The 56,591-nt window shown below is 44.3% G+C and carries 64 protein-coding genes and 2 pseudogenes (1 of these 66 running past the window's edge); 5 read left to right on the top strand and 61 right to left on the bottom strand.

Going from position 1 to position 56,591, the window contains the following annotated elements:
• The 21 genes from RDS42_RS00330 to RDS42_RS00230 form a co-directional block, all read right to left on the bottom strand.
• On the bottom strand, window positions 1-773 hold the 5' portion of the coding sequence (locus RDS42_RS00330) for a DUF6273 domain-containing protein (RefSeq protein ID WP_308781844.1). The gene continues 271 nt to the left of window position 1, outside the view; only the first 773 of its 1,044 coding nucleotides appear in the window; its start codon is at window positions 771-773; the stop codon falls past the left edge of the window.
• Between the two features lie 116 nt (window positions 774-889).
• Complete coding sequence (locus RDS42_RS00325) at window positions 890-1,768, bottom strand: BppU family phage baseplate upper protein (protein WP_308781843.1); 879 nt, start codon at window positions 1,766-1,768, stop codon at window positions 890-892.
• 15 nt (window positions 1,769-1,783) lie between these two features.
• Window positions 1,784-3,265, bottom strand: a complete 1,482-nt coding sequence (locus tag RDS42_RS00320) for a DUF859 family phage minor structural protein (protein WP_308781842.1) — start codon at window positions 3,263-3,265, stop codon at window positions 1,784-1,786.
• Window positions 3,262-5,436, bottom strand: coding sequence for a hypothetical protein (locus RDS42_RS00315; protein WP_308781841.1), 2,175 nt, complete (start codon window positions 5,434-5,436; stop codon window positions 3,262-3,264). The genes RDS42_RS00320 and RDS42_RS00315 overlap by 4 nt, the downstream gene beginning before the upstream one ends.
• On the bottom strand, window positions 5,436-5,810 hold the full coding sequence (locus RDS42_RS00310) for a hypothetical protein (RefSeq protein ID WP_308781840.1): 375 nt from the start codon (window positions 5,808-5,810) through the stop codon (window positions 5,436-5,438). Before RDS42_RS00310 ends, RDS42_RS00315 begins: the two co-directional genes overlap by 1 nt.
• A 12-nt stretch (window positions 5,811-5,822) precedes the next feature.
• Complete coding sequence (locus RDS42_RS00305; protein WP_308781839.1) at window positions 5,823-9,410, bottom strand: hypothetical protein; 3,588 nt, start codon at window positions 9,408-9,410, stop codon at window positions 5,823-5,825.
• Window positions 9,400-9,873 (bottom strand): hypothetical protein, encoded by a 474-nt coding sequence (locus RDS42_RS00300; protein ID WP_308781838.1) that lies wholly within the window; start codon window positions 9,871-9,873, stop codon window positions 9,400-9,402. Before RDS42_RS00300 ends, RDS42_RS00305 begins: the two co-directional genes overlap by 11 nt.
• Window positions 9,867-10,196: a DUF5055 domain-containing protein gene (locus tag RDS42_RS00295; protein WP_195508867.1), complete on the bottom strand. Its 330-nt coding sequence runs from the start codon at window positions 10,194-10,196 to the stop codon at window positions 9,867-9,869. Before RDS42_RS00295 ends, RDS42_RS00300 begins: the two co-directional genes overlap by 7 nt.
• Window positions 10,197-10,233: 37 nt before the next feature.
• On the bottom strand, window positions 10,234-10,659 hold the full coding sequence (locus RDS42_RS00290) for a phage tail protein (protein ID WP_308781837.1): 426 nt from the start codon (window positions 10,657-10,659) through the stop codon (window positions 10,234-10,236).
• Between the two features lie 6 nt (window positions 10,660-10,665).
• Window positions 10,666-11,067, bottom strand: coding sequence for a hypothetical protein (locus RDS42_RS00285; RefSeq protein WP_227189243.1), 402 nt, complete (start codon window positions 11,065-11,067; stop codon window positions 10,666-10,668).
• On the bottom strand, window positions 11,064-11,597 hold the full coding sequence (locus tag RDS42_RS00280) for a hypothetical protein (RefSeq protein WP_195508870.1): 534 nt from the start codon (window positions 11,595-11,597) through the stop codon (window positions 11,064-11,066). The genes RDS42_RS00285 and RDS42_RS00280 overlap by 4 nt, the downstream gene beginning before the upstream one ends.
• The gene (locus RDS42_RS00275; RefSeq protein WP_227189241.1) at window positions 11,594-11,965 is read right to left on the bottom strand and encodes a hypothetical protein; all 372 of its coding nucleotides are present in this window, start codon (window positions 11,963-11,965) and stop codon (window positions 11,594-11,596) included. The genes RDS42_RS00280 and RDS42_RS00275 overlap by 4 nt, the downstream gene beginning before the upstream one ends.
• A complete protein-coding gene (locus RDS42_RS00270; protein WP_308781836.1) occupies window positions 11,965-12,273 on the bottom strand; it encodes a phage head-tail connector protein in 309 nt (102 codons plus the stop codon). Before RDS42_RS00270 ends, RDS42_RS00275 begins: the two co-directional genes overlap by 1 nt.
• Window positions 12,274-12,301: 28 nt before the next feature.
• Complete coding sequence (locus tag RDS42_RS00265; RefSeq protein WP_195508873.1) at window positions 12,302-13,318, bottom strand: DUF5309 family protein; 1,017 nt, start codon at window positions 13,316-13,318, stop codon at window positions 12,302-12,304.
• Window positions 13,319-13,336: 18 nt separating this feature from the next.
• Window positions 13,337-13,921, bottom strand: a complete 585-nt coding sequence (locus tag RDS42_RS00260) for a hypothetical protein (RefSeq protein ID WP_308781835.1) — start codon at window positions 13,919-13,921, stop codon at window positions 13,337-13,339.
• Between the two features lie 112 nt (window positions 13,922-14,033).
• Window positions 14,034-14,639, bottom strand: a complete 606-nt coding sequence (locus tag RDS42_RS00255) for a phage minor head protein (protein WP_195508875.1) — start codon at window positions 14,637-14,639, stop codon at window positions 14,034-14,036.
• A 128-nt stretch (window positions 14,640-14,767) separates the two neighbouring features.
• The gene (locus RDS42_RS00250; protein ID WP_195508876.1) at window positions 14,768-16,255 is read right to left on the bottom strand and encodes a phage portal protein; all 1,488 of its coding nucleotides are present in this window, start codon (window positions 16,253-16,255) and stop codon (window positions 14,768-14,770) included.
• Between the two features lie 108 nt (window positions 16,256-16,363).
• On the bottom strand, window positions 16,364-18,031 hold the full coding sequence (gene terL / locus RDS42_RS00245; protein ID WP_308781834.1) for a phage terminase large subunit: 1,668 nt from the start codon (window positions 18,029-18,031) through the stop codon (window positions 16,364-16,366).
• 85 nt (window positions 18,032-18,116) lie between these two features.
• Window positions 18,117-18,344, bottom strand: a complete 228-nt coding sequence (locus tag RDS42_RS00240; RefSeq protein WP_195508878.1) for an NINE protein — start codon at window positions 18,342-18,344, stop codon at window positions 18,117-18,119.
• A gap of 164 nt (window positions 18,345-18,508) precedes the next feature.
• Window positions 18,509-18,745: a helix-turn-helix transcriptional regulator gene (locus tag RDS42_RS00235; RefSeq protein WP_195508879.1), complete on the bottom strand. Its 237-nt coding sequence runs from the start codon at window positions 18,743-18,745 to the stop codon at window positions 18,509-18,511.
• A 158-nt stretch (window positions 18,746-18,903) separates the two neighbouring features.
• Window positions 18,904-19,122, bottom strand: coding sequence for a helix-turn-helix transcriptional regulator (locus RDS42_RS00230; RefSeq protein WP_195508880.1), 219 nt, complete (start codon window positions 19,120-19,122; stop codon window positions 18,904-18,906).
• A gap of 358 nt (window positions 19,123-19,480) precedes the next feature.
• On the opposite strand from RDS42_RS00230, the gene RDS42_RS00225 reads away from it, so the two are divergent.
• The 3 genes from RDS42_RS00225 to RDS42_RS00215 all read left to right on the top strand — a co-directional run bounded on the left by RDS42_RS00225 (window position 19,481) and on the right by RDS42_RS00215 (window position 21,155).
• Window positions 19,481-19,870 (top strand): hypothetical protein, encoded by a 390-nt coding sequence (locus RDS42_RS00225; protein ID WP_308781833.1) that lies wholly within the window; start codon window positions 19,481-19,483, stop codon window positions 19,868-19,870.
• 102 nt (window positions 19,871-19,972) lie between these two features.
• Window positions 19,973-20,317, top strand: coding sequence for a hypothetical protein (locus RDS42_RS00220; protein WP_308781832.1), 345 nt, complete (start codon window positions 19,973-19,975; stop codon window positions 20,315-20,317).
• 109 nt (window positions 20,318-20,426) lie between these two features.
• The gene (locus RDS42_RS00215; protein WP_308781831.1) at window positions 20,427-21,155 is read left to right on the top strand and encodes an FtsK/SpoIIIE domain-containing protein; all 729 of its coding nucleotides are present in this window, start codon (window positions 20,427-20,429) and stop codon (window positions 21,153-21,155) included.
• Between the two features lie 99 nt (window positions 21,156-21,254).
• Here the strand turns inward: RDS42_RS00215 and RDS42_RS00210 are convergent, their stop codons facing one another.
• The 28 genes from RDS42_RS00210 to RDS42_RS00075 all read right to left on the bottom strand — a co-directional run bounded on the left by RDS42_RS00210 (window position 21,255) and on the right by RDS42_RS00075 (window position 39,866).
• Complete coding sequence (locus RDS42_RS00210; RefSeq protein ID WP_308781830.1) at window positions 21,255-21,818, bottom strand: hypothetical protein; 564 nt, start codon at window positions 21,816-21,818, stop codon at window positions 21,255-21,257.
• A gap of 10 nt (window positions 21,819-21,828) precedes the next feature.
• On the bottom strand, window positions 21,829-21,975 hold the full coding sequence (locus tag RDS42_RS00205) for a hypothetical protein (RefSeq protein ID WP_308781829.1): 147 nt from the start codon (window positions 21,973-21,975) through the stop codon (window positions 21,829-21,831).
• A gap of 126 nt (window positions 21,976-22,101) precedes the next feature.
• Window positions 22,102-23,583, bottom strand: coding sequence for a phage/plasmid primase, P4 family (locus RDS42_RS00200; RefSeq protein ID WP_308781828.1), 1,482 nt, complete (start codon window positions 23,581-23,583; stop codon window positions 22,102-22,104).
• On the bottom strand, window positions 23,573-23,785 hold the full coding sequence (locus RDS42_RS00195; RefSeq protein ID WP_308781827.1) for a hypothetical protein: 213 nt from the start codon (window positions 23,783-23,785) through the stop codon (window positions 23,573-23,575). Before RDS42_RS00195 ends, RDS42_RS00200 begins: the two co-directional genes overlap by 11 nt.
• Before the next feature lie 4 nt (window positions 23,786-23,789).
• On the bottom strand, window positions 23,790-24,572 hold the full coding sequence (locus tag RDS42_RS00190; RefSeq protein ID WP_308781826.1) for a primase C-terminal domain-containing protein: 783 nt from the start codon (window positions 24,570-24,572) through the stop codon (window positions 23,790-23,792).
• 15 nt (window positions 24,573-24,587) lie between these two features.
• On the bottom strand, window positions 24,588-25,268 hold the full coding sequence (locus tag RDS42_RS00185; protein WP_308781825.1) for a hypothetical protein: 681 nt from the start codon (window positions 25,266-25,268) through the stop codon (window positions 24,588-24,590).
• 411 nt (window positions 25,269-25,679) lie between these two features.
• Complete coding sequence (gene nrdD, locus RDS42_RS00180; RefSeq protein ID WP_308781824.1) at window positions 25,680-27,806, bottom strand: anaerobic ribonucleoside-triphosphate reductase; 2,127 nt, start codon at window positions 27,804-27,806, stop codon at window positions 25,680-25,682.
• Complete coding sequence (gene nrdG / locus RDS42_RS00175; protein ID WP_308781823.1) at window positions 27,793-28,299, bottom strand: anaerobic ribonucleoside-triphosphate reductase activating protein; 507 nt, start codon at window positions 28,297-28,299, stop codon at window positions 27,793-27,795. Before nrdG ends, nrdD begins: the two co-directional genes overlap by 14 nt.
• On the bottom strand, window positions 28,299-28,634 hold the full coding sequence (locus tag RDS42_RS00170; RefSeq protein ID WP_195508893.1) for a nucleoside triphosphate pyrophosphohydrolase family protein: 336 nt from the start codon (window positions 28,632-28,634) through the stop codon (window positions 28,299-28,301). Before RDS42_RS00170 ends, nrdG begins: the two co-directional genes overlap by 1 nt.
• Window positions 28,635-28,647: 13 nt before the next feature.
• Entirely contained in the window at window positions 28,648-28,917 is a 270-nt protein-coding gene (locus RDS42_RS00165; RefSeq protein ID WP_308781822.1) for a DUF6275 family protein, read from the bottom strand.
• Between the two features lie 3 nt (window positions 28,918-28,920).
• Complete coding sequence (locus RDS42_RS00160; protein ID WP_308781821.1) at window positions 28,921-29,052, bottom strand: hypothetical protein; 132 nt, start codon at window positions 29,050-29,052, stop codon at window positions 28,921-28,923.
• 12 nt (window positions 29,053-29,064) lie between these two features.
• Window positions 29,065-29,448, bottom strand: a complete 384-nt coding sequence (locus RDS42_RS00155; RefSeq protein WP_308781820.1) for a hypothetical protein — start codon at window positions 29,446-29,448, stop codon at window positions 29,065-29,067.
• A gap of 12 nt (window positions 29,449-29,460) precedes the next feature.
• Window positions 29,461-30,000, bottom strand: a complete 540-nt coding sequence (locus RDS42_RS00150) for a hypothetical protein (protein ID WP_308781819.1) — start codon at window positions 29,998-30,000, stop codon at window positions 29,461-29,463.
• Between the two features lie 84 nt (window positions 30,001-30,084).
• Entirely contained in the window at window positions 30,085-30,579 is a 495-nt protein-coding gene (locus RDS42_RS00145; RefSeq protein ID WP_308781818.1) for a hypothetical protein, read from the bottom strand.
• Window positions 30,580-30,593: 14 nt separating this feature from the next.
• Entirely contained in the window at window positions 30,594-30,980 is a 387-nt protein-coding gene (locus RDS42_RS00140; protein WP_308781849.1) for a DNA cytosine methyltransferase, read from the bottom strand.
• The gene (dcm, locus tag RDS42_RS00135; protein WP_308781817.1) at window positions 30,946-31,452 is read right to left on the bottom strand and encodes a DNA (cytosine-5-)-methyltransferase; all 507 of its coding nucleotides are present in this window, start codon (window positions 31,450-31,452) and stop codon (window positions 30,946-30,948) included. The genes RDS42_RS00140 and dcm overlap by 35 nt, the downstream gene beginning before the upstream one ends.
• Window positions 31,449-32,504, bottom strand: coding sequence for a YqaJ viral recombinase family protein (locus RDS42_RS00130; protein ID WP_308781816.1), 1,056 nt, complete (start codon window positions 32,502-32,504; stop codon window positions 31,449-31,451). The genes dcm and RDS42_RS00130 overlap by 4 nt, the downstream gene beginning before the upstream one ends.
• Window positions 32,505-32,520: 16 nt before the next feature.
• Complete coding sequence (locus tag RDS42_RS00125) at window positions 32,521-32,643, bottom strand: hypothetical protein (RefSeq protein WP_264466817.1); 123 nt, start codon at window positions 32,641-32,643, stop codon at window positions 32,521-32,523.
• Window positions 32,630-32,923, bottom strand: coding sequence for a DUF3310 domain-containing protein (locus tag RDS42_RS00120; protein ID WP_308781815.1), 294 nt, complete (start codon window positions 32,921-32,923; stop codon window positions 32,630-32,632). Before RDS42_RS00120 ends, RDS42_RS00125 begins: the two co-directional genes overlap by 14 nt.
• Window positions 32,924-32,926: 3 nt before the next feature.
• Window positions 32,927-33,691 (bottom strand): ERF family protein, encoded by a 765-nt coding sequence (locus RDS42_RS00115; protein ID WP_195508900.1) that lies wholly within the window; start codon window positions 33,689-33,691, stop codon window positions 32,927-32,929.
• 15 nt (window positions 33,692-33,706) lie between these two features.
• Window positions 33,707-33,874, bottom strand: a complete 168-nt coding sequence (locus RDS42_RS00110; RefSeq protein WP_308781814.1) for a hypothetical protein — start codon at window positions 33,872-33,874, stop codon at window positions 33,707-33,709.
• A 12-nt stretch (window positions 33,875-33,886) separates the two neighbouring features.
• Entirely contained in the window at window positions 33,887-34,591 is a 705-nt protein-coding gene (locus RDS42_RS00105; protein ID WP_308781813.1) for a DUF2829 domain-containing protein, read from the bottom strand.
• A 4-nt stretch (window positions 34,592-34,595) separates the two neighbouring features.
• Complete coding sequence (locus RDS42_RS00100; RefSeq protein WP_308781812.1) at window positions 34,596-34,790, bottom strand: hypothetical protein; 195 nt, start codon at window positions 34,788-34,790, stop codon at window positions 34,596-34,598.
• A 13-nt stretch (window positions 34,791-34,803) separates the two neighbouring features.
• A complete protein-coding gene (locus RDS42_RS00095) occupies window positions 34,804-36,837 on the bottom strand; it encodes a DNA polymerase elongation subunit (family B) (protein ID WP_308781811.1) in 2,034 nt (677 codons plus the stop codon).
• Window positions 36,838-37,146: 309 nt separating this feature from the next.
• The gene (locus tag RDS42_RS00090; RefSeq protein ID WP_308781810.1) at window positions 37,147-38,538 is read right to left on the bottom strand and encodes a DEAD/DEAH box helicase family protein; all 1,392 of its coding nucleotides are present in this window, start codon (window positions 38,536-38,538) and stop codon (window positions 37,147-37,149) included.
• Window positions 38,535-38,945 carry a Holliday junction resolvase RecU gene (locus RDS42_RS00085; protein ID WP_195508907.1) on the bottom strand — a complete coding sequence of 137 codons (411 nt, stop codon included), beginning with the start codon at window positions 38,943-38,945 and terminating at the stop codon, window positions 38,535-38,537. Before RDS42_RS00085 ends, RDS42_RS00090 begins: the two co-directional genes overlap by 4 nt.
• Window positions 38,945-39,493 (bottom strand): hypothetical protein, encoded by a 549-nt coding sequence (locus RDS42_RS00080; protein WP_308781809.1) that lies wholly within the window; start codon window positions 39,491-39,493, stop codon window positions 38,945-38,947. Before RDS42_RS00080 ends, RDS42_RS00085 begins: the two co-directional genes overlap by 1 nt.
• Before the next feature lie 151 nt (window positions 39,494-39,644).
• Window positions 39,645-39,866: a hypothetical protein gene (locus RDS42_RS00075; protein ID WP_195508910.1), complete on the bottom strand. Its 222-nt coding sequence runs from the start codon at window positions 39,864-39,866 to the stop codon at window positions 39,645-39,647.
• Window positions 39,867-40,128: 262 nt separating this feature from the next.
• Here RDS42_RS00075 and RDS42_RS00070 point away from each other — a divergent pair, with 262 nt between their 5' ends.
• Window positions 40,129-40,497, top strand: a complete 369-nt coding sequence (locus RDS42_RS00070; protein ID WP_195508911.1) for a hypothetical protein — start codon at window positions 40,129-40,131, stop codon at window positions 40,495-40,497.
• A 27-nt stretch (window positions 40,498-40,524) separates the two neighbouring features.
• Window positions 40,525-41,502, top strand: a pseudogene (locus tag RDS42_RS00065) (recombinase family protein); the annotation flags it as partial.
• A 505-nt stretch (window positions 41,503-42,007) separates the two neighbouring features.
• Here RDS42_RS00065 and RDS42_RS00060 read toward each other — a convergent pair.
• The 12 genes and pseudogenes from RDS42_RS00060 to RDS42_RS00005 form a co-directional block, all read right to left on the bottom strand.
• A pseudogene (locus tag RDS42_RS00060) lies at window positions 42,008-43,192 on the bottom strand (ABC-F family ATP-binding cassette domain-containing protein); the annotation flags it as partial.
• Window positions 43,193-43,349: 157 nt separating this feature from the next.
• Entirely contained in the window at window positions 43,350-44,162 is an 813-nt protein-coding gene (locus RDS42_RS00055; RefSeq protein ID WP_308781808.1) for an acyltransferase domain-containing protein, read from the bottom strand.
• A gap of 1 nt (window position 44,163) precedes the next feature.
• On the bottom strand, window positions 44,164-45,432 hold the full coding sequence (locus RDS42_RS00050; protein WP_308781807.1) for a Gfo/Idh/MocA family oxidoreductase: 1,269 nt from the start codon (window positions 45,430-45,432) through the stop codon (window positions 44,164-44,166).
• A 17-nt stretch (window positions 45,433-45,449) separates the two neighbouring features.
• On the bottom strand, window positions 45,450-46,307 hold the full coding sequence (locus tag RDS42_RS00045; protein ID WP_308781806.1) for a carbohydrate ABC transporter permease: 858 nt from the start codon (window positions 46,305-46,307) through the stop codon (window positions 45,450-45,452).
• Entirely contained in the window at window positions 46,304-47,236 is a 933-nt protein-coding gene (locus RDS42_RS00040; RefSeq protein ID WP_288899664.1) for a carbohydrate ABC transporter permease, read from the bottom strand. Before RDS42_RS00040 ends, RDS42_RS00045 begins: the two co-directional genes overlap by 4 nt.
• A 67-nt stretch (window positions 47,237-47,303) precedes the next feature.
• Entirely contained in the window at window positions 47,304-48,584 is a 1,281-nt protein-coding gene (locus RDS42_RS00035; protein ID WP_173751814.1) for an ABC transporter substrate-binding protein, read from the bottom strand.
• 159 nt (window positions 48,585-48,743) lie between these two features.
• On the bottom strand, window positions 48,744-50,009 hold the full coding sequence (locus RDS42_RS00030) for an extracellular solute-binding protein (protein WP_308781805.1): 1,266 nt from the start codon (window positions 50,007-50,009) through the stop codon (window positions 48,744-48,746).
• On the bottom strand, window positions 49,999-50,760 hold the full coding sequence (locus RDS42_RS00025) for a response regulator (RefSeq protein WP_147598328.1): 762 nt from the start codon (window positions 50,758-50,760) through the stop codon (window positions 49,999-50,001). Before RDS42_RS00025 ends, RDS42_RS00030 begins: the two co-directional genes overlap by 11 nt.
• Entirely contained in the window at window positions 50,735-52,492 is a 1,758-nt protein-coding gene (locus RDS42_RS00020; RefSeq protein ID WP_308781804.1) for a histidine kinase, read from the bottom strand. Before RDS42_RS00020 ends, RDS42_RS00025 begins: the two co-directional genes overlap by 26 nt.
• A gap of 34 nt (window positions 52,493-52,526) precedes the next feature.
• A complete protein-coding gene (locus RDS42_RS00015; RefSeq protein WP_308781803.1) occupies window positions 52,527-54,167 on the bottom strand; it encodes a DUF4091 domain-containing protein in 1,641 nt (546 codons plus the stop codon).
• Between the two features lie 90 nt (window positions 54,168-54,257).
• Window positions 54,258-55,616 carry a carbohydrate ABC transporter permease gene (locus RDS42_RS00010; RefSeq protein WP_308781802.1) on the bottom strand — a complete coding sequence of 453 codons (1,359 nt, stop codon included), beginning with the start codon at window positions 55,614-55,616 and terminating at the stop codon, window positions 54,258-54,260.
• Window positions 55,617-55,629: 13 nt separating this feature from the next.
• The gene (locus RDS42_RS00005) at window positions 55,630-56,550 is read right to left on the bottom strand and encodes a carbohydrate ABC transporter permease (RefSeq protein WP_288835999.1); all 921 of its coding nucleotides are present in this window, start codon (window positions 56,548-56,550) and stop codon (window positions 55,630-55,632) included.
• Window positions 56,551-56,591 lie beyond the last annotated feature (41 nt).

The raw sequence follows: 56,591 nt of genomic DNA, 5'->3' as shown, positions 1-56,591 counted from the left end.
CTGGAAAGCAGGAAGAACTTGTCCTTTGTAGTATCAGAACCACCACCGTCAGTTACGTTATTACGACAAGTAACCTTTGTGGTCTTACCGATAACTGCAAGGAAATCTGCATCCATTCCATTCATGAATCCTGCCTTATTGGAAACCCAAGAAGGAGGTCTATCATAATTGGTAGCAGGTGTCCAAACAGAACCCGCAACTTTGTCACTGTTCAACCATTCACGAACCGCAGACTCTTTATAGTTATTAGAGCCGTAGCACATTCTCTGACCGCTGTTCAGCGTTGTCAGTTCCGTACCGCCTGTACCCTCTGTGGACTTCACAGTTTCAATAACTGTGGTACTTGTAGGACTGGCGTAAGTTTTAATGTCGTATTTCAGCGGGTCTTGATCCCAAGCACCATTCCATACGATCTGTCCACCCTTCGGAACTGCTTTCGCAAGAGTAAACTGGTATGTCTTACCGTTACCCATACCACCACTCCAACCGTTCTTAGGAGTTACATGATATGTACCTGCGGCAAGTTCCTCTTCTGCATAATACATAGCTGCCGGGGCGTTAAACTGTACAAAATCAAACACCTCATGAAGCTGTAAAGTCATGCTGTGAGTGAACTGCTTGTCTGCCGGGGTATCAATGTCAAAACCGATGATATCCCACACCAGAGTTGTGCTACCTCTCTGGCAGGTCAACTGATCTCCCACCGCAAATACCTTGCTTGCCAGTCCCTTACGAACAAGTGCCTGCACATCACTCCAAGATGTAGGTTTCAAGCTACCACCCTGTCCGGTTGCAATCGCAGCAAGGAACTGGTTCATAGTGTCCATCTTCTTTGCGAACGTATCGTCAGAGAGAAAACCAAACTGATTGCTCATTGTCTTATCCTCCTTTATCCTGTAACAACTTCGTCATACTCAAATACGGGCTTACCACCAATCACCTTGATTGCACCCTGATAGGTTTTCCCGGTATCATCGTTGACGATCATCATAGTAGCTGCCGCTTTCAATGCAGAATCGGTAGCAGTGTTGCAACCTGTGATTGCCTTTGAAGTGTCCTGCTGACGCTTTGTTTCTGCCTGAACTCTTGCAGTCTCAGCAGCTACCCTCTTAGACTCAACATCGACTCTACCCTTCTCTGCGGTAACTCGTTTGCTTTCAACATCCACTCTGGAATTTTCAGCAGATACCCTTGCCTGTTCAGCTTTCACCCTTGCGGTTTCCGCATTGACACGGATTGTCTCTGCATTGACTCTGGAATTTTCGGCAGAAACACGACTCTTCTCTGCCGAAACTCTACCGTTCTCAGCAGTGACACGTTTTGCTTCTGCATCCTTGATAGCCTGCACATCTGCGATAAGCTGAATCAAAATACCATAATCGTCATCCTTCTCAATCTCAGAGTCATCTGGTGCTGCCGCTTCCTGAACTTCCAGTTCAAAGAGCGTGGTACTCAGTACCGTCTTGTTTGCCGTGATGATGGAAATATCACACTTTACAGTACCGTCAAGCTGCAACATCCAGTATGTCAGCGGAACAGTTACCGTACCGTCTGCATTGACTGTACCCTCAAAGGTTTTTGCTACTTCATCCTCACGTCTTGCATTGATGACTGCGGTAGATGCAGATTCCACTTTAATATGCTCACCACTATCCAGAAGAGTCACCTTCAAGAAACGGGACTGCTTATCGTACTGCTTTGCTACAATCGCAGCAAAACGGTTAAGCTGAGACACATCTACCTCAATCTCTTTAATAATCGTTGCCATTATCCTTCACCTCCCTTAAAATCCCAACTTCTCCAATACCTCTCTCATAGAAACCTGCGTACCGTCTTGCTTCACAATCGTTACATCCTCACGGAACAGTGCTTTGAAAGCACAGTCCAGAGTATTATCCATCGTTGCTTTCTGCCCGAACGCTACGCCACGTCCTCCATGTAGGAAGTGCATCAGATAAATTGCTGTAGAAACATAATCTATGTAAGTAACCGTACTGAAAGCATCTTTCAGAACGTACCTCACATCATAAGAAAACTCAGTGTCCAATTCCCCGCCAAGAACATTGCTTCCCGGCTTAATAGTCTTTTTGTTCAACCATTCTGAGGTATCGGTTTTCTTGTACTCTGCTGTGATTGTAATACTGTTAAGTCCGGTACAGGAGGAATACTCCACGGCACTCTGACTGAGAAAATAAGTTCCGTCATTGTCCATCTCACCCGTTTTGTTGCATCGGTCACTCTCAATCAGAGTGAATTTTGGAATATCATACGGAAGCACATTCAAGGTTGCTGTCTTAGAACAAGTTCTTCCACGGCTGTCCGTGATCGTTACCTCACATTCCAGAGAACCACTATTTATGATTCTGTTGATCTGTGGCAGGCTTGATGCACTGTAGGTCTGCTCTGTATACTGTGTGTCCAGTCTCAGCTTAATACGCTTGACTGTAGCACCCTGACTGGCAGCACAGGTGATAGCCGATACTCTGATACCACTCTGATTCTGAACAAACACTTTATTCCAACTAGCGGGGACTGGTGTGTTTGTTTTGTCTGCCAGAGTGACACTGCTGATTGTCGGTAGGAAGGTGTCAGACACAATGCAATTAAAGGTTGTAGAGATTGTCGTATAGACTTTCGTACCATAACTGATCTGGACAGTAACTTTACCTCCACCGTATGCCTGTGAGGAATCACTGATTGCATCAAGCCAAGATACGGGTATGACATAACTTGTGCTATAGACATTCTTCACGGTCTTTGAATAGCTGTGATTTCCAAGACTCCATGTAACTTTCAGTGATCCGTCTACGGACTTTGTGCCAAGGTAGTTACTAAACTCTGCGATTGAAGATGCACTACCATCAATCGTAATTTCATCAGCACTAACCATAGTTGGTGCATTTTCAATGTCATACATGGAAAAAGTATCTTCGTAGGTTTGTTTACCGTCATAAAAAGATAACGTGAAAAATGGCTTGCTCACAGTAAATGTGGAAGAAGTTGCTTTTGTCACCTTCATGACTCCTGTACTCGTTTTGTCAGTTTTGTTTTTAGTCCATGACAAATTTAACTGAGAACCGTCTATCTTCACCTTGATCGGACAAGACTTACTGTTGTTCCACCCTGACCATACATACGATCCGGTTTCCGAACCTTTACCTGCTTCCCAGATAAAATAAATCTTCGTGGTATCACCGCTTACAGAACCTTTTGCAACCACATAGCAATCTATGCCATTTACAAAATCTTTACTTGTTGCACTCATTCCTCATTCACCCCTTCCATTTGAAAAATGTTATCTTCATCTACTACCGGAACATACTTGCTTGCCCTTCGTGGAATTTTCATAACGCTTACAATGCTTGCATTGTCGGTTTTCTCAACGGCTCTCCATTTCACACCCATTCCATACTCTGTAGAGATAAAATCGAAGTAACCACCGTCAGCCGCAGCACCCACGGACAATCTGTCCATTGCTTCTACGGCATTGATATGCAGCTTGTTATACTGGATGAAAGCAACCTCAGAACCGTCCTGCAAGAATCCCATCCTCTCATTGTCAATATTAATCGAATACTGCTGCTTCTCTCCGTTGACCTTCTTACCAATATCCAAACCATCCTCACTGAAACCAAAGTAGGTTTGAAGCTGCTCACGGTAACTGTTCACCTCGTTACCTTGTTCAGTAATACGATCAGTCAGAGAGTTTACCGACATATTAAAGCCCTTCGATGTTTCTTCCAGTTTGGTGCTATACTCAGTCGTAATCTCTTGATGTACGCTGTCGGTATAATCTTTTGCCTGAGTCAGTCGATCATCAATCTTTGCATTGGTAGTATCAGTAACGGTCTTGACACTCTCAGCAACCTCAGTACGGATCGTTCCACCTGTATTTGCGATCAGAGTTTTTGTCTCTTCGGTTGTACTATAATCTGTCAACTTTTCGTCAACGGTTTCTTCCATTTCCGTTGTGACACTTTGCTTATACTCAGCTGATAACTTCTCAGCGGTAACACACTCTGCATCCAGATATTCAGTAGAAATCTTGTAAGCTGCCAACATATTGTAGATAGCATTACCATCTTTACTGAATCCGTATTTCCATACAGGGTTTCCCTCATTCCAACTCTTTGTCCAAGCAAAACCGTTTGCCTTGAAGGTGTAAATGATGTTACTGCTTTCAAGAGTCTCACCGTCACAGAAGTAATAAACCTGTGTTCCGTCATCCTGCGGAATCGTTACGATGTTCAGACCCAAGCTGTTGCTCAAAAGTCTGTTCAATTCAAGCTGTGCCTGTTCCTTTGCAGTCATAGCCTTGTCCAGATTTTCTCTCAGCTTTTCCAGAATTGTTGCCTGTTGTTTAGTAAGCCCGCCACTCTGAGAGTATTTCTGTTTCTGGGTTGTCTCACCCTTACCCGCAATACTGGTACTAAGATTCATTCCAAACGTAACATTCGTAATGATCGTGTCATGCACCTCACCTTTTGCATCTTCATAATGAATCATGTCCATAGGATAGATATACGGTGCAGACTTAATAGTGGCTGTGTATGGTCTGTAAGAAAATCCCTTCAAGGAAACATACAGGGTATCAAGTACCACCTGCACATTATCCTGTAGCAGACCGTTACTGGATAAATCCAAGCAATAATCATCCGTCCCGGCAATGTACTCTGTGTTTGCAGCATCCTTGAAGTAAATACCTGTAATGGTTACATCGTTCTCCTGCATATCACTGTTGTATCTTTCGGAAGGACTGATTGTAAGATCAGTCTGCTCATACCATTTCAATTCCAGATTGCCGTCATAGTTCATGAAAGCACACGTTCCGGTCAGTGCCGCACACCACTGTAGCAATGTTCGGTAGGTTAAATCCTGTCCTTCCGGGTACGCTGTAATCTGGTAATCTTTGTTCGGCAATCGGGTAATGTCTGTTGCTAAAGTCACACCACAAATGGTGCAAATCTTATTCAGCAGATCAGCTACCGTCATAGGGAATGACAGCTTGCTTATGTCCACTGTCTTATCGAACAGGATCATCCTGTCAAGTGCTGAAATTGTGATAGTGGACAATGCCCGTGGCGGTTCATCAATCGTGAAGTAGCCACATGGAATCCAGTGGATCACTGCATTTTCCCATCGGTGTGCATCCCATTTCTTGATACCGATTTTCACAAATACCTCTGCACCTTCAAAAACGGTATTGTCATACTTACCGTCATCATTTTTCAATTTAAGTGTGAGTTCCGCAGCTACCGCAGAACCCACCTCAATTTTTGAGTTCGACACACTGTAGCGGTCTATACTTAAACTTCCCTGAACGATCTCATTCTCAGAAACCGAAAAGGACTCATTCACACCGTTTACGGTAATGTCAGCAACCTGTATGTAGTTTTTATTGAAGAGGTTCTTGACCTCCTGTGATACCTTATACATTAGTGCTTACCTGACCTTTCTATTGCGTTGAATGAAACGCTACTCCATATTCCCTTGCGAGAGTTGTAAAGCTGTGCAGGCTTATCACCTGTGTAAAATTCGCTTGTCCGGTACTTGCCAAGTTTGGCATCCAGATAACAAATCTTCACATACTCAGGATCAAATGCCTGAATGATAGTGGCAGCATCCTCAATGGACACATTCTGCCATTCCATCTCCAACTTCACACACTGACCGATTCGTTTCTTATCCATGTTCGTATCTTCGGTTCGTCCTGCATCACTGGCTGAAATATCATTCAGTGAATATTTATAACCGGAAGGGCACTTGACAGCCTTACCGTTCACGGATCGTATCGGATTGTAGTCAGCCATAATACCCCTCCTTTACGTTGTTACCGGGATGATGGTTTTACCATCCCTCTGATTCTTACGGTTCATAGCTTTTGTGAAAGAGTCTGTAGTGATCTCAGCGGTGAAATCCTTACTTGCGATCTGCCGTAACAGTTCGTTTTGCTCTTTCAGAAGTTCATTCTGACGGGCAGTAGCGTCATACATACCCTCACGAACTCCATCAGCAATAGAATCCTGACTTCCACCCGTAAGCCCTGCTCTTACCTTGTAAGCCAGAGTGTCCATCCACTCTGTATGATTCTCCAAAGGAAGAACCGCTTCACGTCCTGCTTCACCGCCACCCAACATGGTGTTACCCATCATGCCGAACAACTGTGCCCCTTCCAAGATACCTCCGGTCTTATACCAAGATACTGAGAAGTGAGGGATAGATGGAGGATTGAGACTAAAGTGACCGTAAATGCTAAAATGCGGAAGTTTGATAGACGGCAAACTCCAATGGAAATTGAAGAATGATTTCATCCGATCAATACCTTCTTTTACTGCATTTTTCGCAGCGGTGATCTTGTCTGAAATGGTGGTCTTAATAGTTTGGAAACTACTGCTTGCGTTACTTTTCAACGTACTCCAAGAACTTCTCAGATTGCTGTTCAGCGTACTCCATGTGGAACTTGTATTACTCTTAACTTCATTCCACTTCGTAGAAATGGTAGATTTCAGAGTAGACCAAGTAGAACTTGCTGTACTTTTTACACCAGACCATGTAGTACCCAGACTCGACTTGATACCAGACCATACAGTAGAGGTGTTCGTTTTCACGTTACTCCAAGCTGTAGAAATAGTGGATTTCAAATTCGTCCAAGTAGTTCCTGCGGTAGTTTTTACGTTCGTCCAAGTGGTACTCAGGTTGGACTTGATATTACTCCAAACTGTAGAAGTATTAGACTTCACGCTAGACCATGCAGTGCTGATAGACGTTTTGATGTTTGTCCAAGTGGTGCTTGCTGTGGTCTTGACATTCTGCCAAGTATTACCCAGAGTGGTCTTGATGTTCTCCCAAGTCTGACTTGTGTTTGTCTTGATCTCACTCCATTTCTGAGAAATGGTTGTTTTCAATCCAGACCAAGTTTCAGAAGCCTTAGTCTTAATACCGCCCCAGATTCCAGAGATCGTAGAGGAAATTTTGCCCCAGATATCCCCGGCAGTGGTTTTGATATTCTCCCAAGCACCCGAAAGAACGGACTTGATCTGACCCCATTTTTCAGAAGCCGTAGATTTGATCTTGTCCCAAGCATCGGAAATCTTATCTTTAATTCCTGTGAGGAAATCTCCAATGAAAGAAAGAACATTTCCAATACTGTCCTTGATACCCTTTAACAAGCCTTGAATGATATATCCACCCTGTTCAGCCATAACGGTTGACGGACTGTGAATACCAAACGCAGACTTGAAGCCATCAATGAACGGCTTAAATACGTTGTCATAAATCCAAGTACCGATACTCTTGACACCTTCAACGATACCTTTACAGATACCCTTTACCCAGTCGATACCCGTTTTCTTCGTACCGTCATCATTCGTGAGGTACTTCTGGAAATATCCGGTGATATCCTTCCAGATATCAGATACGATGGTAGCGATGAAACTTACCGCCGCACCCATAGCAGTGCCAAGTAGTTTGAAGAAAGACTGTGCCAGAGAAGCAAAGTCAATACCTGCAATACAATCCTTAGTGTTCTGCCACAGTGCGTGTGCTGCATCACTCCAATCAATTCCGGCAATCCATTCCTGCATCTCATTGAAAGCACCCCGGAGGAAATCTCCGAAACTCTTTCCAACCAGTTTCCAATTCAGACCTCCAAGTGCCCCTCTCAGGAAATCCAGACCCGCTGTAAATCCCCGGACAAGCAATCGTCCGACAAAGGTAAAATCTATCTCACTCAATGCTGAATTAAGGAACTCAGCTACATGATTACCTAGATTCTTAAAGTCAGCCGTTTTCAAGAACCAGTATGCTGTCTGCACAGCACCGTTGATTCCATATCCAACCTTCTTACCGAAGCCCGCCCAGTCAATACTATCCACGATCTCATTGAACTTATTGCCAAGGATCGTACCAAGTTCTTTCCAGTCACCTGCTTCAAATGCTTCTTTCAGCTTGTCAGCAAATTCGCTGATAGAGTTGTCAATCGGTAATTCCTCAAACATCGAACCATAGTCCGGTGTAGAAGCACCACCGCCACCACCACCACCTCCACCTCCACCGCTACCAGAACTGTCCTTATTCTTGTCACCAAGAATATTCAGTTCATCGAAACCAAGGGTGTATCTCTTGATTTCATCAGCGGCTTTCTTTGCTGCCTTAGAAGCTGTGCCTGCGGCATCCTTCGCTGCACCACCGTAGGTAGCTGCAACCTTCTTAGCTGCCGTGTAGGTCTTAGAACCTGTGAGTCTTGCAAACAACTGATTCAGAATGTTGAACAGTGCTACAACCTTACCAATCACAAAATCAATCGCAGGTGCAAGAGCGTTAATCAGAGGTGCTGCCATAGCACCCATGCTGTTCTTCAAATACTGTGCGTTCGTAGCAAGAGAGTTCATGCTATTCGCAAAAGTACCGCCCATCAAAGCACTGTAGTTGTACAGATTATTGATACCGTCCTTGAAGCACTGCGTAAGCTGAGACATTGCGAAACGGATCATTCTGTATAATGCAATACGCTTGATAGAAGAAAGGAAACTTCCTAAAGCACTTGTCGCATTGTGTACCTTAGAAGTAAAGGCGTTCCCAAGGGAAGAAGTAACTTGCTTCATTCCTGCCGCCAGTTTAGAACCAAGGTTTGTTGCAACCGCTTTGATGGTTCTTCCGAAAGCACCCAGAATACCGCCAGACTTCTTGAACTCTGAGTACATAGTCCTGAGACTTCCAAGTGCCTGTCCAATCTTATGAGGTAGACTTCCAATCTGCTGTCCTACATAAGAGATACCTGTCAGACCACCGATTTCACCGATGACCTTCTTGACACCAGACAGTGCCGTTCGTGCCATACCTGCGGATCGTGTCACTTCCTGTAGCTGACTGTCAGCATGACTCATGCCATTATCAGCACCGCCAGTATTGCTCACGTCCTCAGTCTGTGTACCGCTATGGGACGTTGATCTTCCAGACGAAGCAGGCTCAGTGTTAATGTCTGCCGGGTTCGGTGTTCCCGATCCTGTACCGCCTGTGTTAACCTGCGGAACACGGACATTCTGTAGACCCTGCATACCCTGTAAGGCTCTGCTCATGCTTTCCATACGATCAATGTCGGACTGACTGATACTCTTCATTGCATTTCCGATTTCAGAGATTCTCTTCGGTACAGATGCAGGAATCTTGATATTACCTGCTTTGTTAAGAGATTCCATTGCTTTACCAAGGCTTTCCGGTTTGTCTGTATGCAGTCCACTCAACGCCTGATTCAGTTTTTCAAGCTGCTTAATAGAACCGTTCAGATTCGTACCACCCTTGATAGCAGATTTCAGATTCTTAAAGCTGTTTGCCAGTTTATCAATACCGTCAACACCCTTATCAGATTTTGCTTCTACTTGAAATTCAAGACCTTCAATCTCAACACTCATTGTCTATTTCCCCTCCTTCCCTCTGTTTTTCTTCAAATCGTTTATTGAATTCAACCATCCATGCTCTCATAGCATCCTTGCCGTTCTTCATCTTCTGCTGATTCTGACGTTCCTCAGTTTCCTTGATAGCTTCTATCGTGATAGGGATAGGCTCTTTCATGTATGGGAACGGCTCATGTTTCTCACTCAGAGGATTGAATACCGGGGAAGCATCAACTAATGCTTCATAGATGTACATACCCTGCATCCAGTGGTTGAAGTTCTGTCTGTCTAAATCTCTTTTGTGCTTATCCCGGTAGAACTTAACCATTGCTGCATCCCCATCCCAGTAATCGTTATAGGTCATACCGATGGATAAGTAATACCCGCACTCTTCCTCAAATCTTTCCGTGTAACGAAAAGAGGACGGACGGTTGTTATCACGCCCGTCCCCGTCATTGTCGGTGGACTCCCCCGTTACCACGAAGTCACCCACTCCACGTTTCCCGTCTTTTCATCCGGTTCGTCCATCAGAGACATAATCGGTTCGTTGTACATCTCTGCAAGTTTACCGATAAGACTCTCTTTGTCGGGCATACCCGCAAAAATCTTATCAATATCCTCCTGCTTCACGAACCTGTGATGTGCCTTAAAAGCACCTGCAAACAAAGCAGGAAGAAGAGTCATCGGACGCTTTTCAATGTCATCCGCAACAAACCCTTCCGCTTCCATCTGCTGAATAGTACGTCTGGTGTATTCCAGTGTGTAGTCCTTACCTTCGTAGGAAAAAATAATCTGTTTAGCCATTGCTCTTATCTCCTTTAATTCTTAAAATTAACTGTTCTTACTCTTCCTTGATGACCGTAGACGGTGCAATCGTAATAGACATGCCGACTACCTCATTGACCTTACCGCCAGTCACATGAACGGAAAGCTGACCGTCAAAGGAAAACTTACCGTCAGTACCGGTAGGAGTCACAGTACCGTCCTCATTGTCAGTACCACCAAACCATACAGCATAACCGTCAGTCTTACCTTCCAGTTTCTTTAACGCCTTGTACGCTGTATGATCGTAGTTCGCCGGGAACTTCAAACCTTCGTTTCCAAGAATACCAAGGATATAGGTTTTCATACGATCAGAAGTTGTGGTTGTTTCCAGAAGTTCCGGGTCAGAACCCAGATCAGGGAACTCCGTAATGTCCACAAGTTTTTCATAGGTAGATGCTTCCTTTTTGTGCATAAGGAAGGTCTTAAATGTACTAATAGCCATTGCTCTTTACCTCCTGTAAAAATTTTCACCGTCCGTTGCTGCTGAGTAACGGGCAATGATTCTGTATATGGTTGCGTCCTCCAAGTTCGGGACTGGTGTAAATGCCAACCGCCTGAAATTCATGGAGAACATCTTTTCATCAATAGCTTTTGCTATGGATTTACATTCCGTTTTCTTACCCTCAGACTTGTTTGAGTACACATTGATCTCAAACATTACAAGGGACATAGCTTCCTTACCGCTTGTGTCCTGCTTGTCAGCAATCGTGCTGTTATCACTCTGAGTAATACTCACATGAGGGAAAGAAGAAGGGGTCTTTGTATATTCGCCCGCTACGTTGATTCCCGGAAACTCTTCACGAAGCATCCTAACAATACGGGTATAGACCTCATTTTCACAATCTATCATCTTCGATACACCCTCCTTGCTATTTCCTCAAACTTTTCTTCCAGTTCACGAACTGTATAATACATACTCATGTTTGCAGGATTACCATAGGTATGAATTTCTCCTGCGTGTTTCCCGGTGGCTATCACCTCACCGTTTGTACCGGGATCACCCTGATATCTCCATCCTTTTTCAAGCCGTCCTAAGTGGTGTCCGTAACCGCCATGCTCAAAACCGAACTTCCCGGCTTCCGGGTGGGAATCAGGATATTTCACACCTGTACCGAACTCAATGAAAAGAACGGAACTGCCTATAGCCACTACAGCAGCTTTATTCTCTCCCCTGCTTTCAACCGATACTGAAACGTCATTCGTACCATCGTAGGTAGCTGACTGAAACTTTGCTCTTGAAATCTGCATCCCTTCATCGGCAAGGGCTTTTACAAATTCCTGCGTCTTTTCTTTCAGCCACTTCTTATAGTCCTCTAATTCCTTTATCGCATTGTCTATGCTCTGTTCGGTAAGCTGAACTTTGATAACCTTGTTACTCATGAGACTTTCACCTTCGATACTGCATAAGAGATCGTGTTAAGAGACTTCGCAACCCGTTTTACGGTATAGTCGAAAGCAGGCTTACCCTGCCGATAACCCGGCTTACTGTCCACAAACAGGACTGTGTTTTCGTCTATCGGACAACTCATGTCATCCGTAATCAGAACCTTGTCATAACTGTCCAAGTTACCGAACATATTCACCTGTGCATACCCTGTAGCGTGTGACACACTGCACATCAGCTTCACAGGTCTTTCATACAGAACCCTGTATTCACTTGTCTCATTCCCATCTTCATCAAGAAGAGGTTCTTTTCCCTTATACAGACAGTAGTAGATTGCCGTCTGATTCCGTTTCATCAGTCTCATTACAGCACCCCCGCTACTGGTGTAATTGCTCTAAGGAGAGAAGGTGGGATATCTCCGTCCTCATAAGTACGGGACACTCCGTTCTCACTGTGGCTTACTTCACCCTCTGCTCCACGTTTATTTATCATGTACGCTGCAATCTCTACATGGACTGCATCGTATTTCATCGGTACTTTACTGACATTCTCATACGGATATGCTCTTTGCAGTACCACTTTCTCAGCAAGACTGAGATAAGTGGACAGTACGTCTTTGTCCTCTTCGCCAGTCATACTTTTCAGCATCTTCAACTTCATGTCGGTAGTCATACCGCCCACCTCCTTTACTCTTTACTGATTAAGCAGTTGCCTTTCCGATATCCGCAGCGTTAGCCACATAAACAGAACGGCTGTATGCAGGCTTCTCAAAGGTAGTAGAAATACCTGTGAACTTACCGTGATACCATTCAGCACCATGATCCAGACCGATCTGACCGAAAAGCTGATACTTCTCACCTGCACCAGTCTTAGCAAGCTGTTCAAGGAAGAAGTTACCCTTACCCGGAACAGGCTGATATACAGGTGCAAGCACATCAAGGTTCAGAAGCAGTGCAGTACCCGCAGGTAAACACTCACCCAGATGCAGATAAACAACACCGATCGGAGTTACCACACTGGAAAGAGAGATACCATTGATCTCACGGGCAGCAGGTACGATAGTAAGACCATTCTGAACAGCATCAGCATTGATCTGGAACAGAGTAACAGCGTCACACCAAAGAACAAGTCCCTCAGTAGGGGCGTTCGCACCGTAAATCTTCTTAACCATGTCTGCAATATCCCAGAGTCCCAGAGGTTTCTTATTCATTGCCATAGTGTTAGAAGTAATTGCCGGGATCAGACCTCTGGTCTGGTTGGCATCATCATCACTGGTTGCCTTGTGATAAACACCGTTGATGAAAGTGTACTCGATATCACGGTTCACCTTCTGAATCTTAGCTGCAACCTGAAAATCCAGTTCGGAAATCGGGTTCGCCTGCTGATTCGCAACGTTGATACCGGAGAGAGTACCCATGTTACTCTGCTTACCGTAAGAGATACCTACAGACTCCTGAAAAATCTGAGTCACGTTAGTTTTCTGCTCACGGGTAGTAACAGAAGCGTCCGGTGCAGTAAGAGACTGATTCTCAGTAATCTTCGGCTGAGAACCGTTACCACCGGAACTGTATTCCTGACCTGTCACGAACTCTACATGATTGGTAGTTTTGGCTTTAGAGCCGATAATAGAACTAAGCGGGGTCTTAACATTACCCTTGTTAAAAAGCATACCGGAGTAGTTCAGGACTCCGAAGCTAGTTGCAAATACGTCTGCCATTGTTCATTCACTCCTTTATTATTCTGTCTGATCGGCAGCGTCCTGTGCTGCCAGACGTGTATAGTAGGCAACTGCGGTCAAATCTCCGCTTGCCTGTGCTTCTTCGATCTTCTTCTGATAATCCATGCCACCAGTATTCTCAGAACCCACAGCAGGTCTGGGAGTACCCTTCATCTTTTTAGCAAGAATATCTTTCTCACGGGCTTCAAGGTATTTAGTCTGATTCGCCATAACCTTGTCCATGTCACCATCTACCATTGCTGTAGCAGTGTCATCGGCAAGTTTTTCATCATAGCCCATAGCCAAAAGTTTTGCTTTCTTTTCTGACAGTGCCATAGAACGTTTGAGGTCTGCGTTCTCCTGTGTCAGCTTATCCATCGTTGCTTTCTGTTCAGCGGCAGCAGCTTCATCCTCACTCTGCTTACCTCTTAACTGTTTCTTGTAGTCAGCAGCTTCCGAATTGGCTTTAGAAAGCTGTGCTTTCAGGCGGTTCACTTCCGCTTCATTGTCTTTCGCTTCTGCACTCTGCAATGCAGTGGAAATCTCTTCCTCAGTCATACCTTCCTTATAGGCATCCCCAAGCAAATCACTTAAATAACTCATAATAGTCCTCCTTGCGTTTGTAGGTGTTCCCTCACCATGATTTCCGTTTTATCCTCTTGTCTGAGTTTGCGTTTTGTAGGTGTTCCCTCACCATGTATGTAAAGGAAGCAGATCACTCTTCCTCTGCATCAATGTGTAGTTCCACGGTGCATCGGCAGTTCACATTGTTCTCAGCTTTTGTAAACCCTCCGGGGTAAGCTGCATGATCTCCGTCAAATGTCCAGAACTCTTCGTCCAGAGACACCGAAGCACCTTCCAGATAACGATGCGTTTCCCGCACCTTGTCATCCATAACCGTGTACCAATTCTTTGTCACCCCATATCCAACACTGGATTGGTACTGGTGTCCTCCATCCAGAACCGCAGCGTTGTATACTCTGTGAAATTCAGATTCAGCAAGAGTCTGTAGCCCCTGTAAATCTCCTGAGAGGACATGATCTGCAACCCTGTCCTCAAATGTCTTACCGTCAATCACCAAGTAGATGACTTCATCCATGCTTCTCACATCCACGGTCAGATCATAAGCAAGCATCTCCGAAGCGGCTTGTACGCCCTTGCGGTAGGCATTTATGAGCAGTGACAAAATGTCATCTGCTATTTGACTGACCTGTACGGTCTGATCCTCTGTAGTTTCGGAAGCGGTGTTATAACTGACAGCGGTAAGGGCATTGATTTCATCAAACGCCAGAATGTAATTTGAAAGTGTCTTTTTATTCATGACAAAATAAAAAGGGACTATGAGTTGTTACACTCACAGTCCCATTGGACTCACCAGAACCTTTGTCCCGGCGTTACTCTTTCATCTTCATTTTTCGTTTGATTTCTACAATGGTGATCTTACCCTGCTCAATCAGTATTTCCACTCTGCTCCCGTGTTTCAGCAGACTTTCCATCTGCTCCACCATTTCCTTCGTTATTACCGGAGTCATCGTCATTTCCCTCCTGTTTCATTCTTTGCTGTTGTTCAAACAACTCTTGTGCCTTTTGCTCCTGTTCCTCTGCATATTCAGCACTTAATGTGTATGCAAGGTCAGAATCTACAAACAACCCACAATGCTCAAAAGCAAGACGTGGATGGATTTTGTTATTTTTCAGCATCAGATCAAGCACCTGTGCCTTTTGAAGAATGTTTTCGTAGTTCCTTCGTGTGAACCGGATTTCTACGTTGCATACCTTCAAGTCCATATCGGCAAGAGTGCGGCAGATGTTCAGAACCACCTTCAAGAAAATTCTCTCAGACTTCTTAAACATCAACTCACTGTCCTTTGCTCTGGCTTCGGCAGCAGACCAACCATCACGCATGATGACGGCAGAACCCGTATCAGATGTAGAAGAACCGCCATTACGGTTCGGCATACCACAGATGGTAAGCACTGTCTGATACATATGGTCTACCAAGGTCTGAGTCTCACCCTGATTGAGATTACTTACCAGATAGTTAATCTCAGCTTTCAACTGGGGATCAATGTCTTTGAACTTGATAGCCCCTCTTTCCCGGAGTTCGTCAAAATCTTCGGAACTGATATCTACGTTGTGGAATAGCATCAATGCCTGAATGAACTGCTCCACTCCATCCAAACGGTTACTGTCTGTCAGGTTGATTGCATCCAGAAGTGGGATAACCAGTTCAAAAGCACCGATCCTTGCCATATTCAGTGGATATTCAATAATCGGAATCTCACCCAGAATATGTGTATCATAGGAAATAACCTTCGACTCCACAATCTCAAAATACTCATGATCGGAATAGCAACTGTAATGTACCACTCCGTTTTCATCCACCACATACTTAACACCCAGAATTGGCTTGTTGCCTAAACCGTTGTTATAGACCACGAAGGTATTTCTGGGATCAAGAGTGTAGATTTCAAATGGGGATTCATCGTCCTCTCCTGCCATTTCATCCGGGAGTACCATACGGAAGGAAGTTCCGCAGATATGAAACCAGTCGGCAAGTTCCTTGTCCTTCGCAGGCTTTTCCTCTGCAAATACGAACTCATTAAGCTGATTGATTGCATCTGCAATGTTCTCAGCATTTCCTCTGGAAACATACTGTAGCGGTTCGCCCATGAGGTAGCCCGACTTGAATGAGACAATCTCATTCGCACGATTCTCAACGATCTTGTTTGTGATCTCAGGTCTTACTTCCTTCACACGGTTAAGAATCGGCTGCCTGCCCTTGTAGTAAGACCACAGGTAACTGATCTCACTTCGGTTCTTCCAGTGGTACGGTAATGCTTTTCGCAATATTTGAACCACGTTACCAATATTCACTTCGGTTTCATCTGTCAGGATCATTCTTCGTCCGTTCAGATGTAAATAGGGTTCTACCACTGGTGACACCTCCTTCTTAGTAATCTTTCTCTATGGTTTATTATAACACTCTTCAATGGTTATTTCAAGCAATATTTATGCATAAGCATTGGAAACTTTTTAGGAAAATTAAATCCTTCTGTCCATAATCTCAACCGTATTTCCGATCAGTCCTCTCAGTTCATTTTCAAGCAATGCAAGGGAGTCTGGTGCGTCATCGTGCGGCACTTTACCGGATCGGGTATAAGTAGTCACCTGTTTCAAGAAAGCTGCATACTGACTGTTCCTTGCGTACAGGGACGGATCTTTGAAGTAGAACTTCTTCAAGATGTTGTCCGATGCGAACTCAATACGGGTCTGCTTGTTACTGATCGTCTGCTTCGTTCGGATATTGCACACATACTTCCTGTCAGTTAAAATCTGCTGCACGTCACGGGCAAAATACTTACCTGCATTGTTCGACTCAAAGGTACTGGCTACCACTTTGTTGTCAATGAGTGCTTTCGCACATTCAGGTTTGGTTACTTTCGGTGCAGAATCGTCAAAGACTACATCTACGATGTAGACCTCACTTCCGTATACCGCAGCAATCGGCATAGCACAGAAGTCTTCTCCGGTGTCCGCAGTATCACAGACAGCAATGATACTGTCAGGATCACGGTCAATCGGCAGTTCAAAGTAGCGGTTAAGACTCTTCTCCGGGAAAAGGATTCCTTTTGCTTCAAACGGTTTCTGCTGAAATTCGGACTCAAACTGTTCCTCAGAAAGCATCTCACGCTGATCCCTAAAATACTGAGTGGTGAAAACCTTTCTACCCTCACGCATATACTCAAAGTTACTTTCATCTGTCACCAGATCAAGAGCAGGTGTCTCAATAATCTTGCATCGTTTTCTCTGTTTCTGCATCTCTTCCTGCAAATGACCGATAGGATCATACAGAGAATATCGTGTACCGCAGATGACAATAGGTGTACCCTCAATAGCACGTCCGATGATATCACCAGAGATGACCTCCCACTTATCATCAAGTCTCTGACGGTTCTTCGCTTCCTCACGTCCTTCCACACAGTCATCGAGGTACAGAAGGTTAGTTGCTTCGGAAAGACCTACCTGACGGGCATCAATGGATCGGCACATAACGGTAGGGAATCGGGACTTATGCAGAAGGTTGATAATCTTCGTGTCGGCATTGGTCTGGACAAGTTTGCTCTCCGGGAAAATATCATAAAAATGATAGTCACTGGGAAGAGTCAGATATTCCAGACAACCAAGATAGAACGATTTAACAAGGTCATCACCTGTACCTTCCATAAGTGTTGCTCTGTCTGGGTACTTACCGGAAAGCATATTCGTAAAGTTGATACCTAACTGGGACTTCCCGGCTCTCTTCGGCATGGAGATGGATAGGAAGTCCAGTTTCCCGTCAAGAATCTCCTGATATGCGTCTACATATCTTCTTAGATAATGACGGCGGGGCTGATAGAACTTCTTGTCAAGTGGCTTGCCGTACTCTACCGCTTGTAAGTAATCATCGAAGAAATGCTGTGCCCCGAAAAGAAGTGACCTGAACATCAGATCATCAAACTCTCTGGCTTCATCGAATTTCTGACTGCATACCGTCATACGCAGTCCCCATGAGATACGATTACGCAGTTCATGATTCCATGCGTGTGCGGTCTGGAAGTCAATCTTCTCATATTCCCGGCAGACTGCAAACATCTCTTCGTATGCAGATCTATCAAGCGGATTCCTTTCTATAGCTTCATAAATCTTCTGTTTCAATTTCAAATAATTCATAATAACCTCCTGAGAATAAAAAAAGGACTGTCAAAACGACAGTCCCATTGGACAAGCTGTAGCATCCCTACAGCCAAGTATTCAGTTAATCAATAAGTGGCAATCCGTTGTTATCCTTTAATCGTCCTCTCATGATTTTGATAATATCAAGCAGCCATCCTATAAACAAGAAGTTGAAGGTGAACATTGCAAGCAGACCTCTCATGAATCTTCCCACATAGAAATAGTGACCTCCGAACACTCCTGTAAAAATACAGAGTAATAACGCAGTTCTTTTCTTCTTATGACTGCTCAGATAAACACCTGTAGCCATACTTGATCCTCCTTATAAGTTCGCTAAAATTCTGAACGGCAGTCTGAACATCCAAAGGATAGGCATGATTATTACATAGTACACGATCTTCATAGATACCCAGAACATCAATCGGAAGCACAGCCACATGAAATAGCAAATGCCCCACAGTAAATATAACATACTTATCCCTCACTTTCACCATCCAAAATCATCTCTTCATCTTCTGACTGTATGATGATCTGAAACTCCATTGCATCAGCCCACTTTATGAGTGTTTCTACAGTCATACCCATACCATCATTTCTTAGGAGAGTCTTACCAATACTGCCCTGACCGGAATAACCAAGTTCCTCAGCCAGTTTCCGTTGACTCCATCCTCTTTTAGAAAGCATGGTTTTTACACAATCTTTCACGGTCATAGCCGTCAGCCCTCCTTAATCAGACTTATTGGCGTATGCCTATCACGATAGACGTATGTCTATTATACTCCCTAACTTTTTATAGTATAGCCCTCTCTAAGAGGAGTTATAGCACTTGATAGACGTATGTCTATTTTTAATAGGCGTATGCCTATCATTTATTCTGAAATCTCAAATGTCTCACCAGTCGAATTGTCTGTAACAGTCAATGAACAATCCATCACCTTCAAGAAACGGATCAGCATAGAGATTTTCATATCACGATTAAGAGCCTGACTTACACCGGACTGGCTTTTCATCTCCATCTTCTCTCTCATTTCAGTCTGAGTGATCTCCTTCTGTGCCATAAGATTTTTAATTACTTCGTTAGCCTGCATTGTGTTACCTCCTTTCATGCTTACATGATATTATGATTTTATGATATTGTCAAGACCTTTTTAATTTTTGCGGAACTTTTGCACCTCACCCGCCCCGGCAGCCGGGGGTCTATTTCCCCCTCCGGGGGGTATGCTGTCCCGGTGCTGCTGTCCTGTCACCAGATCACAAAAAAAAAATATCATGTAATCATGATAAAATGCTTGACAATATCATGTATATATGATATCATGTAAACATGATAAAGAGATAGCAACGACAACTAAATAATTATAGGTTGTCAATGCTGCTGTACAGCAGGCAAGCCGCCCGGTGTACAGATTGCACAAAGTGATAATTGAATATAGGAGGTCAAGTATTATGTATGATTACAGAGAAGCAATGACAGAGGATGTAAAACAGTGGATTACAGACGAGGTTGATTTAGCAGACTGGACAGAGGACAGAGGAGGACTTGAACAACAGTTAAATGATGACTTGTGGACAGCCGATAGCGTGACAGGCAACGGCAGCGGATCATATACATTTAACAGGGTGCAGGCTTCCTTGTATGTACTCGATAACATGGACTTATTACAAAAAGCTATTAACGAGTTCGCAACCGATCCCGCAACCGTAGGGGATAAATTTATTTCTGAGGATTGGGAATGGTTTGACGTAACAATACGTTGTTACCTTCTGGGGTCTGTAATATCCGATGTATTAGACGAGATGGAAGAAAACGGGGACTTTGACGAGTCCGAAGAGTAACACACGTTGCGGCGTGTATAAATAGCCAGTCAAGCCGCAAGCGTCCCGGCTCTGCCGGGGGTCTGGAAACAGAATACAATAGAATATAGGAGGTCTTGTATTATGAGAGAATACAGCTTTAGAAAAGATGGTTTTACTTTTGAGAGAGTTAGCAAGGCAACAGCCCGCCGGGTATTTAATAACGATATGCCTATTATGTTATGCCCTTGCAATTTAAGACCGGAAACCGGGTTATTTAGTACAGTAGTACAGAACGGGAAACATTTAGACACAACGTTTGAAACCCTGTTAAATACGTTTGAATATTACAACTGTACAACCAACGAAACGGGACGCTATACAGCGTTTTATATCCCGGTAATAGAGGTTGACCGCTTTACAGGTGAAACACCAACGGCGGCAACTCTGGGAACTGTAAAACAATATGACTATAACTTTATAAACTAGCCACAAGCCCCGGCAACAGTCCGGGGCATTGGTTTATAATGCAGCCGTTGACGGTCACAAGCCCGTATAAATGCAGAGTGTAAACCAATATAGAAAAGGACGTGATAGCGTGAGAAGAGTCTGGAAAACACCCGAACTTGATTATTATAATCTTTATGCCGATATGCTACAACAGCCCCATTTACTAATTGCAGGGGCTACAGGCAGCGGTAAAAGCGTTGTAATAAATGGCATGATGACAACAGCACTAAAGGACAGCCCCGCCGCTGTACAGTTTATATTGATCGACCCTAAACGGGTTGAACTGGTGGACTATAAAGAACTGCCCCACACACTGCGTTATAGCAGTGAACCGGGGGAAATGGTACAGGCATTACAGGAAGCTATAGCAATAACAGACAACCGTTATAGAGACATGGCACGGCAGCACGTTAAGAAATACGGCGGCGGTGCTGTGTATGTGGTTATTGACGAACTAGCCGACCTGATGACAACGAACAAAAAGCAAGTACAACCGATATTGCAACGGCTCTGTCAGATCGGCAGAGCTGCAAACGTCCACGCTGTAGCCGCTACACAGTGCCCGTTGTCTGCTGTGATCCCTACACCGATAAAGGTAAACTTTGATAGCCGTGTAGCACTCAGAACCCGCAGCGGTCAAGATAGCCGTAATATTTTAGGCGTGACAGGTTGCGAACTCCTACCCCGATACGGTCAAGGCTACTACATGACACCGGAGGGATGCAGGTTGTATAATATACCGATGTACGAAACAGAAACCCCGGACATAATAGAATATTGGAGGAAACAGAAACCCCGGATTGTATGGAATGGGTAGAACGCCCGCCCCGTATGATCCGGGGCTTTCTTTATGCCCTCAGAACGCACACACGCCCCGGCAGCAGGTCTTTCCTACACCGGGGCGTATTTCATTACCTTATTTAATTTTAGGGCTTTCTGCCCTTTCTGCGACTTCTGAGATTTCACCTTCTGGAATGTCTACAATGTCGGCATTGTCAAGATACTTCCTTGCAAGGGCTTCTGTGTCGGCACTGTCACCCAACGGATTGTTAGGAGTCAGAACCATTTCTGTCTGATCCTTCATGCCGTCATAGTTCTTCTGCCAGAATATGCCAGTAACCGGATTGACCTTGCCATCCTGCATAAGTCCCTCACGGTATAAAGCACACACTTTCTGCACCTTTTTGATAAAGTCGGTGCGGGCGGGGTTCGTTGTACAACGGTTGACCCACTCCCATGCAATACCCTTATCTATTCCTATCGCAGCATATGCAGCCTGATTCCCTATCTTCATATCGTATTTTGCACACGTTTCCAGATAGTGCATGAACCGTCTTTCCATCTCTTCTATGTCGTTATAGTCCAACTTCTCAGACGGCATGATCTCCATAGTGAACTGAATCATCCGGGAGTTATATCCTTCTGGCAAATCAGGATTATGCCCCTGTACAATCGGACTATTTTCTCTTGCTTTTTCCAAGTTCGCAGGGCTACTCTTCTGATACCCCGCTGTCCTTCTGGGCTTTCTGTCCTTCCCTCTCGTTCTGGGCTTCTTCTGTTCGTCTGCCATTCTTACCTACTCCTTTCTGCTCCTTCTCTTTCTGCTCTCTTTTCCATCTCTCTACATAACTTTCCATAGTTCTGCTCCTTTCTTACCTGTAGGGCTTGTAGGGTATTTTCGATTTTCGGTATAACTTTTCTTAGTAGGCGGTCTACTAGAGAAAGTTATAGCAAAACGATGAAATACCCTACATACCCTACAATTAACCTGTCGTTTTCATCATAATTCCGTAGTAAACAGCCACGCCACCACTCACGGACTTCTGCTCATACCACTCAGGGTGTACCATCAACTCAGCATTGAACTTCTTCATGCTGCATACATAATAGCCGTTGCTCTTGCACCACAGCTTGTAATTATCATAAAGGGTCTTTGCTCTTGTCTTAACGTCATCCTGCTTCTGGCATTTCTCTTCAAGGTACTGCAATACCAGATCATTGTCTTTCTCATACTGCTTGACTACCTTCTGCATATTTGCTGACATTTTTAGACCAAACCTTCTGTACTTGAAGTACCCGGCAACCAACCATGTGAAGATACCACGCATTGCTTCCGGTGACTCAAAGTAGTCCTTCAAGCCTTTGTCCTGTTCGTCATCATTAAAGTGCCTGTTAAATTCAATAACACGCACACGATCAGAAGCAAACAAGGATTTATCTTTTACAGCAGGTAGGTCATTACAGGACAGCCACATTGTAAACTGCGGCTTGAAGGTAATTGCTGTCTGATACAACTCACGGGCGGTGATTTCTTCACCACCAGTAAGCTGCTTGATGACTGATTCATCCAACTTCCCGGCGGTGTCTGACTCACTCATAGTAACCATTCGCTTACCTTTCAGCTTTGCCAGTACCGGGCTTGCTGCTTCTGCGTTCTTTGCTCTGTCACCACGGCAGATCAGTTCTACAGGTGTGACAGTAGAGTAATCACCAAGCAAGTGCTGAATTGCATCAAGCATGGTGGACTTTCCGTTTCTGGTGGTCTTACCATGCAGGATAAACATACACTCTTCCTTAGATGTTCCAAGGATGGAGTAACCCAAGGCACGTTGCAGGTAGTCCGCTTTGTCTTTGTCGTTCTGCGTTACTTCCTTGATAAACTGTTCCCATCTGGCACACTTATCTTTCTTCACACCGTATTCAAAATTGGTCTGCATTGTTAAGAAGTCATCCCATTTATGCTCACGGAATGTCAATGATTCCAGATCATAAGTACCATTCTTACAGTTAATCAGAAATGGGTGCGTATCAAACTCTGCTGCTGCAATCTTCAAGTTGTCGGCTGCATCCTTCATGAGTCTGTCACGGAAACGTCTATCACCCATCTTACCGACAAAAGCCATGTACTGCTTACGCTTATCTTCGTCCGGGATTTCTCCGCAGTAGAGTGCCATGATCCTGACAAACTCTTTAATCTTATTGGATACAAGCAGTGATCCTACGTCTTTCTGCCACTTACCACCGTCATAGGTGTACCATGACTTTGCTTCCGGGCAGTACCGGGTGTCATGATCGTAACACTCTGAGAAGAGGTCAGCCATACCCGCTTCATCCCATGAATACCCTGTAGAATCTTCCTGATAGGAAGTCTCAGGGTGATGTTCTTTGATGTATGTCAGCTTTTCTGAAATCTCTACCGATGTTACATAGCGTCCGTTAGACAACTGAAATAATTCATCTTCCATTGTTCTTTCTCACCTCCTTCTGCTTATTTCTCAACATAATTGCTTTCTTTACTTCTTTGTCGGTATCTTTTACCGTTCTTCCACTGGTACATTTTACACATTTTACACGCCATCCACCCTTATGCCTTTCAAAGTGTCCGTAGCCTGTGGGAACGTAAGCACCGCAACAGTAACAACATCCGGGGTATCTGTTTCTTGCCATTTAATTATCTCCTGTATCTGCTTATGCTTTCTGCAATGATCTGTAGTTCTCTGTCTGGAAGCGGTGGCTTGCATACTTCGTTATTGACTCTCTGCAATTCTTGATAAATCTGCATTGGAGTGTACCCGGTGTTGTGCAATGCACCTGCCAGACTGGTAAGAGAAATATTTCTGCCGCCGTCCGGGATTTCCGGGTAGTCCGGTCTGACAAAGATTCTCCCACCCGTAGGCTTCGGAAACTTAGGAGAATAGATACGCTGTACCATATTTGAATTGCTCCCGGTCTTTTCTGTCTCTTTAAAATACTTCTCCACTACATAGTCAATAGCTTCCTGATTATCAATGATCTCAGGGAAGATCAGCACCTTCCCGGTCATAATGAAGAACCTTCTTGCCTGATAGATTTCTACGCCTGCAAGATTGTTCTTGCCTGAGAACGGCAGCTTGCCACGCATGAGGATATGTACTCCACGTCCACTCCGGGACTTCTCTGTGTATGAGTGGCAGGCTTGCATAATATCTGCACACAGCGGGGTCATAAGACCGTCCTCAAAGCCTGCATCAATGTCAATGCCTACAATGTTCTGATCGGCAAAGACATAACCAATGTGGTCATAGTGTCCGTTCTCCACCGCCCACTCAGCCTGCTCAAAGGTAGACCAAGTGTCCGGTGCGGTGGATGAAGCGGCTTTTCTTTCAAATGCTCTCATGGGAACTTTTGAACCGTCCCAAGCACACACCCACTGATTCTGATTCTTTAATTCTTCTGGTATTCTGGAATAGTCCATCTGTTCCCACGCTCCTTACTCTGTAATCAATTCGCTGTGTGGTAGTGATTCGATGAAATGACAGAACGTATGCCATTCATCAAGTTTATGGTTTCTTCGTGCATGATAGATGTTCTTTAACACTGCATAATTAAGCTGCACGGTACGCTTCTGGTTGTAAGATGACGGCAAAAGCTGAATCATCTGCCACCAGTCACGCTTGTCCTTCTGACTAAGGAAGTCCAGTCTTGCATTGTTCAGTGCATCCACTACCATCTTCATGATAATAAGATTGGTCTGAGACAGGTGATCCGTGGAGAAATCTTCCAAGGTAAACTCTTTTGCCTGAATCTTGTGCATTGTGCTACACGAATTTGCGACTGTACCCACCTTGTAGGTGTCAAATTCTTTCCACCAATAGAGAGGTGCTTCCAAGTCCGCTGTGACGTTAATCATTCTCAGGAACTTCCCATGATCGTTACCTGCTGCCGTAAGTTTCTTCATGAGAGAGAGGTCATTTTCTCCTACTGCATAACAAGCAAATTCGGAACAATCATGTTCTTTCGGATAACAAATGCCTTCACGATCAATAATCCCGCATTTTCCACAATCTACAGCAGGATAACTGTCTGATTTATCCCATGAGTTCATAGGATTTCTCATACCTCTAATTGCAGCTTCCCACCCGTAGGTTTCTGCCTTTGAAATTCTAATCATGATTCATACCATCCCTTCTGCGAACTCTCATGTAGTCTTTGTAGTCCAGACCATTCATCTTCGCTGCTGTATGCAATGCTCTCTTCTTTGTGCCGTATGTGCCGGGGATAGGCTCTTTACAGCCTACCTCCGTGACATACCATCTACAGCTACCGTGTTCTTTGTGTACTTCGTACTTCATAACCATAGTCTTTGCTTTCCTTTCCAATCGGTTAATAACCTGTTCGGGATCAAGGTCACAAAGGGAATGAAACCATTGTGACCGGAAGAACCTTCGGCACTCGTTCACGTTACAATCTGTAGTCGGTGACTTAAAGCCCGTCAGTAAGTCAACGTAATCAATCGCAGCTTGTTCTATGATCCCGAACCTGAGATTATCAATCCCTTTATCAGTCATACCTTAACCCTCCATTACATTGACTTTCTCTCAGCAATCTCAGCCATTTTTGCAGCGTTCAGACGGGTATCACCGTGAACTCTACTGTAGGACAGATAGCCATTCATTCTGTCAATCTTCGTGAGGTTGGTACTGCCACACACCGGGCATACATCCATCTCTAACTCTTCATGACCGCAATCATCACAGTATGCCAGAGACAGGTTGACTCCTTCGTAATAGCCTAACTCCATTGCTCTGCACACCAGAGTCTTGACGGCGTTCCGGTTGTAGCTGATCGGATATCTCACATACTGAATCTTGCCACCGTTGCAGAGATTCCAGAAACGTCCTTCCAAGTCTTGCTTCTGAATTGGTGTGATATCTTCTGTGACGTGACAGTGAAAGCTATTGCTTACATACGGTCTGTCAGACACATTCTTAATCACTCCATACTTCTTTCTGAACTGCTCCACCTGCAAACCACAAAGGCTCTCAGCAGGTGTGCCGTAGATTGCATAGAGCCATCCGTCAGCTTCCTTGTATTCATTGACCTTATCATTGATATGCTGCATGACTTCCAGTGCAAATGCACCATCCTCTGCAATGGACTTTCCGTTGTAAAGTTCCTGCAACTCATTGAGTGCTGTAATTCCGAAAGATGCCGTCATAGGTTTGAGAAGTGATTTAATCTTGTCCGAAGGTTTCAGATGCCCTCCGTAGAAACCACCTTCACAATAGGCAATCGGGTTGGTACTGGCTTTCATCTCTCCAAGGTATTCATAAGTACGCTTGTGAATATTGCGGATCATTTCAAGGTAGAAGTCCAAAACCTCATAGAAGTCCTTACCCTCTTCTCTTGCTTTCGCAAGAATCATAGGCAGATGCAGACTCACTGCACCAATATTGAAACGTCCTTCAAAGATAGGCTTATCATCTTCGTCTGCCGGGTGCATACCGCCACGCTCATACCACGGACTAAGGAAAGCACGGCAACCCATAGGGCTTACCACTCTGCCATATTTCTTGTACATCTCAGCCACATAACCGTCACCTGTAAGAGACAGCCAGTCAGGGTACATAGTCTTGCAGCTACAGTCAATCCCGGCTTCAAATACATCTTCGTTGATACAGCCTTCACCGTGAAGATTCTTGTCATACAGGAATACCAGTTTAGGGAAAAGGACTGGCTTCTTATTTCCCGGCTTACCCTCACCTGTCATGTGAACACGCAGGAAAGTCTTGCTTGCCATCTTACCGAAACAATCTGTAGCCAGACCGAATGTCATAGTGATAAATGGATAGTCACCACGGGATGATCCCACAGTGTTCAGCTTCATTTCAATTCCTTGAAATCCCTGTTCAAAATCTCTTTCTACCTTCTGCATAGCCCATTCATGAACTTCCTGCGTGAAGGTCTGCTGATTGCGAATTTCCATGTATTCATCCACATACTTCTTATAAGATTTCTCAGCGTAAGGTGCTGCCAACTTGTCAACCTCCGGTACTGTAAATCCTCCGTACTGCTGACTTGCGGTTGCGAGAATGATATCACCCAGTACATCAAAGAACACATCAAGCGTTTTCGGTTCATTGTACCAGATATTACCCATCTCAAAGCCACCCTTCATAACCTCATTGACTCTGAACAGGCAACAGTTCATAGTGTCCAGTCTTGCAGACTGATCGTGAATGTAAATATAACCGTCCCGGCAAGCCTGTAACTCTTCCTGTGTCATGAAGAACTTGCGGTACAGACGTTTATTCAATTCATTAAAGATCAGGCAACGCTTTGTAGCTACCAATGCTGAATCCGTGTTTGCGTTCTCTTTATCTCCCTGAAATCTAACAACCTGCGATTTCTGGAATACCCTGTCCAACACATGAACAAAGTCTTGCTTATAGTTTCTGTAGTTACGATAGGATGTAGCAATTCGTGGATCATACTTATCAAGCACCTGCTCCACAATGTTGTGCATCGTGGCAACCGGAATATCGGTAAGACCTTTCTCTTTAATCACTGCCAGTACCGCACCAACGATTTCATGAAATGCTGTATCATCCAGTGTAATCATGACTCTGGAAGCAGACTTGTTGACAGCGTTTACGATCTTTTCACCGTCAAACTCTTCCAGTGTTCCGTCTTTCTTAATTACTTTCATGTAAGACCACTTCTCCTTTCTGTAATGATTTTTGTACGTCAATCACTCTCTGATTGGTACTGCCCGCCCAGTGATAATTGACATCCTTCAACTCTTCTTCAAAGCGTCCATCCACCAGTACGTCTGCATACTTGACTGCTGCAAGCAGATATTTGTTTGCAAGAATCTGTTCCCATGTGTACCCGGTGTAGACCCATATTGTTTTCTTCGGAAATCTCTTCTGTACTGCTTTCATGATGGAGAATACTGCTCCACGGTTCTGCGGGTGAAGCGGATCACCACCGGAGAAAGTAATACCTGCCACATATGATTTTTCCAGTGCTTTCATGATTTCATTAAAAGCTCTCTTATCAAACACCAAACCGTCATCAGGATTCCATGTAACCGGATTCTGACAGCCCCTACAGTGATGTTCACATCCTGCAACCCAGAGGACTACCCGGAGTCCGTCACCGTTATTCATGTCATCCTGAGTAATGTTGTGATATCGCATTAGATATCTCCCGGTTTACGATGCAGAGAATTTTCTACTGTAAACCCTTCTGGGTAACGGGCTTTCAGCTTGTCAATATTCATCTGCATGACTGTATCAATATCCGTTCCCAGTGCATTACACGCTTCTGCGATCATCCAGAGACAGTCACCAAGTTCCTTTTCCATGTGTTCAAGGTTCACTTCATGTCCCTGATATTTCTTCTGCAAGATTCCTGCAACCTCTCCTGCTTCACTGTTCAGACCGAACACGGCATGAAACAGTCTATCTTCTTTCTGATCGTAAGGAATACTGCAAGTTCTGATTGCAAGTTCCTGATATTCTTTACCTGTCATGATTTAGTCCTCCTTATTCCTGTGTGATGCAGGTGTTGGTGAGTTTGCCGTAAACATCCTCATACATCTCCTGCTTATCTCCGTTAAAAGTATACTCAGCGTAAATACCGTCACCGCTGATTGTGGTAGATGCAAGGCATTTGTAATTCTGTAAAGTCTTGCAAGACCAGACTACAAACACATTGCTCTTATCAATGTCAACGTCCGGTCTATTCTTGTGATACCATTCCACCAGTTTTCTCTTGCATACACTCTGAAAGTGATCCATACCTGTAATAATCATGATTTAGTCCTCCTGTTTCCACTCTTCTTTAGTCGGTGCTTTCTTATCTTCTCTGCCTGCACCAATAACTGCTACACAGATCAAGAAAATCTGACCTGTAATAAAACCTCCGATAAATCCAAGTAATGCTCCCATAGTAATTTCTCCTTAATCCTTGTGAGTAACTTTGACACCGTATTCAGGAAGGAAGTTGATTTCATAATGGTACTTGTCAACATTTGCACCGGAAATATCTTCCACTACATACATCGTGTCATCGTTCAGATATACAAAATGTTTCTGATACTTGCCATCTCCAACCTCACAGATAACTTCCAGTTCGTTGTCTGAATTATTGCTGAGAGAAAATGTACCTTCCATTTCAAGCAAGATCGTATCGGTTCTGGCATTGATTACGGTCAGTTTACGGGTTACATTGAAGTTGTCAGCTTCCTTACCGATGTTATACGAAACCTGCTCAGATTCCGTACATCCTGTCATAAGCACTGCCACCATAAGTGTAGCAATCACTACAGCAACTACTTTCTTCATAGTGCTTCCTCCTTAAATACCTTTGATTCTGGCAGCCATCATATCTGCCGTGTGAGTCCACAAGACGTTAGGGAATTTCTCAATAGCCTTTCCGTACTTGTCCCAGTTTTCCTTGTCATCGAACGCTCCCATATGCCATCTGATACACGCTTTCTCTTCCTCAGTTACGCCAATCTCATTCGCTGCCAGAAGTACCAAAGACTTCTCAGCATGACCGGGAATGGTAACATTCGGATTGTAGCTGTACGTTCCATCTCCGTTGTGAATGTAGTTATCACACTTGCAGAGATCATGAAACATACCCACAACATAAGGACTCTTCTTGCTGTTCCAGTGAAGTTTCAGGTGTTTGGTAAGATGCAGCAGACTCTTAGTCACTTCAAGGGAATGATCGAACAAACCACCTTCATAATTGCCGTGATACTTCGTGGAAGCAGGGGCAGTGAAATAACCCATCCGTCTGAAAATAGCTACAAAGTAGTCCACCTCTTCCTTGCTGAACGCCTGACCCATCAGGGACTTGAAAATCTTAATTCTTTCGTTCGTGTTCATCTTCAATCCTCCATTTTGAGAATATTTTAATATAACCATTGGAGAGTTTGAGATAACATCTCTCCCTCTCCGCAGGTCACTTACTTAACCAAGCAGACTGCCAAGATCAAATGCCGCAGGTTTCTTACCTTCCTGCTTTGCAGGTTCAGCCTGTGCAGGCTTGCTCTGCTTCGGTGCTGCCGGGGCAGCTTCCTCTTCATCAAATCCATAAGCCGCTTCCTTGTCACCCAGTCTTGCAAATTTGAGCATCTTGCCCGGTGTTTTGTTGCTCTCGACTTCCTCATGCTCAACTTCACAGCGGATAAAGTGTCCAACTAACTCCTGATCGTCAATGTCCTTCACAGTGAAGTCATCCAGTGCCGTTTTAGCAAAATAGCTGAACGCATTAAGACCGCCCTGATTCGGTTCACCGTCTTTATTCAGGAGAGAAAATCTCTCGATATGCTTCTGACCCTTTGCGGTCTGCATAACCACTTCCATCTTACCGAAGTCCTCTTTGTAGTTGACCTCAGTAATCTTGAATACATGAGTTCCTTCCGGGATCAGTGTAAATCCCTCTGTAAGTCCAATCTTTGCCATTGTAATAGTCCTCCTTAAATGTTATTTAATATATCCAGAGATTGTTGCTTCAAAGAAGCAATACTCTGAGTAACTGGTTTATAAATCTGTTTGAACAGATTTTCCAAAACAGTAACCACAATGGAGTTACCTGCCATCTTATAAAGCTGCGTATTGGAAATACCGTTTGTAATCAGCTTGTCTACATCTGAATCATCAAAACCCATCAAGCGAAAGCACTCCTTTGGAGTCAATTTGCGAATTGCTAAACCGCTCAATTCTTTTCCTGAAATTGCTTCAACAACAGCTCCCTGATTCGGAGAAGTGGTTATAGTTTGTGCTACCTGCTTTCCAATATGTCCTCTTCGTGTTGTACTGTTAGGATATTCAAGATACTCTCTCTCTGTTTTGTGGTGTTCCATAGTCTTTAGCATTTAACACCTGCCAGTAATTGTTGTACCCTACTTCATCAAGAGAGTTTAAAACTATGGAAAATTGCTCTGAAAACTTCTTAGCTGTAAGATTTTTAACATTCTCAGCAATAGCAACTTTCGGTTGTGTATGCTCAATAATTCTTAAAGCATCAAAGAACAATCCTGACCGGGTTTTACTTCCATCTTCGTTCAATAAACCTTTCTGGTGTCCTGCCAGAGATATATCTTGACAAGGAAATCCATAGGTGATTAAGTCAATATCATCAGGTAAACTCTTTTCATCTAGTTTGGTAATATCTCCTAAGTTCATAGATTCCGGTACATTATGCAAGAGGGAATAAGCCTTGCTTGCATATTTATCAATTTCACAATATCCCATCAAATCATAAGGAATATGTAGATTCTGTAATGCTTTTTCAAAAGCACCTATTCCGCTGAATAAGCTGAGATATTTAATCATGCTGACTCCTTTCTTCGCTTCGGAGTGAAACGGTACTCAGGCTTTTCAGTCTCAGTCATATACTTATCAAGCACACCGTCTTTCTCCATTGCTTCCGTATCGAAGTCCTGTTTCTTCTTCATGCTAACAGACGTGACAAAATCATAACTGCCGCCTGTAATCGTAACAGTCTTGTCACCCGGTTTGAACTGACTCATACTTGCTTCCTTAATCAGTTCTTTCAGCTTTTTCAGACGCTTTTCATCGTCAGCTACGGTTGCATTTACCTCTTCGATATGAAGCATAAGCCCTTCGGCTTCCTTCACCATTGCGTCCAGATCGCAGTCAGGGGACAGGTTGTTATCTCTCAGCACTTTCAGAATGTCAGCGTCAGCCTTTTCATCGTACTTCGGAGATACACCGCCCTCCACATGAGTTTTCCACCACTTCTTAACCTGAGTGATCGTTTTCTTCATGTTCGGATATCTCTCAGACACCTTGAACGGACGAACGAAAGTGTTCTCAGCTTTGCACTCATACGCTTTCGGGTCATCGTAGTCCTTCTCACCCAAAACCGAACATACCATGATTACGTCATCCACTCCAAGCAGGTAGGCATAAAGTGCAGCCTGTAAAGCATAATACTCAGGCACATCTTCCATCCAGTCCTCAGACCTCTTTGTGGTTTTCATTTCCAGTACCGTTTGTGGCTTACCTTCCTTGTCCACAAGCAGGTAGTCCCACATACCGCCAAAGATTGGCGTATCACGGAAGAAATCTCCCCACGTTTTCTTGAAGTAGTCCTCACCGTACACATCTGTAGGTGTAATCAGATTACTCATGAAGTATGCAGTTTTCATATACTCTGCCTGCTTCGGCTCAATCGTCTTACCTGCAATGGTATAGATCGTGTCCTCAAACGGTTCTTCATAGGTTCTGGTAATTGCACACCACGCATTGAACGGGCTTGTCCACTTATTCAGACCCATGATAGCTGCAAATCGTGTACCTGTGATCTTCTTCGGTTTCGCAGGTGGTGTAATCGTGATGGTTTTATCGTCATTCCACTTCATAGAACCGTCCTCCTTCTTAAATGTACTGCTTCCACAGCTTTGCAAAAGTGCTTCTACCGTCCCCGCCCTTCTTATTCAGACGGGTATATCCTGCACGTTTCATATTAGCTCTTGCGATCATTCTCTTAAATTTCCTCATTACTTCTGCCCTCCATGTAACGGGGTTCTCTTTCCCCGATTGTTCTACAGTCAATCAGTTCCTTAATTTGTCCATCCAACTCTACGGCTTTATTCAGATACCAGATTGCTTTCTGAATATCTTCCAGACCGTTCTTCCGTCTGTGACGGTAGATATACTTCAAGGCATTGCACAAACAGAAATCCTTCGTTGCCTGTACGCCCTGAGTCTCTACCATCACGTCAATGCACTCAAACTTCCCTGTTTCGTAGTGGGATGGATGATTCACATTGTCTGACATACATTAGCCCTCCGTCTTGTAAGCTGCGATCATCTCGCCAAGATTCTTGATAAGCTGCTCACACTGAGAACGTGTTACCTGAGTGAAGCCATTGGTTTTCATGGCAATCTGCTGAACAAAATCTTCCTGATCCGGGTCTTTCTCCATCAGTTCCTTGCAGGCATTTTTCAGTGCTGCAATCTGCAAGTCATCTGCCTGTCCCTCAGTGTCCGTCAGAGTTTCCTTTGCTTCCTTACGTTCCGCAGGTGTAGCCGGGGCTTTCTGTTTCTTCTGAGACTTCTTCTCAGTCTTTGCTTTCTCTGGATTCGGTGCTTCAATCTCCGGTTCTTCCTCTTCCGGTTCAGAACCAAGCGTAGCGTCAATGTCATCCGGTTCAGTGATATCCAAAACTGCCATCCAGAGGTAACGTCTGAGGTATGTAATAGATGAACCAAGTGCTTGCATCGGATTGGTTACTTCCTTACCTGCATTGCTTACGATAGGCTTAACCTCACGGTACGGCACACGGAACTCAATAGGTGCTTCCTCAGAGTTGTCAGTGTTGTACACTCTCATGACCGCACCGTTTTCATCGGTGAAGTCAATGTCTGTGGTAAGTCCCACACGGGCAAAGATTCTGATTGCAGGAGGTACAATGTCCTCCAACTCAAAATACTTGAACTCCAAGTGCATATTCTTACCAGACTTCTTAACCTTCTGGTTAAGGAACTGCAATCTTGCCTTTGCAAGTTTCTGTCTCACGTTCATACCTTCATAAATGTTTGCCATTGTTATTGATCCTCCTTAATTTCTTGTAAAAATGCTCTTGATAATCAGATAGATAACCCAGACTCCCAGTGCCAGTTTCCAAGTGAACATGAAACCAAAACACATAGCCAGAATCCAGATCAGCACGGCAGTAATCAGAAAACTGATTACAAGCCCGATGATAATTCCTAACAGATAAAACATAGCTAATCCTCCTTACTCTGCGAATACCCAGTCATCGGCAAGCATATCTGCCTGAGATGCAAGCCAACCCATCTGTACCCCGGAAGTTCCGACAAAAGCTACTGCCATGTTACCGATGGCATCATGCTCACAGTTCACGATATCTCCGGTAGGTGCTTTGTAAGAGATTCCGCTTGCAAGCTGAATGTACTGCTTCTTGCCGTTCCATCCCTTACGGGCTACCTTGTGTCCACGTTTCAGATACTTGATTGCTTCCCCGAAGGAGAAAGTAGCTTCACCACCCATTGCAGGGCAGTTCTTAGTGCTTGCAAGCACCCATTCATCAGAAAGAAGATTCAGAGTGGTGTATTCAACCCTCTTAGTCTCACGGATATCCAATTCTCTGCCATCCTTCGTGTGCATCACGATAGTTTCCTTTGCGGCATCCCAGTACCAGTAACCACCCCAAGACGGAAGTTTCACTGGATAGCCCTGCTTCATCAGCTTGAACGCTTCCTTGAAATTCATCGGAGTCAGATTTTCAACAACAATCTCCCAGTCACCGTTTGCTACCCACATTAAATCAAACGGGAAGATTTCTCTTGCATCACATTCAAAACCTTCTTCGTCATGGTTGACAATGATACCGCCCTTTTTATACCAGTAGGCGTTGTCCCAGTCTTTCAGTTTAATCTTCTTACCTTCATCCATAGCCTTGCTCACTTCATGAAATTTCATAGTCTTAGTCCTCCTTATTTTCTTCGGTTTCCCCGAACAGAATCTTCTTAACATCTTTTGCGAAAATAGCACCTGTCAGCGGAATGAGCATTTTTCCTATCCCATCCAGTTTCGGATTACTCACCTGATCGTGAATAACCTGCTTTACTGCTGCGTCAAACTCTTCTGCTGTTACCATTTTTTTTGCTGAACTTTCCATGTTCTTGTCCTCCTTAATTGAACAACGCTAATGACTTTTTCTTTAGCGAATTTATTTTTCTAGTATTCTTCCGTGGTGCTTTCACACCTAAAAACTTCCGTATCTGTTCTTTTGCCAGTTTGACATACCATTCTCTGTCCACAACGTCTATGGACAACTCATTATTGTTATCTACTATGCAGTGATCTGGCAGGCTGGGAACTTTTGCGTCCTTTCCGGTAGTGGCGTGAGTCTTATAAATCTTTCCATAACCTTTATTCTTGCAGGCGTACACACGATTGACCTTCTGTACCGGAACTTTCTCACCACCTATTAACTGGTAGCATCCAGAATATTTACCTCCGACTTTCGCTATCACCTGAAAATCAAGGATATTATTGCTTGCCGCAATGGTTTCTTCCGGGAGAGTCCCGTTCACAAAATACTCTTTCATTGCTGTAGCCACGATGCAGGCATTGTTATTGATATTCCAAGCACCGCCACTCATATTGTCCCATGCAGGTAAGCCCATTGTCGTAAAGTCAATGTTTGCATTGGTTAAGATCCCTCTTACCAGATTGCCACCCTTGACCTTCGGTTTGCTGCCCCCCACCGGAACTTCTACATAATTGTTCACATCTCTCTGAACAATTTTCTGAATGAAATCCTCTTCCAGTTCAAAACCTGTTCTGTCCTGCCACTCCTGCGTAATCTCCTGCCATTTTGCTTCGTCAGACTTGTCAAAACTTACCATGATACCATCCGTGTTAAGCTGAATGATCTTCAAGGTAGGACACTCTGCTACAAGGTGCATTGACAGTTCCAGAAGAAGTAGCTGCCCGGTAATACATACAGAACGTCCCATGAGTGGATCATAGAGATCGTTATAGGAAATTCCGTTTTTACCATTGAGCATTGCACCATAAGAGGTGTTCGCTACCAGTTTCAGGGCATTTGCAGTTTTCTTGTCCCCGGCTTTCTTTGCTTTCATTCTCTTTTCCAACATATCCACAAAAATCTGAGGTGACGGTATGTTCCTACTACAGAATCCATATTGCTGTCCTGCCGAAAGAGGTATAGTCATAAGATGTGGATAGTAACTACCTACGTCCTTGTTTCTGATCGAACGATTTTCCGTTGCCACTTCTACATAGTTCGGGATTGCTCCATGAATCCCTCCGTAGGCTATAGTGCAAACACAATCACCTATTCTAAATTCAATGCTTGCACCCTTAATCTTCCTGCCGTATTGATCGTAACCACCAAACAGATCAATGTCCGGTACGTTCGGATCATGCAGCCGATCAAAGAAATCAAATATTTCCTGCGGAATATACTGCCGAAGCAGCTTATCCGGGTATTGGTAATTCCTTTCATCCGTCCAAGGTTTCTCCGGTTTCTCAGCTTGTAGGTACACGCTTGTCAGTTTGGCATTTGTCATATACATTGCCTTACGGTCTGTCAGACCTCTCTTCGCTCCTACAGCAACTTTGTTATCCAGATATCCTTGTCTCAGTTTCCAGAGAATTTCCGTAGCATCTACGTCATATCGGCAGTAGTATTCAGTCCTTCTTCTCTCACTCTCCGTCAACGGACGGTCAATGTTGAAGTCAACCCCTGTTTCCTCAATCGGTATTCCAAGGTGTGCTTCAATAGCTTTCAGTGAGATTCCATCCTGACAATCATCTCTCAGGTCAAAGCTGTCAAAGAATACTCTGTACTCTTTCAGTGATGGGATATCCCATCCACTTAACTCTTCCTGAATGATAAGATCATTGACTTTCTTCACCTCTTCCGGTGTAAAGCCACACATGACTGCCTTTAGTATGAAATTATCGTAGTGCTTATTGTTGAACCCGCCTAAGAACGGGTCACGTTCCATAAATGCTATTACAGCATCGTTGTCGTTCCAGATGGAGATGTGTTCGCCTGTGACAACATCTTTGAAATCAAAGAGCCAGTCATAAGCGAATACCTCACAGTCGAATATGTATGTCCCCTCAACCATGAGATCACCTACCTTAGAGCCTTTTGCACTTGCAGGAGTTCTTGTCGTGCCTGCACACATCTACGATGGATAGACTCTCTTGAATGTTCTGGTGGAATACATCCCCATTTATCCGGTTCGGCACTCAGACTTTCCTTGACTCCTTCCATCAGAAGAATGGCTGTATCAAGGTGTCTTGCACTTTCTTCACTAATCTTCATAAGGGTAATCTCCAAACCAATCATTTGCGTAGGAGAATAACACCATATAGATTTCACAGATTACACACGATGAAGGGAATCCATGAATCTGAATCAATAAGACAAGCTGACACAATCCACACAAGGCTAACCGCCCAAGCTATAGCTTTCAAAATTTTATTCTTCATGGTTATTCTCCTTCCAAAATTCTACAGTTACATTTTCGGTAACTGGTGCATCGTTTCTTGAACGACTTTTCCAGTGACCGGATGAAGTCTACATAATCATAAGCAATCGGTTGTTCCTTCCCCTCAAAGGTTCGTGCTATACGCCCAACACTCTGAACGATCACCGCATAGTCCTTCTGAGGGGTTGTCAGGTATAGCCTGTCCAACCGTGGGATATCAAGCCCTTCTTTTGCCAGTGAGTACGATGCAAACAAGTATCGTTTCTTGCCTGTCCTCATATCCTCAATAGCCTGCTCACGCTCTGCTTTCTTCTTCTTAGTTGTCATACTGCCATCAATTACAGCAGCCTGTGATTTCAAGTCCGGGGGTAGTCCTTCATACAGAAGTTTTAGATGATCCACCCTCTCAGAGAGGATCAGGTTGTAATGCTCCCGGTTGCCTACAAGGTCATTCATGATAATCTGATTCCGGTCTGTATGAGTGGTAAGATAAGTAATCATCTTGCAATAGTTGATTGTTCCATCACTGTTCAAAAACGCTGAATCAAGTTTCACGCCTGTACCCTTCGGCTGTACGTCTACCGTCATGACTCTGGACTTCACAGCTTCATCCGGGACTGTATAGATAACGTGTCCCAACATAGCGTATGTAGCCTTTATCAGTCCGTCTGCCCTATGGACGGTTGCAGACAATCCGTATTTATGTCTTGCCCTGAGTGTGTTCAGCACCTTACTAAACTGAGTTACTGCGGTAGGTGTCCCGGCTACCCGGTGACATTCATCTACGATGATGCAGTCCCATGTGTCACGGTACTGATTTAAGTCAACCTTGCACATCGTCTGAATAGTTGCAAAGGTCATTGTCTCTCCGATATTGACCTTTCCTTCTGTGATAGTCCCCAAAAGTGACTTGTCAATATACTGTGCTGCCCTATTCTTACTCTGGGTCAGCAGGTCTTTTGTATGGGTAAGCCAAAGTGTTTTAAGCTGCATGGAACACGCAAGGGCTATGCCTATCTGCGTCTTACCTGACCCGGCAGGTGACTGTAATATTCCGTAATGATTGATAATCATTGCTCCTACAGCTTCCTCCTGATAGTCGTACAGCGGTACTTTCGCTCCCTTATAATCTACCTTTACCTGTTTGGTAAAGAGTTTCTTCACGTCCCCTTCCAGAAGCGGGAGGATTGATCGTAAGCACCCAAACGGGATGATTACTGAGTCACCGTCAACCTCATACATTACAAGGGTTCTGGGTGTATCTCCTAACCAGAGATTCATTCTGGCTTTCTTCTGATATTCCGGGTTCGGTATTTCTAAATGCTTTTTACACCAGTCAACCATGTCCGGTGAAGGGTTCGTGATTCGTAATCGTGATCCGATTTCCGTAATCATTCAAATTCCTCCACCCACTGTCGAAAGGTCTTGTACTGAGGAAATTCCTTTTCAGTGATCGTCCCCTCACCGTAAAGCTGTCTCAGCATGAGTTCATCGAAGGACACCATGTAAATGCGTCCGTCTTTCAGCTTCATAGCGAAGTAACAATGCTCATTCCCTGTCTGCTCCCACAGTGTCATTGCACCTTCCTGATTACCTTCAATTCGGGATAATGGGAAGCGGTTGGTTTCACATTCCTTGCAGTCAATCAAGACCGGGATGCCATTCTTAACCGCAATCACATCTGCGGGCTGTCCTACCTGATTCTGTGCCATGTTGTGTGCCCAGAAACCATGTAAGGCGAGCAGTTCACAAAACTCTTCTTCAAAGTGGTTTCCATTTTTCTTGTTATTGTTGGTGGACATTACGCTTCCACCATTTGCACCTGACGGTGCAATTTAAGATTCTTCGGATTGAATACACAAGCCGGGGCAACCCCACCGCTGTTGTACGCACCGTAGTTGCCCAGACTACCCGTATTGCACACACAGCGACCGTGGCCACTGTACCCGGCGTCTGAGATATACCAAGGTGTGCAAGTCCACATCCATTCAGGGAGTAGCGGAACGTGCTTACGGTACTTTCTGTATTCATCACAACTCAGGATGAAAACTCTATCTGTGACTGTGCCGTAACGGTCATCTCCGTTATCAGCTACCATGTCAACCTCATGAGGAATAAGATTATCCTCACCCAACACAGGAAGCAGTTCATTGAGCAGCTTTCTACGCAGGCTTGACTTTGCGTAGTTGTTACAGCCGTCATCATCGAAGCTATACTCTTCGTTGTTCCAAGCAGATGCCATGATTGCCAGAACACCGCCATCCACGTTGTTGTCAAGGACGATCCATTCAAAACCCTTGAAGCCGAAACGCTCACCTGCACTTAATACACCAATGTTTTCTTCTTTCATGGTTAATTCCTCCATTCATAATCCTTGTGGTACTTTGTCTTGTACCATTCTTCAAACTCTTTCTTGTGTTCCGCTGACTGGAAGTAGTCTTTGACTCTCTCAATCAACTGGGAACACAAAGCACTTTCTTCCATCGTAGGAACTGCCATCATCACTCCTTAACAAGAACAGAACCTTCTTCGTACTTATCAAGAATATCGTGAGACAATTCGATGATTGCATCTGCCTTACTGCCGCTTCGTGTCCCGGCAAGTACGGAACTCATTTCCGTCTTATCAGTAACGATCCCTCTAAGACCTAACTGATTGATAAGCCACACCTGAGTCAACTGGTGCTTTTTAAGTCGGCTACGAATGTTCTCACGTTCTGCCATGTCGTGTACCTCCTTTCGTTGATTTTGCTTATCAACTAAAGTTGACAAAATACTCTTCAAAGGTTATAATATGGGTGTCGAACCAATATAACCATTGAAAACCGTCAGGGGCAAAATTAAAACCCCGGAGGGCTTGTTTTCTTTACCCTATTTTGTAAACAACTCTTGTTGACAAGACCTATAATAATCCCTATTTAGGAATTTGTCAAGCGGTTTTAGGAAGAATTTTTAAATTTTATTCCCTAGTTAGGAGGATTTAGGAATGAATAATGATTTATTACTAAAACGCATTGATGAATTATGCACCGAAAAAGGAGTAAAGAAAACGACTGCTTTCACTGAAAGTCACGTTGGTAAGAACTTCGCCAGTAACCTGAAAACCTCTAATCCTAGCCAGAAGAACCTTGCTTTATTGGCTCAGTATTTTGATTGTACCGTGGATTACCTCTTAGGTAATTCCGATGACCGGGAAACTGTAACAATCCCTATTCAGGAATCTATTCAGCTTTCTGAGGAAGAACGTATTTTGATTTCCGCATTTAGGAGTGCTTCTATAGAAGGACGCATGAGAATTATCCAAGTCTGTATGAACGAAAAGGATTCAAAAGGGGAAACTATCATTGCAGGATAATAAGCATTGAGGAATGGAGGAAGAACCATGTACGAAGAGATTAAGACTGCTTGTCTATATCTACGATATTCAAGTAGCAACCAAACTGAACAATCCATAGAAGGTCAGATGCACGTCTGCCAAGACTTCTGCAAGAGACACAATATCAGAATCGTAGAGATGTATATTGACCGTGCTACATCTGCCAGTAAGGACATAGAGAAACGAGTAGAGTTCTTGAAAATGATTAAGGATTCAGAGAAGGGAAACTTCAATGCAGTCATCGTTTACAAACTTGACCGCTTTGCCCGATCCCGTTATGACTCAGCCACCTACAAATACCGCTTGAAACGAAACGGTGTACAACTTATTTCTGCCACTGAGAACATCACCCAAGACCCGGAAGGAATCATCCTTGAATCTGTCCTTGAAGGTATGGCTGAGTTCTACAGTGCGGAACTCTCACAGAAGATCAACCGGGGCATGAGGGAGTCTGCCATGAAACACAACTCCATCGGTGGGGCTATTCCTCTGGGGTACAAGACTGTAGATAAGAAACTGGTAATTGATGAAACCACTGCTCCTATCGTCCGGGAAGCATTTCAGATGTATGCAGACGGTGAGTCTGTAGCCGAGATATGTAGAACGTTCAACAACCGTGGCTACAAGACTTCCAAGGGAACACGTTTCGGCAAGAGCAGCTTCACTAAGATTTTCCGTAATGAGAAATACATCGGAGTCTATAAGTACCATGACTACCGGGCAGAAGATGTTATCCCACCAATCATTGATAAAGACCTGTGGGACAGAGTGCAGGTGAGAGTCGGTAAGATAAAGAAAGCCCCCGCCAGAAACAAGGCAAGGCATACTTACCTTCTGACAGGAAAACTGTTCTGCGGACACTGTGGCAGTGCCATGAACGCTGACGGCAACTCACAGGGCTATTTGTATTATCGGTGTTACGGCAAAAAGAATCTGGATAAACAATGTAATAAGCGGAACATGGAAAAGAACCTGATTGAAAGACTGGTGGCACAGGACGCAATGTCATTCCTAACCGATGAATATATTGAGAAAATTGCTACTATTGCCTGTGATCGAAACAAGCAGGAAATTGAGAGTGATTCACCCATCCCTGTGATCCGTGACAGAATCAGGCAGGTTGACGTGTCTCTGAACAATCTGCTGAAAGCTATTGAAACCGGGTCTGCCCCGGATATGCTTGTAAAACGTATGGGAGAACTTGAAACTGAGAAGAAGGACATGGAAGTGCAGCTTAAAAAGGAAATGGCACACCAAGTCTATATTGATAAAGAGCAGGTAATCTTCTGGTTAGAGAAGTTCCGTGAAGGGGATATCAATGACGAAGAGTTCTGCCAGACCGTGATTGATCTGTTTGTAAATTCCGTGACTGTATGGGATGAACCGGACGATAAGTTCAGAATCACCATAGCCTATAATCTTACCTCTATACCGCAAAAAACCTACCGCCTGTCGAAAGACGGTAGGTTATCGGATTACGCTTCCAATACTCCTGTTCAAAATATCCGATCTGGAGGTTTTCTCCCTGGTCACAGGAACCGGAAAGAGACGGGATCAGCCCCAGCATGCTTTTCAGAAGGGTTGTTTTTCCGATTCCGTTGGTTCCCACCAGAGCGATCTTCTGACCTCTCTCCATATAGAAATTCAAAGGCTTTGACAGAGGCTCCCCATAGCCGATCACCAGGTCATGTGTCTCAAAAAGCATTTTTCCGGGAGTCCGTCCATAACGGAAGTTAAATTCCGGCTTCGGTTTTTCCGCTGCCAGCTCGATCACATCCATTTTGTCCAGCTTTTTCTGACGGGACATAGCCATGTTTCTGGTGGATACACGGGCCTTGTTCCTTGCAACAAAATCCTTCAGTTCACTGATCTCCTGCTGCTGGCGGCGATAAGCTGCCTCCAGCTGGGCTTTTTTCACCGCATAGACCTCCTGAAAATGATCGTAATCGCCCACATAACGGTTCAGCTCCTGATTTTCCATATGATAAATAAGATTCACCACTTCATTCAGAAACGGAATATCATGGGAGATCAGGATAAACGCATTCTCATACTCCAGAAGATACCGCTTCAGCCATGCAATATGTTCCTCGTCGAGATAATTGGTAGGCTCGTCCAGAAGAAGGATATCCGGTTTTTCCAGAAGGAGTTTTGCCAGAAGAATCTTCGTTCTCTGTCCGCCGCTCAGGTCTGTTACATCGCGTTCCAGCCCCAGATCCAGAAGTCCCAACGCTCTTGCAACCTCTTCCACCTTGGCATCGATCACATAAAAGTCATGAAGGGTAAGCTCATCCTGAATATTTCCCAGTTCCTCCATCAATGCATCCATTTCCTCCGGATCCGCACTTCCCAGCATGTCACAGATTTCGTTCATGCGCTGCTCCTTCTGAAGAAGGGGATCAAAAGCAGATTTCAGCACGTCACGGATGGTCATGCCTTTTTCCAGGACTGCATGCTGATCCAGATAGCCTGCCCGGACATTTTTTGCCCATTCCACCTTTCCCTCGTCCGGCATCAGCTTCCCTGTCACAATATTCATAAAAGTGGATTTTCCTTCTCCATTGGCTCCGATCAGACCAATGTGTTCTCCTTTCAGAAGACGGAAGGACACGTCAGTAAAAATTGCTCTGTCCCCAAACCCATGCGACAGATGTTCTACATTCAAAATACTCATAAAATACCCCCTGATGATTTCTGTTATGTTCTATACAGGATCTCTGTCCTGTACTGTATCAGCATCTTTCTCTGTTTTTACAGAGTTTCGTCTGCTATTATATTATTTCTCATAACAAAAATCAATCAGAGGGTTGTTATAAAATGTGAAATTTCGCCTAATCTGCAGCTATCACTCCCAGACCGCTGCCAAGCCTGCCACCCTGCTTCAGATATTTCCTGGCATTTCTCTGAAGGCTGGTATTTTCCGGATAGTTTTCCGGATCCTCCATCAGGCAGTCAAAAATTCTTTCTTCCCCTTCCCGGAACTGAAAATCCACCGACTGGATCTCAAACATCTGCTGAAAGCGGAGAATATTGGAGTTTTCATCCAAAAGCTCCTTTAATCCGGGAAAAAGCAGCCAGGAATGGCATACATACGGAAGCTCTCCACCCCAGAATTTCCGTCCCATATCCAGAGATTCTCTGCAGGCTTCCGGATCCAGCGGCTGCCCCTCGGGGATATGTATACTGATCACCGGATCGCCCACTGCTGTCTTCCTGCTTTTACATTCAAATTCCCACAAAGATTCTGTTTTTTCAAACTGCAGTCTGCCCAGACGAAAAAGCGTCATTTCCACATGACGCCACAGCCATTCATATTCCTGAATCCCGTATTCCCCATATCTTCGGAAACATACCTGACACCAGACGGCAATATCGGAGAAGGTGTCAAAAAACACCCTGTCTCCGATTCCTGCTCTCTGATATTTCTCATATGTTTCACATGCAAGTCTGCAATAATAATAAAGAAACCTCTGTCTGTATCCGGCAAGAGATGCGATCTCCCGGAAAATTTCCTCTCTGTCTGTAAAAAACAGTTCACGGACATACTGATATCGGACTTCAGAGATCTCCTCATCCATTTTTTCCACAATACGCACTGCGCCGGAAGGCAGACCGATCTCTGTGCAAAACCTTCTCAGATCCATATTACCGCTCCTCTGCTTCTTTTCGGAATTCCCTGAGATCTACGGTCTCTCCTGTCACTCTGGATCTTTCTGCCGCAAGAGCGATCAGATGGCTTTCCACAGAAACGGAAGCTCCGGAGCGTACCTGGGCGCTGTCCTCTCTCAGATACCTTACAAAATCCTTCATCATATTTGTATCGCTTCCACTGTGCCCTGTAGGTGGTGTATAAAGCCGGATGATTTCCTTTTCCCCTGTGGAAAAATCAGAAAGCTCTATCTCGCCAAGCTCCATATTTCCCCTGAGTTCTCCTTTGGTTCCCATAATATGGATCCTTCTGGCACAGTTTTCCGTAAAGGCGCTCATAGTCATATTGACGGTTACATGGTTTTCAAATTCCAGATTCACAACCTGATGATCCACCACATTATTGTCACAATGGAACACACAGCGTCCATAAGGACCTGTCTTTAACGCCTCAAGAACTGCTTTCCTGTCGGTATCCGCAGATACCGCATGGATAAATCCGTCCGGCTCTGCCTTTGGATGCTCAAAGTAAAATTTGGGTGCATAAAAAGCACACTGATCCCTGTGAGGACATCCATCCAGACAATAAGCAGGAGCTCCTTCCGGTGCATTTTCATCTTTAAAATATGTCAGATCTCCAAAAGAGCTGACCTTTGTACAGGAGCTTCCTGCCAGCCACAGAAGAATATCCATATCATGGCAGCATTTCTGCAGGATCATAGGACTTGTTTCATCACTGCGTCTCCAGTTTCCCCGCACAAAACTGTGGGCATGGTGCCAGTAGCCTACCTCTTCAATATGCTGAATACTGATCAGCTTTCCAAGGCGGCCTTCCTCAATAAGATCTTTGATCCTGGAGAAAAAGGAAGAGTACCGGAGAACATGACAGATCATCAGGATCCTTCCATATTTTTCTGCCATATTTCCCATAGTGACAATTTCCGCAGCATCCGGAGACATAGGCTTTTCACAAAGTACATGATATCCTTTTTCCAGAGCTTTTGTTACCGGCTCAAAATGCATGGTATCCTGTGTGCATACAAGTGCGCAGTCTGCCATTTTTTCCTCTTCCAGTAATTCCCTATAATCCTGATAGCAGTGTTCCTCCGGTATCCCGTGAATCTCTGCGATCAGATTTCTTCTTTCTTTATCCGGTTCTGCTACTGCAACGATCTTCAGATCTTCCGGATGACTCTGAGCATAGGCGGCATACACCCAGCCGCCCCGCAAACCTGCTCCGATCAAAACTGCTGTTATCACTTTCATGTTTTTTCCTCCTCTTTTTAACCTTTTACCGCACCGCCGGAAAGAGCTTCCACAAAGAATTTACTGAACACACAGTACAGAATCACAGGCGGCAGGATAATAATCACCATCGCCGAAAACAGACCGTTGTAATTGGTGCGGAAGGATGTGGTAAACGTGGACAAAAGCGCCGGAACCGTCAGCTTTTCTCTGTCAACGATCACCAGTGAAGCCCAGTAATATTCATTCCAGTTATTCAGAAACGCCAGAACTCCCGCAGTCATGATTCCGGGTCTTGCAATAGGAAAGATCACTTTCCACCAGGTCATGGCATAACCGCATCCATCGATTCTGGCTGCCTCCTCAAGCTCATGGGGTATGTTTGCATAATAATTTTTGATGACAAAAAAGCTGACTGCCAGCCCGCTGCATGCATAAATAAAGATCAGAGCTCCTCTGGTATTATAAATATGCATTTTATTTACCAGATTATAAACCGGATAGGTAAGGGCTGTAGCAGGAATGAACATGGTGGAATACAGCATCAGATTTACCAGCTTTTTGCCTTTAAATTCCATTCTTGCCACTACATAGGCGGACATGGAGATCATCAGGATACTGATGACTACAGACACACCGGCAATGATCATACTGTTTCCGAAATATCTCATAACATGGAGATCCCGGAAGGTGGAAATATATCCGTCCAGACAGATGGAATCCGGAAGCTGGAACCCTGGTCTCGCCAGCGGATCTTTTTTCAGACTGGAGATGAACAGCCAGACCAGAGGCATCAAAGCCACCAGAACTGCCCATGCAAGGCAGATATAGGTAAATATCTTTGTTCCCCGGGACATTGTACGTACCTGAGAATTGGATTTTGTTTTTCTGTTCATGACTGACCTCCGTTTCTTCGGATTCTTTTTCCTTTAAAAAGCTGACTGTACAAAAGATTTACAAATACAATGATCAGCATACCTGCAAGGATCTGGATCACTGCCACAGCATTTGCACGGCCAAACTGTGTTCTTGTGCTTGTGATTGCAAGCTCACGGATCACATAACTGATACTGTAGGTTCCTGCTGCCCCCTTCGTCAGGAAATAAACCTCATTGTAAAGCAGGAAACCTGCTGTTGCCGAAAGGATGGATACAGTACGAAGGGTGTCCTTGATCATAGGGATGGTGATATACCAGTCCTGTTTCAGACCGCTGGCACCATCCAGCATAGCTGCCTCCCTTACATCCTCTGGTACTGCCATAATATTTCCCAGGATCATCAATGTAGTGGTTCCTGTAAAAAAGATATAGGCACAGGTCATGGCAATAAATGCCGGTCCCTTGAGAAGAAGTATATTTTCAGAAAAATCCGGTTTAAATAAACGGATCACCGGATTTACTACTCCGTACAGCGGACTGTACAGCTGCAGAAAAATCATACCCATGGCTGCAGATGAGATCATGCTGGGGATGATATAGACATTTCTTGCAAATTTTACCCCCTTTACTTTACGTGAGAATGCAAGAGCGATCAAAGCAGAAACAGGGATCTGCACAAACACTCCCAGAAGCGCCCATATGGTTGAGTTCCGAAGAGCTTCCCAGAAGTACGGATACAGTTCAAAAATATATTTATAGTTGTTCCACATATCTGCAAATCCAAAAAACTCCGGGCTGGTGATATTGGTATAATCCCATTTGCAGAAAGAGGTTACAAAGACTGTTACAATAGGATAAAGATAAAATAATACAAATGCAATTACTGTGGGAGCAAGAAAGGCCAGGATAAAGCCTTTTCTCTTCCAGCTCATATTCCTTGTTTTCATGATCGGTTTCCTCCACTTTTTATGATGATAAAAAGGAGACGGCCGAAGCCGCCTCCTACTACCGCCTTTATGCAACAAGGGCTGTCAGCTCCTGCTTTAACTGCTCAAAACGTGCGTCAATATCGGTTCCTTCAACTGCTGATTCCATCAATGCATTGATGATAGCGCTTCCTACATCAGAACCCCATACGTAGTTCAGATCTGTTACTACAGTTTCTGCAGAGTTTACCTGTGTACACGCTTCTGCCAGCTTCTGAGTGATCGGGTCGCCGCTTTCTTCTGCAAGTGCCTTCAGGTCAAGTGTGGTATTACATGGATTTGCCTGTACACCGGTAAAGATCTTTGCCTGTACCTCAGGGCTTACCATATATGCCAGGAATTCCAGCGCCAGTTCTGTTTCCGCTTCACTTAAATTTGCAGAAATAGAATGACCGGATCCGGCTGTTACAACGGAAACATTGCCCGGGAAGATCTGAGATTCGATCTTATCTGCAAGACCGGCATCAATTCCGCTTGCATTCCATACACCATTAAAGAGAACTGCTGCTTTTCCGTTTTTATTAAAATCATCCATAAGGTTTCCAACATCTTCTGTGGTATGGTCAGATCCGTTTGCCTGGTCAAGTTTCGCTGCTGTCTTAAAAGCTTCTGCAAACGCTTCGGACTCAATTCCTTCCGGTGTCAGCTCTCCTTTAAGAAGCTCTCTTCCCTCTTCTGTAGATGCAAGAACTGCATTGATAATATAACGGGATCCCTGTCCTGCTGCATATCCATATGTATCTCCGCCCAGCTCATGAACCTTATCCATAGCTGCTCCAAAGCTTTCCCAGTCTTTAAATGCTTCTTCTGCAGTGATACCTGCCTGCTCAAATACCTCTGTGTTATACCAGAGTCCGCGGCTTTCCAGCTGGTCATGAACGGTATAAATATGACCGTCCACATCATTCTGTGTATAGTTCAGACCTACCGCATCCTGAAGATTGTTTTCATCAATATATGGTTTCAGATCAAGAACAAGCCCCTGGCTGATGGCTGCCAGTGAAAGAGGAAGTCCGCAGTCTACCATATCCGGGAAGTTTCCGCCTGCTACCTCAGCACTGACGATCTCATCTCTGTTCTCTACAGCGATCGGCTCAAACTTTACTTCTCCGTCTGCATGAGTTTTTGCAAACTCGTCATAAATATCTCTCATTACCTTTGCTGCCGGCCACTCGCTCTCATCATGGTAGTATCCGTGATAAAACTCCAGCGTGTCTTCTTCTCCCGCAAATGCAGTCACAGTAGATCCCATAACCGCTGCCATTGTCATTGCTCCTGCAAGAAGAATACTGATAGTTCTTTTTTTCATTTCTTTTCCCTCCATAACATGAAATAGTTTTCGTTTTCCGTCTTGTGCATTTCTGCTTAACTTGCATTTATTTTATTTCATTTTATGGTTGTTTTGAATGAAAGATATTGACTGCAATCCGGGATTATTTTTACTTTTTCACAAAAACATGGATTATTTTTACTTCAGAGAATGAATAAATTCCTCATCAGAGATTTCTCCTTTCAGAACATCATCAATTCCTTCCATAAAATTGTCTCTGGCACCGCTGCTCCACAGATTATCCGGAACCTGTATTCTGACTCCGGCCGCCTTTACTATATCGGCAGCCTGTACAAAACGCTCCATGCCCTTCTGATACTTCCGGATGTCCACATGGGAATTGGCAGGAACCTGCTCTGTTTCTTTCAGAATACGTTCCTGAACCGGAGTACTGAGCATATATTTTACAAACCGGACGCTGGCCTCCTGTTTTTTTTCATCTCCGGTTTTTCCCAGAATATACCCCAGACAGGCCGACTCACAGGATATCTTCTCTCCTTTTTCAGATGGAAGGAGGGCATAGGCCGCATCAATCTGATCTGAAATCATAGGTGCACCCCAGATACCATTGATATACATGGCTGTTTTTCCATCATTAAATGCATCGGTTTCATCTCGGTAGCTGTAGTCTCCATCTGCCCTGGAATACCGATAGATTTCTCTGAGTGTATAAAGAGCATCCTCTGCCGCACTTTCTTCCAGATAAAGCCGTTGATTTCGAATGGCATTTCCACTTACAGAATTCTGGACTGCCAGAAGATGATCCATAAAATAAAGGTACGCCTCCGACGACATCTGAAGACATTCCACTCCGTTTTTTTCTTTCTCTGCCCAGCTCTCAATCTGTTCACAGACTATCAGAAACTCCTCCCAGGTCTCCGGAATTTTTTCCACTCCTGCAGCTTCAAAAATTTCCCGGTCATACCAGTAGCCTCCACTTAAAAGGATCACATCCGATATGGTAAAAAGCTGCTCTTCCCCTGTAGTCCAGAAATCAATATTTACAGGAGCAAGATTACCTGCAAATTCCCGGTCTTCTCTGATATAAGGCATCAGGTCAAGAACAAGATCATTCTCCACCATAAACTGATAAACAGTATCTTTGCCTGAGCCTCCCAGAAAGACAAGATCCGGAATTTCTCCTGCCACCAGCAAATCCTCTGTCTTACGGACCATTTCACTTCCGGAGGGCATGGAAAGCTGATTCAGCTTCACATCAGGATTTTCCTGTTCAAAGTCCTGATAAATATCCCGCATGACCACATGATCCTCTTCCGTAGTTCCCCATCCGTGGATCAGTGTGATTTCCACTGGTTCCGGTGTTTTTTTTCCGCACCCTGCCAGACAAACTGCTAAAAAAGCCGCCACTGCTGTGATTACAGGAAACCTTCTTCTATTCTTCATCTCCGCCTCTTTTCCCACTTTGGTATTCCTTGGGAGAAACTCCTGTATATCTTTTAAAGATCCTGGAAAAATATCCGGTGTCATCAAAACCTACGGACTGAGAGATCTCGTAAATCTTTTTATCGGTAGTTTCCATATATACCTTAGCTTTTTCAATTCTTTTTTTCAGGATCACATCAAAAAGATTCTGTCCGCTTTCTTTTTTATAAAGCCGGCTTAAATAGCTGCTGTTTGCATGAAGCTCCTCTGCCATATCGTTAAGGGTGATCTTTTGGCTGTAATTTTTTTCAATGTATTCCTGGATCTGATCATAAAGACTTTCCGCTGCTTTTTTCTCCGGCATTCTGACCAGCTGCTCCTCCAGTTCTTTTTTCTGTTTCTGAAGCTTCTGTGTTACCTTTTCCACCGCAGGAGGCAGCTCTTCCAGAACCGACAGCTTCAGTACATAATCTGCCACATCATATCGAATAGCTGTCCGGGCATATTCAAAATCCGTATAAGCACTCAAAATAATGGTCTGGGTTTCCGGATACTTTTCATAAAGCTGTCTGCATACCTCCAGTCCGTCAATCTCCGGCATCCTTATATCCGTAATCACAATATCCGGGTGTTCTTCTTCTACACACTGAAGAAGTTCTTTTCCATTATTAACTACACGGATCAGTTCACATCCCATTTTTTCCCAGTTCATCAGTTTTTTCAGAGCGGTTCTGAGGTAAGCCTCATCATCGGCTGCTGCTACTTTCCACATATACGCTTCCCCTTTCTGCAGGTAGAATGATCTCTGCCCTTGTTCCTACATTTTTTTCTCCTGTAATCTTCATACAGTATCTGTCGTGATAGAGAATTTCCAGCAGGCGTTTCATATTAGCCAGTCCTGTATGAGTATGCTCCGTTTCTTCTTCCAGATCCATCTCCAGGTCCTCTTCCTGTTCTTCGTAACCTACCCCATTGTCTTCCACTACAATATGAAGCATATCATCCTCTTCAAAAAGGTGTATCCGGACTATACCCTCGCCGCTTTTTGGCTCGATTCCATGAGACACTGCGTTTTCTACCAAGTTTTCAATAAGAAGTCTGGGAATCCTGAAATTTTTCACATCCTCGCTTCCATATTCGATTTCATAGGAAAGCTGATCCTCAAACCGGCTTTTCTGAAGATAAAGATAAAAATCCACCAGTTCCATTTCCTCAGATATCGGAATCCGTATTTCCTTTTCCCGGAATATTTTCCCCCTCATCAGTCCGGAAAAAGCCTGCAGTCCTTTATACAGTTCCTCATCTCCGGCCAGTCTGGCACGGATACTGAACATTGCAAGGATATTAAACTGAAAATGCGGATTGATCTGTGCCTGAAGGTATTTTGTCTGTGACCGGGCTGCAAGAAGCTTTTTTTCATAAACCTGCTCAATAAGATACTGGATTCTTTCTGCCATTTCATTAAATATCACACTGATCTCATGGATCTCGGAAATAGAAGAATCCTCCATACGCACATCCAGATCTTTTTTTCCAAAAGCCTGCAGATTGTCTGCCAGTGTCTTTAACGGTCTGGTAAAGCGAAAACTGATTCCAAGCATCATGGCTCCAATAAAAATCAGAGCCAGAAAGATCACTGCAAAAAATGTAACCATCGTAGGTTTCAGGATCACATAAATGTTATCCATTCCAACAGAAACTGCCGCACAGGTACCAAATCCTGTGCCCATAGATGCATACAGCGTACGGTTTCCCGCAATTCTTTTTTCTCCTTTGGCATTCATTCCCAGCCGGCTCAGCTCTTCTGCCGTCTGTTTTTCCCCTTGAAAAATCATAATATTTCTTTTCTGGTCGCTGATGCCCCAATTTCCATGACTGTATGTTTCAATCTGTGCAAAAATATCCTGAATTCCCTCTTTTGCGATTCCAAGAACACAGATTCCCAGTTCTTCCATGCCATCTCCATAAACACGAAAACAGAGGTTGATCTCATCAGCCCCTGACGTCATCCGATACCGTTCTTCTGTTTGGCGAAAGTCCCGCATCATTTCCAGATACCCGATTTCCTTATTCCTCCCTGCCGAAACCGTCATTGGATAATAGTGCTCCCTGACATACTCATCCTTTTTATTAAACAGACACACACTGGTCACAAAAGGACTTTGCCCTTCTGTTATATTCCGGTTGGAAAATAACTCCATGCTGTAGGAAAGCTGTTTTTCCATTTCTGCCCTGTCTGTCCAGTCTGCGTCAAAAAAATCCCGCAGTATAGAATTGTGACGGATCATTACAGCTCCGTCCTGGATAAACTGCATTTTTGCCTGATAATTCTGAAGGGTATTCTGGAGGATATTTTCCATATCCTCCCGTATATTCCCCAGAAAAAACACAAAAAACATCACGATCATCACTGTCCCAAACAGAACCAGAGCTCCAAAGGATGTTGCCATCGTCAGAAGTGTGATCTCTCGTTTTAATGTCCGTTTCTTTTTTTTGCCGCTCATGCTCTCTCCTGTCTGTTTTCTGCCGGTCTTCCGGTCAGCTGTATTTTTCCAGACTTTCCAGAAGCTGTGTGTAAACCCGGTCAAATTTCTCCGGATCCCTGCTGTATGTGTAATTATTCGTAAACATCTGATCCAGAAGCCAGTCATGAAGCTGCGGATCTTTTTTCAGAAGCAGCCCCCAAAGCGCCGCATCCTCCGCACCTCTCCGCTGCGCTTCCAGACGCATACTGATCTCCGGTCCCTCTTTTCCCGGATACACCAGAAAAGAATCACCACAGGGAAAGGCAGTTCCTATTCCTGTATCATTTGGACAGCTGGTTCCTTTGAATGGATCCATTCCTCCCGGAAACTGGTTAAATCCCCAGTGGAGGAATCCGGAAATCCTGTTTCTGGCACAGCCCCAGAACAGAAGCCTTCCACGTATCAGATGAAAATCCAGAAAACGATTAAGCCATTCTCCCTCCGGCCCGCAGCAGACATAAGTCCACACAGTTTCACCCAGACGGATAAGCTGATCAAACTCAGCCTTCTTTTTTTCATATCCGGCTGTTCCCGGAACCCAGATATCCACTCCTCCATAAAACTCTGCGGTATCAACCGCTTCTATGATCTGTACACCAGGAAGATATTTACGAAGGATTCCTGAAGCCAGGTAATACTGACGGCGCCTTGATTCCAGCGCTGCCTGGTTTTTTACATGGATATCCGGCTCATCATGGATATGAAACAGGATCTTTTTTTCCCATCCATGCTTCTTCAGATAAGAAGCCAGCGCCTGTACCAGCTTCACTGTATGAACGTATCCCTCCAGTGTATCAAACTTCAGATTTTTATCCATCATGCAGGTAAAGCTGTCCGTATACATATCCGGACTTCCATCCGGAAGAAATCCACGGTGAAGAAGCGCTCCAATCTCCATGATCTCCATTCCTTCTTCAAAAAAGCATTGGATCACCGGTGTTAAGTACTCAAAGTCAAAAGCAATCGGTTCTTTGATGCTGACGCACTGTTCATCCAGCTGTATATAAAAGATTTTCTGATGAAGCCTTCTCATTGCACGAACGTAAGCTCTCAGCATATCCAGATACTCCGGAGTTCCCATTTCCACATGATGGAACCGGCTTATTGCCTCCAGAGAAAACCAGTTTGTAACGGGAAACGCATCCTCCGGAATCCGCACGCTGCAGACCTTTACAGATATACTGCATTCCCAGAATCCTTCTTCTGTTTCTGCCCCAAGACTCAGATGATATTCTCCCGGTTCCAGCCCCTTGTCCGGCACAAGACAGAGATATGCTGCGGCCTTTTGGTTTCTTACGGGAATCTCCCCGCTGTCTGTCCAGCAAAGACAGTCATAAACACGAAAAGGTGCCAGGCGGGTCACATAATCCGGTTTTTCTCCTGGCGGTGTTTCCAGCACCATAGCGCCTCCCTGGGAAACTCCGTCTCCGGTATTGTATTCCACCGGAATGTCTTTCATTTCATACCATTCTCCACAAAAACCCTTTCCCTTCAGGAAAAAGTTCACCTTTTTTCCACTGGTCTCAAGTATCAGCTGGATCCCCGGTCTGCCGTTTCCAGCCATGGTAATCTGCAGTTCCTCCGGAAGTCTGCCGCACAGACTGTCCGGATACAGAAATTCTTCTCTTGTGGTTACCATACCTGTTAATTCCATAATACACTCCTGCCTCTATAATTTTATCATACCTTTTTTTCCGGTTTTCAGCAACAGGATTCTTCTGTTTTTCAATTATTACACCCATCGTCAGCCTTTGACTCCTGATGCCGCAATGCTCTGCTTCAGCTGTCTGGAAAACAGAATAGACAGCAGTATTACCGGTGTGATAGTCACAACCGCCAGTCCCATCAGAGCATTCTGTTTGGTTCCTGCATTATTGGAAATGTTGTAAAGAGCTACATTTAAGGTCCACAGATTCTGATCTTCTGTTACCAGCCATGCCCAGAAAAAATCATTCCAGTTTCCAATAAATGTCTGCAGAGCAATAAGAGAAATGATCGGCTTGGACAGGGGCATACATATTCTGGAATAAAGATACCAGCTTCCGGCTCCGTCCAAAGCTGCTGCTTCAAAATAACTGCCGGGAATCTGATCAAAAAATCCCTTGTACAGATATACATAAAATCCATAGGGATATAAGAATGGAAGCAAAAGAGCCGCATAGTTATTGTAAGCTCCCATTTCCCGGTACATGATCAGCTGCGGAAGCATGATACTGGCAAAGGGGATCATCATTCCTCCCAGGAAAAACATCAGCACAAATTTTCCGGCTCTCTGGGAGAGCTGCCGGCTGATCACGAATGCACAGACAGAACACAGGATCACCTGGGCGATCATGGCAAATCCGATCACGATGACACTGTTCATAACAAAAGTCAGAAATCCGTATTTTACAACCCTTTCACTTTGGGGATAAATATAGGCCGGCATATCCAGATAATATTTGAAGCTTTCCAGACTGAGAAGGTTTTTGGTTCTGTTTCCAATACCGACCAGCGTTCCTGCTGTAGTATATTTTTCCTGGATTACAGGCGCTATCTGATCCTGAAAATCATCTGCCAGCCCTTCTTCCGGTACTTTATCGATTCCGTTTTCATCAAACTCATAACCAATGGATTCACAGGCACGGACATAGCGGTCATCATGAAGAAGGATTTCTTTTTTGATTGCAGTTCTTTTGTAAATTCCATAATCGCATTCCATCTGAAGCTTCATCTGATGCGCTCTCGAATGGAACAAAGTTCTGCCTTCTCTGGTTCCATAAACATGTATCTCCATAATCGACTGATCTGCAAATTTAAAGTTGGTTCCAAACATTACAAGAACATTATCCTTAAGCATCTGATCCTTCATTTCTTCTGCATCCTGAAATTCCTGCCCAGTATAATCCAGCACAAAGGATACGCTGTTTGCCTTTCCCGGAAGAAGCTTCGGAGGAACCTTATAAATCTGGGAATTATCCTTCATGGCGCTGGATACGGCAAAAACCAGCGGATACAGCATCAGCGCTGCAAAAAGCAGAGACACTGTAACTGCAACAATTTTCAGAAAGCGTTCGGATTTTCCGCAACGGATTCTGTTTTTTCTGTTTTTCTTTCTCTTCATGTCCATGCCTCCTTTAATTCTTCTCTGACTTCTCAAAATGCATCTGAAGCATGGTCAGTACCGCGATCACGATCAAAAGTACCACCGAAGCTGCTGAACCACGACCATAATTCAGATCATCATTAAATGCATTATAGATAAAAATACCTTGTGTGGTAGACGCTCCGCTTGGTCCTCCTGACGCATACATGTATGGAGCATCCAGAAGCTGCATGGTAGTGATCACACACATGATCAGCTGGATAAAGATCATAAAGGAAATATTCGGAAGAATAATATGTCTGATCTTTTTAAATCCCGTACATCCATCCAGAGCTGCCGATTCCATAATATCTGTAGATACCCCCTGAATCGCAGACAGATAAAGAAGCACTGTCAGTCCTCCACCCAGTACCCCTGGAAAGATAATACAGAATTTGACCAGATCCGGATCACTGAGCCATACCTGTGGCTCTCCGCCAAAAAATTTTACGATCTGATTTGCCACGCCATAATCCGGATGCCAGATCCATCTCCAGATAATCACATTTACCGAAGTGGGGATCAGCGCCGGAAGGATATAAAGAGTGGTCAGGCATTTCTGCAGCTTAATCAGTTCATTAAGCAGAAGCGCCTGGATCAAAGGGATAAAAAAGCACATACACAGCTGAAGGAGCAGAAAAATAAAAGTATTTTTCCAGGACTCCCAGTAAAACTGCATCTGGAACATTTCCAGGTAATTTTTCAGACCCACGAACCTTCCAGGTGGATTTATGGGGTCATATTTAAAAAGGGAAATATAAAAGGCACTGAAAATCGGATAATATTTCAGCCAGACCGTAAATGCCATAGGAAGAAATAAAATACACCAGGGGGTTACTTTTTTACGGAATGTATAGCTTCCCGGCTTTGCGGTAAAGGATTTTTTCTTTTTCGTACTCATTTTTGCACTCATTTTCCATACCTCCATTTTCTGCATAATCCTGTTAAGATAAA

Source organism: uncultured Blautia sp. (assembly GCF_902497045.1).
In the GTDB taxonomy this organism is placed as follows: Bacteria; Bacillota; Clostridia; order Lachnospirales; family Lachnospiraceae; genus Blautia_A.
The sequence above is the reverse complement of the archived record's forward strand: the minus strand, read 5'-3'. Positions and strand labels throughout refer to the sequence as shown.

Excerpts from the sequence above, each read along its gene's own strand:
- RDS42_RS00325 (WP_308781843.1), bottom strand. The coding sequence starts at position 1,768 with ATGGCAACGATTATTAAAGAGATTGAGGTAGATGTGTCTCAGCTTAAC.
- RDS42_RS00320 (WP_308781842.1), bottom strand. The coding sequence starts at position 3,265 with ATGAGTGCAACAAGTAAAGATTTTGTAAATGGCATAGATTGCTATGTG.
- RDS42_RS00315 (WP_308781841.1), bottom strand. The coding sequence starts at position 5,436 with ATGTATAAGGTATCACAGGAGGTCAAGAACCTCTTCAATAAAAACTAC.
- RDS42_RS00310 (WP_308781840.1), bottom strand. The coding sequence starts at position 5,810 with ATGGCTGACTACAATCCGATACGATCCGTGAACGGTAAGGCTGTCAAG.
- RDS42_RS00305 (WP_308781839.1), bottom strand. The coding sequence starts at position 9,410 with ATGAGTGTTGAGATTGAAGGTCTTGAATTTCAAGTAGAAGCAAAATCT.
- RDS42_RS00295 (WP_195508867.1), bottom strand. The coding sequence starts at position 10,196 with ATGGCTAAACAGATTATTTTTTCCTACGAAGGTAAGGACTACACACTG.
- RDS42_RS00290 (WP_308781837.1), bottom strand. The coding sequence starts at position 10,659 with ATGGCTATTAGTACATTTAAGACCTTCCTTATGCACAAAAAGGAAGCA.
- RDS42_RS00285 (WP_227189243.1), bottom strand. The coding sequence starts at position 11,067 with ATGATAGATTGTGAAAATGAGGTCTATACCCGTATTGTTAGGATGCTT.
- RDS42_RS00280 (WP_195508870.1), bottom strand. The coding sequence starts at position 11,597 with ATGAGTAACAAGGTTATCAAAGTTCAGCTTACCGAACAGAGCATAGAC.
- RDS42_RS00275 (WP_227189241.1), bottom strand. The coding sequence starts at position 11,965 with ATGAGACTGATGAAACGGAATCAGACGGCAATCTACTACTGTCTGTAT.
- RDS42_RS00270 (WP_308781836.1), bottom strand. The coding sequence starts at position 12,273 with ATGACTACCGACATGAAGTTGAAGATGCTGAAAAGTATGACTGGCGAA.
- RDS42_RS00265 (WP_195508873.1), bottom strand. The coding sequence starts at position 13,318 with ATGGCAGACGTATTTGCAACTAGCTTCGGAGTCCTGAACTACTCCGGT.
- RDS42_RS00260 (WP_308781835.1), bottom strand. The coding sequence starts at position 13,921 with ATGAGTTATTTAAGTGATTTGCTTGGGGATGCCTATAAGGAAGGTATG.
- RDS42_RS00255 (WP_195508875.1), bottom strand. The coding sequence starts at position 14,639 with ATGAATAAAAAGACACTTTCAAATTACATTCTGGCGTTTGATGAAATC.
- terL (WP_308781834.1), bottom strand. The coding sequence starts at position 18,031 with ATGAATTATTTGAAATTGAAACAGAAGATTTATGAAGCTATAGAAAGG.
- RDS42_RS00240 (WP_195508878.1), bottom strand. The coding sequence starts at position 18,344 with ATGGCTACAGGTGTTTATCTGAGCAGTCATAAGAAGAAAAGAACTGCG.
- RDS42_RS00235 (WP_195508879.1), bottom strand. The coding sequence starts at position 18,745 with ATGACCGTGAAAGATTGTGTAAAAACCATGCTTTCTAAAAGAGGATGG.
- RDS42_RS00230 (WP_195508880.1), bottom strand. The coding sequence starts at position 19,122 with ATGCAGGCTAACGAAGTAATTAAAAATCTTATGGCACAGAAGGAGATC.
- RDS42_RS00225 (WP_308781833.1), top strand. The coding sequence starts at position 19,481 with ATGTATGATTACAGAGAAGCAATGACAGAGGATGTAAAACAGTGGATT.
- RDS42_RS00220 (WP_308781832.1), top strand. The coding sequence starts at position 19,973 with ATGAGAGAATACAGCTTTAGAAAAGATGGTTTTACTTTTGAGAGAGTT.
- RDS42_RS00205 (WP_308781829.1), bottom strand. The coding sequence starts at position 21,975 with ATGGAAAGTTATGTAGAGAGATGGAAAAGAGAGCAGAAAGAGAAGGAG.
- RDS42_RS00200 (WP_308781828.1), bottom strand. The coding sequence starts at position 23,583 with ATGGAAGATGAATTATTTCAGTTGTCTAACGGACGCTATGTAACATCG.
- RDS42_RS00195 (WP_308781827.1), bottom strand. The coding sequence starts at position 23,785 with ATGGCAAGAAACAGATACCCCGGATGTTGTTACTGTTGCGGTGCTTAC.
- RDS42_RS00190 (WP_308781826.1), bottom strand. The coding sequence starts at position 24,572 with ATGGACTATTCCAGAATACCAGAAGAATTAAAGAATCAGAATCAGTGG.
- RDS42_RS00185 (WP_308781825.1), bottom strand. The coding sequence starts at position 25,268 with ATGATTAGAATTTCAAAGGCAGAAACCTACGGGTGGGAAGCTGCAATT.
- nrdD (WP_308781824.1), bottom strand. The coding sequence starts at position 27,806 with ATGAAAGTAATTAAGAAAGACGGAACACTGGAAGAGTTTGACGGTGAA.
- nrdG (WP_308781823.1), bottom strand. The coding sequence starts at position 28,299 with ATGCGATATCACAACATTACTCAGGATGACATGAATAACGGTGACGGA.
- RDS42_RS00170 (WP_195508893.1), bottom strand. The coding sequence starts at position 28,634 with ATGACAGGTAAAGAATATCAGGAACTTGCAATCAGAACTTGCAGTATT.
- RDS42_RS00165 (WP_308781822.1), bottom strand. The coding sequence starts at position 28,917 with ATGATTATTACAGGTATGGATCACTTTCAGAGTGTATGCAAGAGAAAA.
- RDS42_RS00160 (WP_308781821.1), bottom strand. The coding sequence starts at position 29,052 with ATGGGAGCATTACTTGGATTTATCGGAGGTTTTATTACAGGTCAGATT.
- RDS42_RS00155 (WP_308781820.1), bottom strand. The coding sequence starts at position 29,448 with ATGAAGAAAGTAGTTGCTGTAGTGATTGCTACACTTATGGTGGCAGTG.
- RDS42_RS00150 (WP_308781819.1), bottom strand. The coding sequence starts at position 30,000 with ATGAACACGAACGAAAGAATTAAGATTTTCAAGTCCCTGATGGGTCAG.
- RDS42_RS00145 (WP_308781818.1), bottom strand. The coding sequence starts at position 30,579 with ATGGCAAAGATTGGACTTACAGAGGGATTTACACTGATCCCGGAAGGA.
- RDS42_RS00140 (WP_308781849.1), bottom strand. The coding sequence starts at position 30,980 with ATGGAACACCACAAAACAGAGAGAGAGTATCTTGAATATCCTAACAGT.
- dcm (WP_308781817.1), bottom strand. The coding sequence starts at position 31,452 with ATGATTAAATATCTCAGCTTATTCAGCGGAATAGGTGCTTTTGAAAAA.
- RDS42_RS00130 (WP_308781816.1), bottom strand. The coding sequence starts at position 32,504 with ATGAAGTGGAATGACGATAAAACCATCACGATTACACCACCTGCGAAA.
- RDS42_RS00125 (WP_264466817.1), bottom strand. The coding sequence starts at position 32,643 with ATGAGGAAATTTAAGAGAATGATCGCAAGAGCTAATATGAAACGTGCA.
- RDS42_RS00120 (WP_308781815.1), bottom strand. The coding sequence starts at position 32,923 with ATGTCAGACAATGTGAATCATCCATCCCACTACGAAACAGGGAAGTTT.
- RDS42_RS00115 (WP_195508900.1), bottom strand. The coding sequence starts at position 33,691 with ATGGCAAACATTTATGAAGGTATGAACGTGAGACAGAAACTTGCAAAG.
- RDS42_RS00110 (WP_308781814.1), bottom strand. The coding sequence starts at position 33,874 with ATGTTTTATCTGTTAGGAATTATCATCGGGCTTGTAATCAGTTTTCTG.
- RDS42_RS00105 (WP_308781813.1), bottom strand. The coding sequence starts at position 34,591 with ATGAAATTTCATGAAGTGAGCAAGGCTATGGATGAAGGTAAGAAGATT.
- RDS42_RS00100 (WP_308781812.1), bottom strand. The coding sequence starts at position 34,790 with ATGGAAAGTTCAGCAAAAAAAATGGTAACAGCAGAAGAGTTTGACGCA.
- RDS42_RS00095 (WP_308781811.1), bottom strand. The coding sequence starts at position 36,837 with ATGTGTGCAGGCACGACAAGAACTCCTGCAAGTGCAAAAGGCTCTAAG.
- RDS42_RS00090 (WP_308781810.1), bottom strand. The coding sequence starts at position 38,538 with ATGATTACGGAAATCGGATCACGATTACGAATCACGAACCCTTCACCG.
- RDS42_RS00085 (WP_195508907.1), bottom strand. The coding sequence starts at position 38,945 with ATGTCCACCAACAATAACAAGAAAAATGGAAACCACTTTGAAGAAGAG.
- RDS42_RS00080 (WP_308781809.1), bottom strand. The coding sequence starts at position 39,493 with ATGAAAGAAGAAAACATTGGTGTATTAAGTGCAGGTGAGCGTTTCGGC.
- RDS42_RS00075 (WP_195508910.1), bottom strand. The coding sequence starts at position 39,866 with ATGGCAGAACGTGAGAACATTCGTAGCCGACTTAAAAAGCACCAGTTG.
- RDS42_RS00070 (WP_195508911.1), top strand. The coding sequence starts at position 40,129 with ATGAATAATGATTTATTACTAAAACGCATTGATGAATTATGCACCGAA.
- RDS42_RS00055 (WP_308781808.1), bottom strand. The coding sequence starts at position 44,162 with ATGGATCTGAGAAGGTTTTGCACAGAGATCGGTCTGCCTTCCGGCGCA.
- RDS42_RS00050 (WP_308781807.1), bottom strand. The coding sequence starts at position 45,432 with ATGAAAGTGATAACAGCAGTTTTGATCGGAGCAGGTTTGCGGGGCGGC.
- RDS42_RS00045 (WP_308781806.1), bottom strand. The coding sequence starts at position 46,307 with ATGAACAGAAAAACAAAATCCAATTCTCAGGTACGTACAATGTCCCGG.
- RDS42_RS00040 (WP_288899664.1), bottom strand. The coding sequence starts at position 47,236 with ATGAAAACAAGGAATATGAGCTGGAAGAGAAAAGGCTTTATCCTGGCC.
- RDS42_RS00035 (WP_173751814.1), bottom strand. The coding sequence starts at position 48,584 with ATGAAAAAAAGAACTATCAGTATTCTTCTTGCAGGAGCAATGACAATG.
- RDS42_RS00030 (WP_308781805.1), bottom strand. The coding sequence starts at position 50,009 with ATGAAGAATAGAAGAAGGTTTCCTGTAATCACAGCAGTGGCGGCTTTT.
- RDS42_RS00025 (WP_147598328.1), bottom strand. The coding sequence starts at position 50,760 with ATGTGGAAAGTAGCAGCAGCCGATGATGAGGCTTACCTCAGAACCGCT.
- RDS42_RS00020 (WP_308781804.1), bottom strand. The coding sequence starts at position 52,492 with ATGAGCGGCAAAAAAAAGAAACGGACATTAAAACGAGAGATCACACTT.
- RDS42_RS00015 (WP_308781803.1), bottom strand. The coding sequence starts at position 54,167 with ATGGAATTAACAGGTATGGTAACCACAAGAGAAGAATTTCTGTATCCG.
- RDS42_RS00010 (WP_308781802.1), bottom strand. The coding sequence starts at position 55,616 with ATGAAGAGAAAGAAAAACAGAAAAAACAGAATCCGTTGCGGAAAATCC.
- RDS42_RS00005 (WP_288835999.1), bottom strand. The coding sequence starts at position 56,550 with ATGAGTGCAAAAATGAGTACGAAAAAGAAAAAATCCTTTACCGCAAAG.